Annotated in this window: 55 protein-coding genes and 6 pseudogenes (2 of these 61 running past the window's edge); 26 read left to right on the forward strand and 35 right to left on the reverse strand. The window is 69.6% G+C overall.

Features of this window, described 5'->3' with window-relative positions:
• The 4 genes from ACFYQ5_RS02800 to ACFYQ5_RS02815 all read left to right on the forward strand — a co-directional run.
• Positions 1-248, forward strand: the end of a protein-coding gene (locus ACFYQ5_RS02800) for an SDR family oxidoreductase (RefSeq protein WP_389192131.1). Its footprint begins 508 nt before the window's first position; only the last 248 of its 756 coding nucleotides appear in the window; its start codon lies off the left edge, out of view; it ends in the stop codon at positions 246-248.
• Between the two features lie 119 nt (positions 249-367).
• Positions 368-1,948, forward strand: a complete 1,581-nt coding sequence (locus ACFYQ5_RS02805) for an ABC transporter substrate-binding protein (RefSeq protein ID WP_389192134.1) — start codon at positions 368-370, stop codon at positions 1,946-1,948.
• A 90-nt stretch (positions 1,949-2,038) separates the two neighbouring features.
• Positions 2,039-2,758 (forward strand): uracil-DNA glycosylase, encoded by a 720-nt coding sequence (locus ACFYQ5_RS02810; protein WP_389192137.1) that lies wholly within the window; start codon positions 2,039-2,041, stop codon positions 2,756-2,758.
• 74 nt (positions 2,759-2,832) lie between these two features.
• Positions 2,833-3,387: a hypothetical protein gene (locus ACFYQ5_RS02815; protein WP_389192140.1), complete on the forward strand. Its 555-nt coding sequence runs from the start codon at positions 2,833-2,835 to the stop codon at positions 3,385-3,387.
• Between the two features lie 76 nt (positions 3,388-3,463).
• Here the strand turns inward: ACFYQ5_RS02815 and ACFYQ5_RS02820 are convergent, their stop codons facing one another.
• The gene (locus ACFYQ5_RS02820) at positions 3,464-3,976 is read right to left on the reverse strand and encodes a DinB family protein (RefSeq protein WP_389192143.1); all 513 of its coding nucleotides are present in this window, start codon (positions 3,974-3,976) and stop codon (positions 3,464-3,466) included.
• 40 nt (positions 3,977-4,016) lie between these two features.
• Positions 4,017-4,652 (reverse strand): TetR/AcrR family transcriptional regulator, encoded by a 636-nt coding sequence (locus tag ACFYQ5_RS02825; protein ID WP_389192146.1) that lies wholly within the window; start codon positions 4,650-4,652, stop codon positions 4,017-4,019.
• An 82-nt stretch (positions 4,653-4,734) separates the two neighbouring features.
• Here ACFYQ5_RS02825 and ACFYQ5_RS02830 point away from each other — a divergent pair, with 82 nt between their 5' ends.
• Both ACFYQ5_RS02830 and ACFYQ5_RS02835 read left to right on the forward strand, forming a co-directional pair.
• Positions 4,735-5,946, forward strand: a complete 1,212-nt coding sequence (locus tag ACFYQ5_RS02830) for an FAD-dependent monooxygenase (RefSeq protein WP_389192149.1) — start codon at positions 4,735-4,737, stop codon at positions 5,944-5,946.
• 33 nt (positions 5,947-5,979) lie between these two features.
• Positions 5,980-6,885, forward strand: a complete 906-nt coding sequence (locus ACFYQ5_RS02835; protein ID WP_389192152.1) for a Gfo/Idh/MocA family protein — start codon at positions 5,980-5,982, stop codon at positions 6,883-6,885.
• Here ACFYQ5_RS02835 and lnt read toward each other — a convergent pair.
• The 3 genes from lnt to ACFYQ5_RS02850 all read right to left on the reverse strand — a co-directional run bounded on the left by lnt (position 6,809) and on the right by ACFYQ5_RS02850 (position 9,950).
• On the reverse strand, positions 6,809-8,437 hold the full coding sequence (gene lnt / locus ACFYQ5_RS02840; RefSeq protein WP_389192154.1) for an apolipoprotein N-acyltransferase: 1,629 nt from the start codon (positions 8,435-8,437) through the stop codon (positions 6,809-6,811). The two genes, ACFYQ5_RS02835 and lnt, sit on opposite strands and share 77 nt — an antisense overlap.
• Before the next feature lie 101 nt (positions 8,438-8,538).
• Positions 8,539-9,009, reverse strand: a complete 471-nt coding sequence (locus ACFYQ5_RS02845; RefSeq protein WP_389192157.1) for a nuclear transport factor 2 family protein — start codon at positions 9,007-9,009, stop codon at positions 8,539-8,541.
• 77 nt (positions 9,010-9,086) lie between these two features.
• Positions 9,087-9,950 carry a universal stress protein gene (locus ACFYQ5_RS02850; protein WP_389192160.1) on the reverse strand — a complete coding sequence of 288 codons (864 nt, stop codon included), beginning with the start codon at positions 9,948-9,950 and terminating at the stop codon, positions 9,087-9,089.
• 217 nt (positions 9,951-10,167) lie between these two features.
• Between ACFYQ5_RS02850 and ACFYQ5_RS02855 the strand changes: the two genes are divergently transcribed.
• Positions 10,168-14,274 (forward strand): molybdopterin-dependent oxidoreductase, encoded by a 4,107-nt coding sequence (locus ACFYQ5_RS02855; protein ID WP_389192163.1) that lies wholly within the window; start codon positions 10,168-10,170, stop codon positions 14,272-14,274.
• Positions 14,275-14,276: 2 nt separating this feature from the next.
• Here ACFYQ5_RS02855 and ACFYQ5_RS02860 read toward each other — a convergent pair whose 3' ends face one another.
• From ACFYQ5_RS02860 to ACFYQ5_RS02870, 3 genes are all read right to left on the reverse strand, one after another.
• Complete coding sequence (locus tag ACFYQ5_RS02860) at positions 14,277-15,059, reverse strand: SGNH/GDSL hydrolase family protein (RefSeq protein WP_389192166.1); 783 nt, start codon at positions 15,057-15,059, stop codon at positions 14,277-14,279.
• A gap of 162 nt (positions 15,060-15,221) precedes the next feature.
• On the reverse strand, positions 15,222-15,800 hold the full coding sequence (locus ACFYQ5_RS02865; RefSeq protein ID WP_389192169.1) for a dihydrofolate reductase family protein: 579 nt from the start codon (positions 15,798-15,800) through the stop codon (positions 15,222-15,224).
• 285 nt (positions 15,801-16,085) lie between these two features.
• Complete coding sequence (locus ACFYQ5_RS02870) at positions 16,086-16,628, reverse strand: flavoprotein (RefSeq protein WP_389192172.1); 543 nt, start codon at positions 16,626-16,628, stop codon at positions 16,086-16,088.
• Positions 16,629-16,746: 118 nt separating this feature from the next.
• Here ACFYQ5_RS02870 and ACFYQ5_RS02875 point away from each other — a divergent pair, with 118 nt between their 5' ends.
• Positions 16,747-17,931 carry a helix-turn-helix domain-containing protein gene (locus tag ACFYQ5_RS02875; RefSeq protein WP_389192175.1) on the forward strand — a complete coding sequence of 395 codons (1,185 nt, stop codon included), beginning with the start codon at positions 16,747-16,749 and terminating at the stop codon, positions 17,929-17,931.
• A gap of 512 nt (positions 17,932-18,443) precedes the next feature.
• Here the strand turns inward: ACFYQ5_RS02875 and ACFYQ5_RS02880 are convergent.
• From ACFYQ5_RS02880 to ACFYQ5_RS02890, 3 pseudogenes are all read right to left on the reverse strand, one after another.
• A pseudogene (locus ACFYQ5_RS02880) lies at positions 18,444-18,920 on the reverse strand (transposase); the annotation flags it as partial.
• An 8-nt stretch (positions 18,921-18,928) separates the two neighbouring features.
• A pseudogene (locus ACFYQ5_RS02885) lies at positions 18,929-19,279 on the reverse strand (transposase); the annotation flags it as partial.
• Positions 19,280-19,701: 422 nt separating this feature from the next.
• Positions 19,702-19,950 (reverse strand): annotated as a pseudogene (locus ACFYQ5_RS02890) (IS481 family transposase); the annotation flags it as partial.
• A 97-nt stretch (positions 19,951-20,047) separates the two neighbouring features.
• On the opposite strand from ACFYQ5_RS02890, the gene ACFYQ5_RS02895 reads away from it, so the two are divergent.
• The 7 genes and pseudogenes from ACFYQ5_RS02895 to ACFYQ5_RS02925 all read left to right on the forward strand — a co-directional run.
• Complete coding sequence (locus ACFYQ5_RS02895; protein WP_389192178.1) at positions 20,048-20,512, forward strand: prevent-host-death protein; 465 nt, start codon at positions 20,048-20,050, stop codon at positions 20,510-20,512.
• A 2-nt stretch (positions 20,513-20,514) separates the two neighbouring features.
• Entirely contained in the window at positions 20,515-21,036 is a 522-nt protein-coding gene (locus tag ACFYQ5_RS02900) for a hypothetical protein (protein ID WP_389193135.1), read from the forward strand.
• A 169-nt stretch (positions 21,037-21,205) separates the two neighbouring features.
• The gene (locus tag ACFYQ5_RS02905) at positions 21,206-21,427 is read left to right on the forward strand and encodes a helix-turn-helix domain-containing protein (RefSeq protein ID WP_389192180.1); all 222 of its coding nucleotides are present in this window, start codon (positions 21,206-21,208) and stop codon (positions 21,425-21,427) included.
• 135 nt (positions 21,428-21,562) lie between these two features.
• A pseudogene (locus ACFYQ5_RS02910) lies at positions 21,563-22,248 on the forward strand (transposase family protein).
• Positions 22,249-22,272: 24 nt separating this feature from the next.
• On the forward strand, positions 22,273-22,398 hold the full coding sequence (locus tag ACFYQ5_RS02915) for a hypothetical protein (RefSeq protein WP_389192183.1): 126 nt from the start codon (positions 22,273-22,275) through the stop codon (positions 22,396-22,398).
• A 58-nt stretch (positions 22,399-22,456) separates the two neighbouring features.
• Positions 22,457-22,612, forward strand: a complete 156-nt coding sequence (locus ACFYQ5_RS02920) for a transposase (protein WP_389193073.1) — start codon at positions 22,457-22,459, stop codon at positions 22,610-22,612.
• 162 nt (positions 22,613-22,774) lie between these two features.
• Positions 22,775-23,074, forward strand: a pseudogene (locus tag ACFYQ5_RS02925) (IS3 family transposase); the annotation flags it as partial.
• Positions 23,075-23,091: 17 nt separating this feature from the next.
• Here the strand turns inward: ACFYQ5_RS02925 and ACFYQ5_RS02930 are convergent.
• The 11 genes from ACFYQ5_RS02930 to ribA all read right to left on the reverse strand — a co-directional run bounded on the left by ACFYQ5_RS02930 (position 23,092) and on the right by ribA (position 34,640).
• Complete coding sequence (locus ACFYQ5_RS02930; RefSeq protein ID WP_389192186.1) at positions 23,092-23,559, reverse strand: dCMP deaminase; 468 nt, start codon at positions 23,557-23,559, stop codon at positions 23,092-23,094.
• On the reverse strand, positions 23,559-24,239 hold the full coding sequence (locus tag ACFYQ5_RS02935) for a RibD family protein (RefSeq protein WP_389192189.1): 681 nt from the start codon (positions 24,237-24,239) through the stop codon (positions 23,559-23,561). Before ACFYQ5_RS02935 ends, ACFYQ5_RS02930 begins: the two co-directional genes overlap by 1 nt.
• 145 nt (positions 24,240-24,384) lie before the next feature.
• Positions 24,385-26,703 carry an alpha-xylosidase gene (yicI, locus tag ACFYQ5_RS02940; protein WP_389192192.1) on the reverse strand — a complete coding sequence of 773 codons (2,319 nt, stop codon included), beginning with the start codon at positions 26,701-26,703 and terminating at the stop codon, positions 24,385-24,387.
• Between the two features lie 27 nt (positions 26,704-26,730).
• The gene (locus ACFYQ5_RS02945) at positions 26,731-27,531 is read right to left on the reverse strand and encodes an ABC transporter permease (protein ID WP_389192195.1); all 801 of its coding nucleotides are present in this window, start codon (positions 27,529-27,531) and stop codon (positions 26,731-26,733) included.
• A complete protein-coding gene (locus tag ACFYQ5_RS02950) occupies positions 27,521-28,309 on the reverse strand; it encodes an ABC transporter permease (protein WP_389192199.1) in 789 nt (262 codons plus the stop codon). The genes ACFYQ5_RS02945 and ACFYQ5_RS02950 overlap by 11 nt, the downstream gene beginning before the upstream one ends.
• Positions 28,306-29,343, reverse strand: coding sequence for an ATP-binding cassette domain-containing protein (locus ACFYQ5_RS02955; protein WP_389192202.1), 1,038 nt, complete (start codon positions 29,341-29,343; stop codon positions 28,306-28,308). Before ACFYQ5_RS02955 ends, ACFYQ5_RS02950 begins: the two co-directional genes overlap by 4 nt.
• 98 nt (positions 29,344-29,441) lie before the next feature.
• Positions 29,442-30,140, reverse strand: a complete 699-nt coding sequence (locus tag ACFYQ5_RS02960) for a class I SAM-dependent methyltransferase (protein ID WP_389192204.1) — start codon at positions 30,138-30,140, stop codon at positions 29,442-29,444.
• A gap of 49 nt (positions 30,141-30,189) precedes the next feature.
• Positions 30,190-30,927, reverse strand: coding sequence for a formylglycine-generating enzyme family protein (locus ACFYQ5_RS02965; protein WP_389192207.1), 738 nt, complete (start codon positions 30,925-30,927; stop codon positions 30,190-30,192).
• 41 nt (positions 30,928-30,968) lie between these two features.
• The gene (locus ACFYQ5_RS02970; protein ID WP_389192210.1) at positions 30,969-32,093 is read right to left on the reverse strand and encodes a glycosyltransferase; all 1,125 of its coding nucleotides are present in this window, start codon (positions 32,091-32,093) and stop codon (positions 30,969-30,971) included.
• Between the two features lie 148 nt (positions 32,094-32,241).
• Complete coding sequence (locus tag ACFYQ5_RS02975; protein ID WP_389192213.1) at positions 32,242-33,930, reverse strand: WD40 repeat domain-containing protein; 1,689 nt, start codon at positions 33,928-33,930, stop codon at positions 32,242-32,244.
• Complete coding sequence (gene ribA / locus ACFYQ5_RS02980) at positions 33,927-34,640, reverse strand: GTP cyclohydrolase II (RefSeq protein WP_389192216.1); 714 nt, start codon at positions 34,638-34,640, stop codon at positions 33,927-33,929. Before ribA ends, ACFYQ5_RS02975 begins: the two co-directional genes overlap by 4 nt.
• Before the next feature lie 366 nt (positions 34,641-35,006).
• On the opposite strand from ribA, the gene ACFYQ5_RS02985 reads away from it, so the two are divergent.
• Positions 35,007-35,588: a hypothetical protein gene (locus ACFYQ5_RS02985; RefSeq protein ID WP_389192219.1), complete on the forward strand. Its 582-nt coding sequence runs from the start codon at positions 35,007-35,009 to the stop codon at positions 35,586-35,588.
• Between the two features lie 589 nt (positions 35,589-36,177).
• Here the strand turns inward: ACFYQ5_RS02985 and ACFYQ5_RS02990 are convergent.
• Positions 36,178-36,825: an IS3 family transposase gene (locus ACFYQ5_RS02990; RefSeq protein WP_389192221.1), complete on the reverse strand. Its 648-nt coding sequence runs from the start codon at positions 36,823-36,825 to the stop codon at positions 36,178-36,180.
• Between the two features lie 366 nt (positions 36,826-37,191).
• Entirely contained in the window at positions 37,192-37,398 is a 207-nt protein-coding gene (locus ACFYQ5_RS02995) for a hypothetical protein (protein WP_389192224.1), read from the reverse strand.
• 30 nt (positions 37,399-37,428) lie between these two features.
• Between ACFYQ5_RS02995 and ACFYQ5_RS03000 the strand changes: the two genes are divergently transcribed.
• Complete coding sequence (locus tag ACFYQ5_RS03000) at positions 37,429-37,599, forward strand: hypothetical protein (protein ID WP_389192227.1); 171 nt, start codon at positions 37,429-37,431, stop codon at positions 37,597-37,599.
• Between the two features lie 332 nt (positions 37,600-37,931).
• Here the strand turns inward: ACFYQ5_RS03000 and ACFYQ5_RS03005 are convergent, their stop codons facing one another.
• The 5 genes from ACFYQ5_RS03005 to ACFYQ5_RS03025 all read right to left on the reverse strand — a co-directional run bounded on the left by ACFYQ5_RS03005 (position 37,932) and on the right by ACFYQ5_RS03025 (position 42,394).
• A complete protein-coding gene (locus tag ACFYQ5_RS03005) occupies positions 37,932-38,480 on the reverse strand; it encodes a Uma2 family endonuclease (protein WP_389193076.1) in 549 nt (182 codons plus the stop codon).
• 838 nt (positions 38,481-39,318) lie between these two features.
• Positions 39,319-40,191: an undecaprenyl-diphosphate phosphatase gene (locus ACFYQ5_RS03010; protein WP_389192230.1), complete on the reverse strand. Its 873-nt coding sequence runs from the start codon at positions 40,189-40,191 to the stop codon at positions 39,319-39,321.
• Between the two features lie 171 nt (positions 40,192-40,362).
• Positions 40,363-41,109, reverse strand: a complete 747-nt coding sequence (locus tag ACFYQ5_RS03015; RefSeq protein WP_389192232.1) for a TVP38/TMEM64 family protein — start codon at positions 41,107-41,109, stop codon at positions 40,363-40,365.
• A gap of 81 nt (positions 41,110-41,190) precedes the next feature.
• Positions 41,191-41,676: a hypothetical protein gene (locus ACFYQ5_RS03020; protein ID WP_389192235.1), complete on the reverse strand. Its 486-nt coding sequence runs from the start codon at positions 41,674-41,676 to the stop codon at positions 41,191-41,193.
• Positions 41,677-41,878: 202 nt separating this feature from the next.
• Entirely contained in the window at positions 41,879-42,394 is a 516-nt protein-coding gene (locus ACFYQ5_RS03025) for a hypothetical protein (protein ID WP_389192237.1), read from the reverse strand.
• 348 nt (positions 42,395-42,742) lie between these two features.
• Here ACFYQ5_RS03025 and tuf point away from each other — a divergent pair, with 348 nt between their 5' ends.
• The 3 genes from tuf (at position 42,743) to ACFYQ5_RS03040 (ending at position 45,720) form a co-directional block, all read left to right on the forward strand.
• On the forward strand, positions 42,743-43,912 hold the full coding sequence (tuf, locus tag ACFYQ5_RS03030; RefSeq protein ID WP_389192240.1) for an elongation factor Tu: 1,170 nt from the start codon (positions 42,743-42,745) through the stop codon (positions 43,910-43,912).
• 70 nt (positions 43,913-43,982) lie between these two features.
• Positions 43,983-44,834, forward strand: coding sequence for a patatin-like phospholipase family protein (locus ACFYQ5_RS03035; protein ID WP_389192243.1), 852 nt, complete (start codon positions 43,983-43,985; stop codon positions 44,832-44,834).
• Between the two features lie 40 nt (positions 44,835-44,874).
• Positions 44,875-45,720, forward strand: a complete 846-nt coding sequence (locus ACFYQ5_RS03040; protein WP_389192246.1) for a spermidine synthase — start codon at positions 44,875-44,877, stop codon at positions 45,718-45,720.
• On the opposite strand, the gene ACFYQ5_RS03045 is transcribed toward ACFYQ5_RS03040, so the two are convergent.
• A complete protein-coding gene (locus ACFYQ5_RS03045; protein ID WP_389192248.1) occupies positions 45,682-46,992 on the reverse strand; it encodes an MFS transporter in 1,311 nt (436 codons plus the stop codon). The two genes, ACFYQ5_RS03040 and ACFYQ5_RS03045, sit on opposite strands and share 39 nt — an antisense overlap.
• A gap of 67 nt (positions 46,993-47,059) precedes the next feature.
• On the reverse strand, positions 47,060-48,097 hold the full coding sequence (locus tag ACFYQ5_RS03050) for a hypothetical protein (RefSeq protein WP_389192251.1): 1,038 nt from the start codon (positions 48,095-48,097) through the stop codon (positions 47,060-47,062).
• Positions 48,098-48,206: 109 nt separating this feature from the next.
• Between ACFYQ5_RS03050 and ACFYQ5_RS03055 the strand changes: the two genes are divergently transcribed.
• A complete protein-coding gene (locus ACFYQ5_RS03055) occupies positions 48,207-48,644 on the forward strand; it encodes a DUF4442 domain-containing protein (RefSeq protein ID WP_389193079.1) in 438 nt (145 codons plus the stop codon).
• Between the two features lie 127 nt (positions 48,645-48,771).
• Complete coding sequence (locus ACFYQ5_RS03060; protein WP_389192254.1) at positions 48,772-49,431, forward strand: DedA family protein; 660 nt, start codon at positions 48,772-48,774, stop codon at positions 49,429-49,431.
• A gap of 83 nt (positions 49,432-49,514) precedes the next feature.
• Here the strand turns inward: ACFYQ5_RS03060 and ACFYQ5_RS03065 are convergent, their stop codons facing one another.
• Positions 49,515-50,045, reverse strand: coding sequence for a gamma carbonic anhydrase family protein (locus ACFYQ5_RS03065; RefSeq protein ID WP_389192257.1), 531 nt, complete (start codon positions 50,043-50,045; stop codon positions 49,515-49,517).
• Between the two features lie 147 nt (positions 50,046-50,192).
• Here ACFYQ5_RS03065 and ACFYQ5_RS03070 point away from each other — a divergent pair, with 147 nt between their 5' ends.
• Complete coding sequence (locus ACFYQ5_RS03070; protein ID WP_389192259.1) at positions 50,193-50,945, forward strand: acyltransferase; 753 nt, start codon at positions 50,193-50,195, stop codon at positions 50,943-50,945.
• A 56-nt stretch (positions 50,946-51,001) separates the two neighbouring features.
• Here the strand turns inward: ACFYQ5_RS03070 and ACFYQ5_RS03075 are convergent.
• Positions 51,002-51,199 (reverse strand): annotated as a pseudogene (locus ACFYQ5_RS03075) (hypothetical protein); the annotation flags it as partial.
• Between the two features lie 93 nt (positions 51,200-51,292).
• On the opposite strand from ACFYQ5_RS03075, the gene ACFYQ5_RS03080 reads away from it, so the two are divergent.
• On the forward strand, positions 51,293-51,877 hold the full coding sequence (locus ACFYQ5_RS03080) for a helix-turn-helix domain-containing protein (RefSeq protein ID WP_389192262.1): 585 nt from the start codon (positions 51,293-51,295) through the stop codon (positions 51,875-51,877).
• Between the two features lie 95 nt (positions 51,878-51,972).
• Here ACFYQ5_RS03080 and ACFYQ5_RS03085 read toward each other — a convergent pair whose 3' ends face one another.
• Both ACFYQ5_RS03085 and ACFYQ5_RS03090 read right to left on the reverse strand, forming a co-directional pair.
• Complete coding sequence (locus ACFYQ5_RS03085; RefSeq protein ID WP_389192265.1) at positions 51,973-52,785, reverse strand: aminoglycoside N(3)-acetyltransferase; 813 nt, start codon at positions 52,783-52,785, stop codon at positions 51,973-51,975.
• A 98-nt stretch (positions 52,786-52,883) separates the two neighbouring features.
• Entirely contained in the window at positions 52,884-53,300 is a 417-nt protein-coding gene (locus tag ACFYQ5_RS03090) for a CoA-binding protein (protein ID WP_389192268.1), read from the reverse strand.
• 82 nt (positions 53,301-53,382) lie between these two features.
• On the opposite strand from ACFYQ5_RS03090, the gene ACFYQ5_RS03095 reads away from it, so the two are divergent.
• Both ACFYQ5_RS03095 and ACFYQ5_RS03100 read left to right on the forward strand, forming a co-directional pair.
• A complete protein-coding gene (locus ACFYQ5_RS03095) occupies positions 53,383-54,009 on the forward strand; it encodes a YigZ family protein (RefSeq protein WP_389192271.1) in 627 nt (208 codons plus the stop codon).
• 140 nt (positions 54,010-54,149) lie between these two features.
• Positions 54,150-55,186, forward strand: the 5' portion of a protein-coding gene (locus tag ACFYQ5_RS03100; protein ID WP_389192273.1) for an exonuclease SbcCD subunit D. It continues 130 nt past the right edge of the window; the window shows 1,037 of its 1,167 coding nt (coding positions 1-1,037); the start codon lies at positions 54,150-54,152; its stop codon lies beyond the right edge, outside the window.

The raw sequence follows: 55,186 nt of genomic DNA on the forward strand, positions 1-55,186 counted from the left end.
CGCACGAGTTCGCGCCGGTCGTACGGGTCAACGCGATCGCCCCGGCGGTGGTGAAGACCAAGTTCGCCGAGGCGCTGTACGAGGGCCGGGAGGCCGAGGCCGCAGCCGCCTACCCGCTGGGCCGGCTCGGTGTCCCGCAGGACATCGGTGGTGCGGCCGCGTTCCTCACGTCCGCGCAGTCCGACTGGGTCACCGGGCAGACACTCGTGGTCGACGGCGGTATCTTCCTGAACGCGGGCGTGGCCTGAGAGAGGCCGGCGCCAGTTTGGCCTTGATCGGCTCAAGTGCCCTGCCGGGTCAGCGGATTGATCCGGTGGGGCGCTGCGGTATGGTCTGCCGATCCCACGGCCGATCGAGGAGCGTGCACGTGTTCTACCGAACCAGTCTGCAGGCTGTTGCAGCCCTTGCTTCCCTTTCCGTGCTGGCCGGCTGCGGCCTGCTGTCCGACAGCAGTTCGGGAGAGGGCCGGCCGATATCGGTCGGAACGACGAGCTCGCCCTCGACCCTTGATCCGGCGGCAGCGTGGGACGGTTCCTGGGAGCTGATGAGGAACGTGTTCCAGACCCTGGTGAGCTTCCCCACCGGCAGTACCAGCCCCGAGCCCGACGCGGCGGAGGAATGCCGGTTCACCGACTCCTCGAGCCTGGAGTACCGGTGCACCCTGCGTTCGGGTCTGAAGTTCTCCAACGGGGACAAGATCGACGCCGAGGCCGTGAAGTACTCCATCGACCGGATCAAGAAGATCAAGGTCAAGGGCGGTCCGGCCGGCCTCCTCGGGTCCCTCGACCGGGTGGAGACCAAGGGCGACGACACCGTCTTCTTCCATCTCGGCAAGGCGGACGCGACCTTCCCGTTCATCCTTGCCACCCCCGCGATGTCGATCGTCGCCCCCGACGACTACCCGTCGGACAGCATCCGCGACGACGGCGAGGTCACCGGTTCGGGGCCGTACGTCCTGGATTCGTACGAGCCGGGAAAACAGGCCGAGCTGACCGAGAACAGCGGCTACAAGGGCTTCGCCGACCGGAAGAACGACGCGGTCACGATCCGCTACTTCGACGATTCCACCCCGATGGTGGAGGCGCTGAAGAACAAGGAGATCGACGCCACCTACCGCGGCCTGGCCGCGGAGGAGGTCAGCGGTCTCGAGGACGACAAGAAGGACACCGACGGGCTGCAGATCGTCGAGTCGGTCGGCGCGGACATCCGCTTCCTCGTCTTCAACCCCCAGGACCCGGCTGCCGGGAAGCTCGCCGTCCGGCAGGCCGTCGCACAGGTGGTGAACCGCGACGCCCTCGTCACCAAGGTCTACCAGGGCACCGCCGAACCGCTCTACTCCATGGTCCCGAAGGGCATCGCCGGGCACACGACCAGCTTCTTCGACACGTACGGCGACCCGGATGTGGCCGAGGCCAGGGCGATCCTCTCCGAGGAGGGAATCACCGAGCCGGTCGAGATGACCTTCTGGTACACCACGGACCGCTACGGCTCCTCCACCGCTGCCGAGTTCGCCGAGCTGAAGCGCCAGCTCGAGGCGTCCGGCCTGTTCCGGATCACGCTGAAGAGCGCGCCGTGGAAGTCCTTCCAGGAAGGCTTCACCCAGGGTGAGTACCCGGTCTTCGGGCGTGGCTGGTTCCCCGACTTCCCGGACCCGGACAACTTCGTCGCCCCCTTCGTGGGTCAGGACAGCGTCACCGGCACCCCGTATCTGACCGAAGAGATCACTCAGGACCTGCTGCCGTCCTCCCGCCAGGAGAGCGACCGCGGGGCCGTCTCCAAGCAGTTCAAGCGGGCCCAGGAGATCCTCGTCAAGGACGTGCGTCTGCTGCCCCTGTGGCAGGGCAAGCTGTACGTGGCGGCGGGTGAGGACATCGGTGGCGGCGAGCGCGCGCTCGACCCGCAGACGGTCATGCAGATGTGGGAGCTGTACCGCAAGACCAGCTGGTAGGGGGTCGGCGGCAGGCTCGGCGGGTCTGTTGTCAGTGGCTCCCGGTAGGTTCTGTACGCAAGAACCGATTGCTTACCGGAGGTTGTGGACGTGACCGACACCGACCTGCTGCCCGAGTCCTGGCGCGGCGTCCTCGGCGAAGAGCTGCAGAAGCCCTACTTCAAGGAGCTCACTGATTTCGTCGAGGGGGAGCGGGCAAGGGGGCCGGTGTATCCGCCGCGCGAACAGGTCTTCGCAGCCCTGGAGGCCACGCCGTACGACCGCGTGAAGGTGCTCATCCTCGGCCAGGATCCCTACCACGGCGAGGGGCAGGGGCACGGCCTGTGCTTCTCGGTCCGGCCGGGTGTCAAGACGCCCCCCTCGCTGCGCAACGTCTACAAGGAGATGAACGACGAGCTCGGCCTGCCCGTCCCGGACAACGGATATCTGATGCCGTGGGCCGAGCAGGGCGTCCTGCTGCTCAACGCGGTGCTCACGGTCCGGGCCGGCGAGGCGAATTCACACAAGGCCAAGGGCTGGGAGAAGGTCACCGACGCGGTGATCCGCGCGGTGGCCGAGCGGCCCGACCCGGCCGTCTTCGTCCTCTGGGGAAACTACGCCCAGAAGAAGATCCCGCTGATCGACCAGGACCGCCATGTGGTGGTCAAGGGCGCGCATCCCTCACCGCTCTCCGCCAAGAAGTGGTTCGGCTCCCGGCCCTTCACGCAGATCAACGAGGCCGTCGCCGCGCAGGGCCACGAGCCCATCGACTGGCGGATCCCGGACCTGGGCCTGCAGGCGACCCGGCCGACGGCAGGGGCCCGCGCCTGAGCGGGATTGCCGGTGGCTGCGGCTAGCGTCGGAGCGACCGGAACTGGCCGGCGGTGATCAGGGAGACCTCTGTAGTGGAGCAGCGGGAGATGCCGGGGGACGCCGTCATGACCAGGATCGGCCAGGCGATCATGCTGCTCCACGCCGGGGACAGGGCAGAGGCCCGCAGCCGGTTCGGGACCATCTGGTCGGAGATCGGTGAGCGCGGCGACGCTCTGCACCGCTGCACCCTCGCCCATTACATGGCCGGCACCCAGGACGATCCCGGGGACGAGCTGGCCTGGGACCTGAGGGCGCTGACGGCCGCGGAGGGCCTCACCGGGGTAGCGGCCCTGGCCCCGGACACGGGCACCGCCCCGGACACGGCCCCGGACACGGCCCCGGACACGGACGCGGGCCAGGAGGTCGAGCACCGGGACGCAACCGCCGTGCGGGCCCTCGTCCCCTCGTTGCACCTCAACCTGGCGGCGGACTATCTGAAGCTGCAGCGCTTCGAGGCCGCCCGCACCCACCTGGACCGGGCGTGGGACGCCGTAGGGGTGCTGGAGGACGACGGATACGACGGAGGGGTCCGTGCCGCCATCGGGCGCATGGAACAGCGCCTGCGAGGGAGCGCGGCGGGGGAGTGACGCGGGGGAGTGACGCGGGGAAGTGACGCGGGGAAGTGACGCGGGCCGGCGCACCGCAGGGCGCCGGCCGCGTCCGTCACTCGCCGGTCGCGCCGTCGATCCGTTCCCGTACGAGGTCGGCGTGGCCGTTGTGCCGGGCGTACTCCTCGATCATGTGCGTGTAGATCCAGCGGAGGCTGAACGGCTTGCCCCGCTTGCCCACGCCGACGGACAGGCCGTCGAGTCCGACCTTCGCGGCGTTGGCCCGGGCCACCTCGATCTCCCCCAGCCAGGTGGACCTGGCCTCGTCCCAGGTGTCGGTGTCGGTGAGATGGAACTCCCCGTCCGGATCCTCGTCCGTCCCGTAGATCGGCGGTACGTCCTCACCGGCCAGCACCTCGCGGAACCAGCCGCGTTCGTTCTCGGCCAGGTGCCGGACGAGACCGAGCAGGGTGAATTCCGACGGGGGTACGGACGCCTCCCGCAGTTGGGCGTCGGTGAGCCCCTCGCACTTCATGGCCAGAGTCGCGCGGTGGTAGTCCAGCCAGCCCTCCAGCATCTGTCGTTCGGCTGCGTCGACCGCCGGAGCGGACCGTTCCTGTGTCGTCATCCGGGCATCATCACGCAGCGACGATCGGCGGCACCACCGCTTATCCGGCTTCCGCGCCGAGCATCCCCCAAAGCAACTCGGTGCAGCCTCGGCGAAGGTCCTCCTCGGTCGGCACGGCCCGGTGGTAGGAGCCCACGGCACACGCGAACATCATTCCCTCCGCCCAGGCCACGACCGACAGCGCGTGCCGTTCCGGTTCCGCCGATCCCGCCAGGGTCATCAGCGCCACCAGCGGTTCGCGGAACCGCCCGCCGGCGTCGTCGTAGAACGAGCGGAGGCCGGGGCGCCGGGTGGCCTCCAGGGCCAGTTCGTAGCGGCAGACCAGGAGCTCGGTGCCGCCGGTCAGATACCGGTGCAGCGCGTGCGCCAGCCCCTCGGCGGCCTGAGCGGGATCGCCGGCCGTGAGCAGTTCCCCCGGCACGAGTACCCGCGCCTCCCGCTCGGCGAGCCGGCGTACGGCGGCTTCCAGCAGGGCCTGCCGGGTGCGGGCGTGGTTGGACGTCGAACCCTGGGGGAGCCCGGCCCGCTCGTCCACCGCCCGGTGGGTGAGGCCCCTCATTCCGCGCTCGGCGAGGAGGGAGAGCGCGGCGTCGGCGATCAGGTCGGCGCGGGAGAGGGCGGGAGGCCCGGCGGCGTCGGCCTGGGCGGTACGGGAGGGCGTGGAGCGTGTGGGCATGGGACCAATCTACCGCCGCCACTACACCTGTAGTACGGTGGAGCCTGGTTACTACAGGTGTAGTCCCGAGGAGGAGTCAGTCATGACGACGTCCCGAGCGGTGGTCATCGGCAGCGGAATCGGCGGGCTCACTGCCGCAGCGGCGCTGCACCGGAGCGGATGGCAGGTCACCGTGCTCGAGCGTGCCCCCTCACTGGAGCCCGTCGGCGCGGGCATCAGCCTCGCCCCCAACTCCCAACGCGCCCTCGACGTCATCGGGCTCGGTGACGAGGTCAGGTCCCTCGCGGCCTGGCAGGGCGACGGCGGCATGCGTACACCGTCCGGGCGCTGGCTCGCCCGCACGGACAGCGCCGCCGCCGCCGAACGGTTCGGCGGGGCGCTCGTCCTGTTGCACCGCTCGGCGCTCATCGACCTGCTCCGCGCCCGGCTTCCCGGGGACGCCGTGCGCACCGGCACACCGGCGCAGCTCGTGGATCCGGGCCGCGCGGGCGGGAGTCCGGCCCTCGTCAGGACGGACTCCGGTGACATCGAGGCCGATCTGGTGGTCGGCGCCGACGGCATCGGCTCAGCCGTACGCACCGCGCTCTTCCCTGCCCACCCCGGCCCCTCGTACAGCGGATTCACCACCTGGCGGGTCCTCGCCCCCGGAGCGGGCCACGCCTTCAGCTCCCACGAGACCTGGGGCCGCGGCTCGCTCTGGGGCAGCCACCCGCTGAAGGACGGCGGGATCTATGCCTACGCCGCTGCCGCCGTCCCCGCCGGTGCCCGGGCCGCCGACGACGAGAAGGCGGAGCTGCTACGCCGGTACGGCGACTGGCACGACCCGATCCCCGCGATCATCGACTCCGTGGAGCCGGACCAGGTCCTGCGCCACGACGTGTACCAGCTGGCCGACCCGCTGCCCTCCTTCCACCGGGGCCGCACGGTGCTCGTCGGCGACTCCGCGCACGCCATGGTGCCCTTCCTCGGCCAGGGCGGTAACCAGGCCGTCGAGGACGCCGTCGTACTCGCCCACCACGTCACGCCGCACGGTGACCTGGGAGCGGGCGTGGCCGGCTACAGCGCGGCCAGGCACCCCCGCACGACCGCCATGGTCCGCAAGGCGGCGCGGGTCTCCCGGATGACCGGGCTGACCAGTGCTCCGGCCGTAGCCCTCCGGAACGCGCTGATGTCCACGGTCTCCCGCTTCGGCCCGGGGCTCGTCCTGCGCACGTTCGACGGCATCTGCGACTGGCAGCCGCCACAGCGCACGTATGCTGCCGTGACCAGGGAAGGGCCGACGGCACGACCGTGACAAGGCCCTGGTCGAAGCGACAGGGAGAACCTCGTGAAGGTCGGCTGCATCGGGCTCGGCGACATCGCGCAGAAGGCGTATCTGCCCGTACTGACGGCTCTGCCCGGCGTCGAACCGCATCTGCAGACCCGCACCCCGGCCACGCTGACGGCTGTCGCCGGAGCCCACCGGATCCCCGCGGCGCAGTGCCACGAGGACCTCGGGTCGCTCCTGGACCGCGGGCTGGACGCCGCCTTCGTGCACGCGCCGACCGCCGCACACGCGGAGATCGTCGGACGGCTGCTCGAAGCGGGCGTCCCCACCTATGTCGACAAGCCGATCTCGTACGAACTCGCCGAGTCCGAGCGGCTGGTGGCGCTCGCCGAGGAGCGCGGTGTCTCCCTCGCGGTGGGGTTCAACCGCAGGCTCGCCCCGTCGTACGCGCAGTGCGCCGATCATCCGCGCGAGCTGATCCTCATGCAGAAGAACAGGGTGGGGCTGCCGGAGGACCCCCGCACCATGGTGCTCGACGACTTCATCCATGTCGTCGACACCCTGCGCTTCCTGGTCCCGGGCCCCGTGTCGAACGTGGTCGTGCGGGCACGGATCGCCGACGGGCTCATGCACCACGTGGTGCTCCAGCTGTCCGGGGACGGATTCACCGCCATCGGCATGATGAACCGGCTCAACGGGTCCACGGAGGAGATCCTCGAGGTCTCGGGGCAGGACACCAAGCGACAGGTTCTCAACCTCGCGGAGGTCGTCGACCACAAGGGGCAGCCGACCCTGCGACGGCGCGGCGACTGGGTGCCGGTCGCCCGCCAGCGCGGCATCGAGCAGAGCGTGCTGTCCTTCCTGGACGCGGTGCGGGCCGGAGAGGTGCTCAGCGCCCGGGACGCTCTGGAGACCCACCGGCTGTGCGAGCGGGTGGTGCTGGACGCGTCGGAGCAGGCGTCCTGAGGGACCGCAGTCCCGCCGCTCCGAAGAAGACGGCCAGTACCGCCAGGGCGCCGTACACAGGCCAGGCGCCCAACCGGACGTAGAGGGTGGTGCCCCGGGCGAGGGGCACGTCGTACACGACGGCCTCGCTCGCGTCCGTACCGAGCGGTTCCCCCAGCCGTTCGCCCCGGGGGCCGTACGCCGCGCTCACGCCCGTGAGCGTGGCGTGCACCATCGGGCGGCCCGTCTCGGCCGCCCGCAGCGCCCCGAGTGAGGCGTGCTGTTCAGGGGCCCAGCTGTGCTGGAACGTCGAGGTGGACGACTGGGCGACCAGCAGCTGGGCCCCGTCCTTGGCCAGCTGCCGGCTCATGTCGGGGAACGCGGTCTCGAAGCACACCAGCGGTCCCACCCGCAGCCCGTTCCCCAGGTCCATCACCACGGGCTCACTGCCACGCAGCCGGTCCTCGCCCGCCGCCTTGCCCACCGAGGTCGCCCAGCCGAGCACCGAGCGGGCCGGGACGTACTCCCCGAACGGCACCAGTCGCATCTTGTCGTAGCGGTCCCCGGTCGGACCGTCCGGGCCCACCAGTACCGCGGACTTGAAGATCCCGGGGCTGCCCGGGCCGGCCGTGCGCCGGGCGTCCATGTTCACCAGCACATCGGCCCCGACCAGACGGGACAGCGCGGCGACGCGTTCCGCCGTCTCCGGGCTCCGGGACAGGTCCACGGCCACACTGCTCTCGCCCCACACCACCAGGTCCACGTCCCGGCCGGCCAGACCCCGGGTCAGTTCCTCGCCGCGTGCGAACCGGCGGTCGATACTGCCGGGGCCCTCGACCACGCCCGGCTGCACGACGGCGATCCGGACCGTACTCGTCTCCTCCGGCCGTGGCGCCCAGAGCGCTGCCGCGCCCACGCCCAGGGCCCCCACCACCAGGCACGCCGCCGCAGTCGTGCGGGCCGCCGGCACGGAGATCAGCAGCGCGAACGCGGTGTTGGCGGCCACCACACCCAGACTGACCAGCCATACGCCGCCCACCGACGCGACCCGCAGCGCGGGTGGGACGTCCCACTGACTGGCGCCCAGCAGGCCCCAGGGGCCGCCGAGCCCCTCCCAGGAACGGACCAGTTCGATCATCAGCCACCCGGAGGGCACCACGGCCACTGCGGCCACGGACCGCAGGACGGACGGCGAACCGCCGAGAAGGCGGGCCACGAGCAGGCCCCAGGGAGCCCACAGCAGTCCCAGCAGAGCGGCCAGCACGAGAATGAACACATGGAGACTCGGCACCAGCCAGTGGTGCACGGCGAGTACGAAGCCCATACCGCCGAGCCAGCCGTCGACCGCGGCACGGCGGCCCGTGCCCGCCGACCGGATCAGCAGCAGCCAGGGCACCAGGGAGATGTAGGCGAGCCACCAGAGCGAGGGGGCGGGAAACGCGAGAGCGGGCAGGGCGCCCGCGCACAGAGCCGCGGCGCCGCGCCCGGTACGGGAACCCAGCAGGCGCTCCGACGGCCGTGCACCGCCCTCAGCCGCCCGCCCGGCCGGAAGCCGCCTGCCCCGCATCGGCATGCGTCCTCCTCCTCGCCCGTCCTGCGCTTGATCCCAGTGTGGTGCAGAAGATCAGCAGCGCACAGGGGGCGTGCCGAGGTGTGCACCGCACCGGCCACGGATCAGCCGGCGGCGGCCCCGGGCGCGTACTGCCACTTCCGGTGCGCCGTGACGGTCCGGATCCGCCAGCCCGGTTCCGTACGCCGCAATTCGAAGACGTACCGGCCACCGGTGACCAGGGCCGGGGCTGTCTCCCCGTCCCAGGCTTCCGGGCCCGTCGGGCTGAGGTAGTCGGCCCGTACCTGCGCCCGGTCACCGGGATAGCCGCCCAGGTCCTGGAGGTCCAGGCGCCGGTTGACGATCAGATGCTGGCGGGCGGGGGAGCGCCGCAGGCTCTCCGCCAGCCACCGCGCGGCCTCGGCGGCCGCCCCCTCGGACCCGCCCGCACCGCGGTAGTCGGCGCGCCCGTCGACCGTGAACAGGGCGCCGTAGTCCTCCCATGTGCCGTCCTCCAGCGCCACGGCGTAATCGGTGATCACTGCATCGATGGAGAGTCGGTCCATCACCGTCGCGAGAGCCACGCGCTGTGTCATCGCCCAAGTCTCGGTCGTCGGGCGCCGCACGCCAAGGGGCCGCGCACGACCCATGGCCCCGGACCTGGGGGCAGGTGTCAGACGGGGACGACGGCCACCGGACCGAGGGCGTGCGTCACCGTCGTCTGCGCGACGGGCGAAAGACCCAGCCCGAGGGACTCGCCGCCCTTGCGTCGCCCCACCACGGTCAGCGCGGCGGTGGCCGACGCCGTGACCAGTGTGCGCGACGCCGAGCCACGGACAGGTTCGCGGACGACGTCCACCTGCGGATACTTCTCACGCCGGCCCGCGGTGAGTTCGGCCAGGGTCCGCTCGGCCGTTTCCCCCGCGGCCTCGCTGTCGAACACGGGGCCGCCGGACAGCATCGACGAGAACATCGTCCATCCGTGTACGAGCCGCAGTCGTGAGCCCGGCCTGGAGACGGCGGCTTCGAAGGCGAAATCGAGGACCGTTCCGCTGCTCTCGTCGGCGGCGACCCCCGCGACGACGTCCGGGAAGGTGTCCGTCGGCTCCGCCTCGCTCTCGTCCGTCCGGCCGGTGTGGACGACGACGACCGGGCACTGCGCCATCGACGCGGTGGCCAGACTGTTGGATCCGATCATCAGCGAGCGGAATCCGCCCAGACCGCGCGATCCGACGACCACCATCGAGGCGTCCCGGCTGAGCGAGGTGAGCGCCGCCGAAGGGAAGTCCAGCGGGGCCAGCGTCGAGGTGGGCAGACCCGGGGCGAGCCGTGAGGTCCGCAGCTCGGCCTGCGCGAGCATTTCCTCGGCCTCCCGCAGCCCCGCTCCCTCCTCCGCACGCCGGGGGAGGGGACGGACGTGCACCATCAGCAGCGGCAGACCGCGGCGCGCGGCTTCGTCGGCGGCCCAGTCGAGCGCCTCCCAGCTGTGCGCGGAACCGTCCACGGCGGCGATCACGGGAAGGTCGTCGGCGGTCATGAATCCTCCGAGGCGGGTCGGAAATCTCCGGGGCCGGGGCAGGTCAGCCCCGAACCGCGATTATCGCCCGATCGCAGGGGGAGCGGCCCGGCGGGCCTCACCGGCGTACGAGGACGACTGTGCAGGGGACGTAACCACGCTCGATCGTCCGGCGTGACACCCGGGAAACGGGCCTTTCGTACCGTCGCGATATCAGCGCCCCCAGGAAAGGCCGCCCATGACCGAGCCGAAGCCGCAGCCGGACACTCCCGCCCAGGTGCGGACGGTCTGCTCGTACTGCGGTGTCGGTTGCGGCATGGTCCTCGACATCGGCAGGGGCCCCGACGGGCGGCGTACCGTCCTGAAGGCCACGGGCGACAAGGCGCACCCCGCGAACGGCGGGCGGCTCTGCACCAAGGGCGCGACGAGCGCCGAGATGCTGGCCGCCCCCGGCCGTCTGACGACGGCCCTGGTGCGGGCCGACCGCAGCGAGGAGCCCGCGCCGCTGCCGATGGACACCGCGGTCAAGGAGACCGCGCGGCGGCTGCGCGCGATCGTCGACGAGCACGGGCCGGACGCGCTCGCCCTGTACGTCTCCGGGCAGATGACGCTGGAGGCGCAGTACCTCGCCAACAAGCTGGCCAAGGGTTTCGTCCGCACGAGCTGGATCGAGTCCAACTCCCGGCTCTGCATGGCCAGTGCGGGCAGCGGATACAAACTCTCGCTGGGAGCCGACGGCCCGCCCGGCTCGTACGAGGACTTCGAGCACGCGGACACCTTCTTCGTCATCGGCTCGAACATGGCGGACTGCCACCCCATCCTCTTCCTCCGGCTCATGGAACGGGTGAAGGCCGGTGCGAAACTCATCGTGGTCGACCCCCGGCGCAACGCCACCGCGGACAAGGCCGATCTGTTCCTGCAGATACGCCCGGGCGCGGACCTGGCCCTGCTCAACGGCCTCATGCACCTCCTCGTCGAGAACGGCCACACCGACCCGGAGTTCATCGCCGAGTACACCGAGGGCTGGGACGCGATGCCTGGTTTCCTGCGGGATTACACCCCCGCCGCGGTCGCGGAGACCACCGGCATCCCCGAGGCGGACATCCGCCTGGCCGCCCGCTGGATCGGCGAGGCGGGCGAGTGGATGAGCTGCTGGACCATGGGCCTCAACCAGAGCACCCACGGCACCTGGAACACCAACGCCCTGATCAATCTGCATCTGGCCACCGGAGCGATCTGCCGCCCCGGCAGCGGCCCCTTCTCGCTCACCGGCCAGCCCAACGCCATGGGCGGCCGCGAGATGGGCTACATGGGCCCGGGCCTGCCCGGCCAGCGCGGCCTGCAGTCCGACGACGACCGCACCCACGCCGAGGAGTTGTGGGGCATCGCGCCAGGAACCCTGCGTACGGACGTGGCGGGCACCGGGACCGTCGACATGTTCCGGCACATGGCGGACGGCGGGATCAAGGCCTGCTGGATCATCTGCACCAACCCGGTGGCGTCCGTGGCCAACCGCCGGACCGTCATCGAGGGGCTCGAAGCAGCCGAGTTCGTCGTCACCCAGGACGTGTTCGCCGACACCGAGACCAACGCGTACGCCGATGTCGCCCTGCCCGCCGCGCTGTGGGGTGAGGCCGAGGGCGTCATGGTCAACTCGGAGCGGAATCTCACGCTCGGCAGGCAGGCCGCCGACCCGCCGGGGGAGGCATGGCCCGACTGGCGGATCATCGCGCGGATCGCCTGCGAGATGGGGTACGAAGAGGCCTTCGACTACAGCAGTGCCGAGCAGATCTTCGAGGAGATCAAGCGGGCCCACAACCCGAAGACCGGCTACGACCTGCGCGGAGTCACCTACGAGCGACTGCGCCGCACCCCCGTCCAGTGGCCCAGCGCCACCCCGGACGGCCCCGACCGCAACCCGGTCCGCTACCTCAACGACGGCGTCAGCCGGACCCTGTCCGTACGCCCCGACGGGAGCCTGCCCCGGCTGGCATTCCCCACAGCGAGCGGCCGGGCGGTGTTCTTCGCCCGCCCGCACCTGCCGGCGGCCGAGATGCCCGACGACGACTTCCCCTTCGTGCTCAACACAGGACGCCTGCAGCACCAGTGGCACACCCTGACGAAGACCGGGAAGGTCGCCAAGCTCAACAGGCTGAACCCCGGCCCCTTCGTGGAGATCAACCCGCTGGACGCGGCGGCCCTCTCGATCGGTGAGGGCGACTCGGTCGAGGTCGCCTCACGGCGTGGCCGGGCCGTTCTGCCGGCCGTGGTGACCGACCGGGTGCGCCCCGGGGACTGCTTCGCGCCGTTCCACTGGAACGATCTCTTCGGCGAGTACCTCAGCGTCAACGCCGTCACCAACGACGCCGTCGACCCGCTGTCCTTCCAGCCCGGATTCAAAATCTGCGCCGTGACACTGGTGAAGGTCGCCGCCGTCGTACCGGCTCCCGCCGAAGCACCCGCCGACGCCTCCGTCGCCGCCCTCGCCGGGGTGTTCGGGATCGCGGACACCGCCCCGCCGGTACTGGCCGCCCACGAGCGGCGCTACCTGTCCGGTTTCCTCGCGGGACTCGGTACGCAGTCCGTGGGCACCCCCGTACTGCCGGTGCACGCGCCGTTCGACCCGGACCATGCCCTGTGGGTCAACGGGGTACTGGCCGGGATGTTCTCCCGCGCGCCCGGCGAGGCCTCCCGAAGCCCGGAGCCCGCCGGGACGGCGCAGGCACCCGAGGCCGTATCCGGCCGTCAGGTCGTGGTCCTGTGGGCGTCGCAGACCGGGAACGCCGAGGAGGTCGCGGCGGCCGCAGCGCGGCGGCTGGCCGCCGAAGGGCGGCCGGCGACCCTCCTCGGGATGGATGACCGTCCCCTGGAGAGCCTCCCGCGCACAGCCGATCTGCTGGTCGTCACCAGCACCTTCGGCGACGGCGACGCCCCGGACAACGGTTCCGGGTTCTGGGACTCGCTCAACGCGCCCGACACACCCCGGCTGGACGGTGTGCGCTACGCCGTACTCGCCCTCGGGGACTCCTCGTACGACGACTTCTGCGGGCACGGCAGACGGCTCGACGAACGCTTCGGCGAACTGGGCGCCGTACGACTCGTCCCCCGTACGGACTGCGAACCGGACTACGAGGAGCCGGCCGGGCAGTGGCTGGAGGAGGTGTTCGCCGCACTGGGCGCCACGCCCGCCCCTGTCGCCCCTACGGTCCCTTCCTCACCGGCCCGCTCGACCAGGACGGCCACCGGGCGTCTCGTGGGCAACAAGCTGCTCAGCCTCCCCGGTGCCGCCAAAGAAGTGCGCCAGTTCACCTTCGACACCCGGGACAGCCCCGTACCGCTCACCTACGAGGCGGGCGACGCACTCGGCGTGGAGGCGCTCAACTGCCCCGAACTCGTGGCGGAATGGCTCGCCGTCACCGGACTGGACCCCGCGGAACCCGTCGACGTGTCAGGCGTGGGTTCCGTGCCCCTGGAAGAGGCTCTCCACCGCCACCTGGACATCGCCCGGATCACTCCCGGACTGCTGCGCCTGGTCGCCGACCGCACCCACGACCGCACGCTCAAGAAGCTCCTGCGCCCGGACAACAAGGGCGAACTCGCACAGTGGACCTGGGGCCGGCAGGCCGTCGACGTCATCGCCGGACACAACGCCCGCGCCACCGCGGCCGAGTGGGCGGGAGCCCTCACCCGTCTCCGGCCGAGGCTCTACTCCATATCCTCCAGCCCGCTCAGCGACCCCGGCCTCGTACGTCTCACCGTCTCCGTCGTCCGTTACGAGAACCGTCACGGCACCGTCCGCAAAGGCGTGGCCTCCACCTTCCTCGCCGACGCGGAAGCGGGCAGCCAGGTCCCGGTATTCGTCCAGCGCGCACCGCACTTCCGCCCGCCGGCGGACCCGGCCACCCCGATGGTGATGGTCGGACCCGGCACCGGAGTCGCCCCCTTCGTCGGCTTCCTGGACGAGCGGCGCGCCCTCGGCCACCGTGCCCCCAACTGGCTGTTCTTCGGTGAGCAGCGCGGGGCCACCGACTTCTACTACCGGGACGAACTCGACTCCCTGCGCCGCGACGGCACCCTGACACGGCTGGACACCGCCTTCTCCCGCGACCAGCGGGCCAAGATCTACGTACAGGACCGGATGCGGGAGCACGGCGCCCAGCTGTGGTCCTGGCTCCAGGAGGGCGCCCACTTCTACGTCTGCGGCGACGCCTCCCGGATGGCGAAGGACGTGGACCGGGCGCTTCGGGACATCGCCGTGTCCCACGGCGGACTCCAGGAGGACACCGCCGCCGCGTACGTCAAGCAGCTCGCCGCCGACAAGCGGTACGTGCGCGACGTGTACTGAGCTCAGCTCCCCGACAGGGCCGCGGTGAAGGCCGGGAGGTACGCGGACTCGTGTCCCTCGGCCGTCGGGTGGACGTTCGTGCTGCTGATCCACGCGTCGCCGGTGCAGATCTCGTGCCCGGCGAAGGCCGGCCGGCCGTCCGCGAACGCGAATCCGGCCGCCTCCGCGCGGCCCGCGATCGTGTCGTTGAGCAGGTCCGAACCCTGGTTGACGGCCGTGCGCTTGGCGGAGCTGAGCCCGCCGAGGCAGAGGCCGCCCTCCTTGTAGAGGTGCGGGTACCCGATCACGACGACCTCGGCGTGGGGTGCCCGGGCGCGGACGGTCGTGTAGAGGCTGTCCAGCTCGCCCGGCAGCTCGTTCACCACGTACTCCCCGGCGGTCTCCAGGGCCCGCTCGCACGCCGACTGCGTGGAGTACTGACAGCTGAGCATGGTCGAGGCGAACCCGGAGTCGTTGCCCCCGATGCTCAGGCTCACCAGAGTGGTGTCCTCGTCCAGGTCGCCCACCTGGTCGCCGAGTACGTCGGGGATCTTCGCACCGCCGCAGGCGGCGAAGGTGAACGAGGCCGGGCCGTTGGCGTCGGCCCAGAGCGCGGGATAGGCGTTGCGGCTCCGCGTGCACGCGACGTCGGAGTAGTCGCCGGCGCCGGTACCGGAAGCGTACGAGTCACCGAGGGCCACGTAGTTCACCTCGGCGGCCGCTGTGCCGGCTGCCGCCGTGGACACGGGGACCGAGGCGAGCGCGAGGGCCAGGAGAGCGGCGCAGGCTGAACGGGACAGGGGCATGGGGGTTCTCCGTGGTGTGGGGAGCGAGGACGGCGGTGCACGGCTGCCGCGCGACGACGGCTGCCGTGACCACGCCCAACTTCCCGCCCCTGGGGCCCCACGTCATCGGTGAAATGACCGACGGCCGGGGGCCTGGCCGCCGGGTCCGGCGAGCGGACGGGCTCAGACGTGCAGGGTGGGCCGGTAGACGAGCTCTTGGATGTGGCCGTCGAGCGTCCGGCACTCGATCAGCTCGAGGTCGAAGTCGGCCGCACCCTGGAAGATCGGGTCCAGCCCGGTCCGACCGGTGATCACGGGGAAGAGCGTCACCTGGACACGGTCGACCAGACCGGCGGCCATCAGCGCCCGGTTCATCGACAGGCTGCCGTGGGAGCGCAACGGTACCTCCGACTCCTCCTTGAGCCGAGCGACGACGTCGACGGCATCGCCGCTCAGCACGTTCGCATCCGGCCAGTCGAGGGGTCCTTCCAGCGTGGTCGACACCACCGTTGCCGGCAGGCTCCTCATCCGCGTGACCCATGGGTCACGCACATCGGAGTCCTCGGTGCTCGAGGCCAGCATCCGCGCGAACGCCCGGTACGTGTTGGCCCCCAGGACCATCCGCTGCTCCTCGTCGTAGAGGGCGAGGCGGTGGTCGAGGAGCTCAGGGCCTTGCTTGCCCCAGTAGCCGGTCCAGTTGCCGCCGGCGGCGCCGAATCCGTCGAGGCTGGAAAAGACGTCGAAGGTGTAGGAAGCGGTCATGGTGCTCTCCTCGAGTGCGGCTGATCGCGTATGGGGAATGCAGACCGGCAACCACGCCGGGACTCATCGCCCTTGGATTCCTGAAGCCGGACCGCGCCGGATGCGACGCAGGGGCTCCACCACGGCCAAGAAGGGGGAACGTAACTCAGGCAGTCGGCGACAGAGCAGGAGGCGGGCCCGGACACCCCCCGAACGAGGGATCCGGTCACCCCGAGAAGTGTCCCTGGGGGCGGGCGACCGCAGGCCTACGTCTTCGGTAGCGGCCACCCGGGGCATGCGAGGGTTCTACGGGCGGGGGCTGACCAGGGCGTCGACCGCGTCCAGCGCACGGTGCCACGGGTAGCCCTCCGGCCGCCGCTCTCCCGGCCGGTTCGGCACGAAGCCGCCGTCGCCGTACAGCAACCGCACCCCGGCGGCCCGCAGCGCCTCCACCGATCGATCGAACTGCGCATGCTGCGCGTAAGCGGTATTCACACACGGCATCGCCACGATGGGGATCCCCTTGCCGGTGCCCTCGGCGACCACACCGATGACGAACTTCGATGTCAGCCCGAGCGCCCACTCGTTGACGGAGTTGAACGTGGCCGGCGCGAACAGGATCACGTCCGCCTTCGGCCACACGTCGGGCTCTCCCGGCATTTTGTATTCCGACCGCACCGGGTGCCCGGTCAGGTCTTCCAGGGCGGGCAGCTCCGCCTCCAGCCACCGGGCCGCGGTCGGCGTCAACCCCAGGCACACGTCCCACCCCCTGTCCTGTCCGGACGTGATGACCCCGGCCACCTCGAAGACCGGAGGGGCTGCGGAACCGAACAGATACAGGGTCGTCATGCCACTATCCGACCACACGCAACCGCCGTCCAGCCGCGCGGAATCGGGGCCGAGGGCGACTCAGGAACCCGAGCGCGGCGGTACCTTTCCAGACGACGAGTCAGGGACGGAGGCCGGTATGCCGAGACTGGACGACGACCACACAGGTACCCGCATCAAGGAGCAACGGAAGCTCGCCCGCCTCACCCAGAGACAGTTGGCGGACCGGCTCCCGTACTCCTACAGCCTCCTCAACCAGGTCGAGTGCGGCGCCAAGCCCGCCAACCTGGATTTCGTGGCGGCCGTTTCCAAAGCTCTGCGGGTCGACGTCACCGCACTGACAGGACAGCCGTACGTGATCGAGCTGCGGCAGGATCGCCTGGCCGGACTCGTCCGCCCCATCCGGGAGGCACTCGACCTGTACGACCTGGGGGCCGACGAAGCGATCCCAGAGAAACCGGCCGCCCAGCTGGTGGCCGGTGCCGATTACCTGTGCGCCCAGGTCCGGGCCACGCATCTCCGCAACGCGGCCAGGCTGATCCCGGCGGCGATCGCGGACCTGACGACCGCAGCGTGGCGGACCCGGTCGACCGAGCTGTGGCATGCCCTCGCCTCCACCTACCGGACCGCACACGACATCACGGTCAAGCTCGGCTACTACGACCTCAGCGCGGTCGCCCTCGACCGCATGGACTGGGCCGCCCGTCAGGCATCCGACCCGTGCCTCGCCGCGATCCGCCAGTACATGCGGGCGCTCGTCTACTTCCGGGAGGGCGAGTACACGATCGGCCAGCGGCTCGTCGCCGTCGGCCACGGCATCGTCGGCGCCGCGGAACAGACCCGGGAAGCTGTCGCCGTCACCGGCCAACTCCACCTGGGGGCCTCCGTCATCGGCGCCCGCGCCGAGGACCGGACCGCCGTCGACACCCACCTCGCCGAGGCGGAGCGGTGCGCCGACCGGACCGGTGACGCCTCCAAGATCCACTGGCTGTCCTTCGGCCCCACGAACGTGGCCCTGCACCGCATGTCGGCCGCGGTCGAGATGCGGCAGTACGACAGCGCGCTCGTCCAGGCCCGGCAGATCCACATCCCACCAGCTCTCGCGACCTCGAGGCGCGCGCACTTCCTCATCGACCGGGCACGCTCCGAGATGGAGACGGGCCGCACCGAGGCGGCCCTCGGCAGCATCGTCGAAGCGCGGCAGGCGGCACCGGAGCAGACCCGGTACCACCCGGGCGCCCGCGAGACCGTCAAGGGGCTGGTGCACATCTCCCGCCGCACCCCGGCCTCCCTCGGCCACATGGCCGCGTGGATCGGCCTGTGAGACCCCGCTCACCCTCTGACCTGCTCACGCTCACGAATCTGTGAGCGTGAGGCCCTTCCTCGCGCGTCACGCTGGTCCCGTACCTGATCAACGACGAAGCGGGAACGCCATGGCCATGAGGGACTTACCGCCAGTCACCGAGTTGACCGAGCAGCAGCAGCGCGGGTGGGTATGCGTCTGGTGCGGCACGACACTCCACACCGGTACCGCGCGCGACCTCGGCGAGCAGCGTCACAAGCCCGAGGAAGGGATCTCGTACTCCTGGTTCCCGCGGGCCTGTCCCGACGGCGCGGCCTGCGTCCGGCGAAAGCAGTGACGGTGACCCGCTGATGAAGATCGTCCGGAAGCGCCCGGTCGGGGAGAGCACTGCCGAGCCTTCTCCGCCGACTCCGGACCCGGCCCCCGGGCCGGCCACATGACGCCCGCCCGTGCCCGCCGCCGACAGCGCTGCAGGGTTCACTGGAGCCGTCGAGAAACAAGGTGTCGCTTTCACCTACCGGTGTCGTTGAATCTCAATGACCTGTCAAGCCCCGTAGAACGCGGTGGAGCCAGCCGCTTGCTGCTGGTGCGGACGGAAGGGCAGGTACGTAGAGGCGGTGGTCGCGGAGCATCGCCCAGAGCACGTCGACGCGGCGACGTGCGAGAGCGAGGACAGCTTGGACGTGGCGCAGGCCCTCGGCCCGTTTGCGCAGTTAGAAGTCCCTGGACGGGCCGGGATACCTCATGGCACTCTGAGCGGAGAGGTAGAAGACCCAGCGCAGACGGCGGTCGTAGCGTTTGAGCCTGTGCAGGAGGCCGGTCCGGCGGCCGGAGTCGCGTGGAACTGGGGCCAGTCCGGCGTACGCGGCCAGGCGGTCGGCGTCACGGTAGGACGAGAGGTCCCCGGCGATGGCGACGAACTCGGCGCCGAGGATGGGGCCCATGCCGGGTAGTGACTCGATGATCTCCGCGCGCTCGTCCGTGCGGAACAAGTCCCGGATCTCCTTGTCGTTGGCCCCTGGATCGCCGCGAGGGCCTTGGGACCGGACGCGGCGAGAGCGTCGACGAGGCGGGAGACTGTCGGATCGGAGGCCACCGGGCCGAACATGCCCGGCTCGGCCCGCAGCATGCCCACGTCTGCGAAATAGTCTCCGCCCAGTGCGACGGCCAGGTCCACATCCAGCAGGATCTTGCCAGGATCGTGCACCGCCCGCCGCTTGCGCCACGGCGACAGGGCCGCCGATATCGCGGTGTCCAAACCGGACTTGCGGACCGTCTCGACCAGCAGCACCGACCCGGCTTGCGAGACCACCCCACGGCCGCCGCCCTCGACACGGACACGCGGATAAGACCCGGTACGCTTCTTCACCTGGACTTCCTTGCAGCTGACAGGACCCTCAACAAGTCCCATCGTTGCAGGTCAGCGGCACTCTCCGTTTATTTGATCAAGAACCGGACGACCTCACTCGCGAAGGCGCGAGGTTAGGTGTGGGTGAGCCTTGCCACGCACCGGGAGAGGACGTCCTTGAGTACGCGCTGGTGCTGTCGTAGGTCCGGGAGCAGATTCTAGTGATCTGCAGATCACAGCAGGTCAGGCCGTGTTTATGCTAATCGTGAGGCAGGTTTTTCTCACGGCCATCCGGTATGTTCAGGCAGTCGCGTTGTCCCTCGAAGCCGAGCAGAACCGTGCGGTGATCCGAGGTGGCGCGCAAGTCCTCGGGGCTCGGATGGGCATAGACGCGCTTCGTGAACGACGCGCTCACTTGACCCTGTCCCTGCCGAAAATCTCCTCCGGACCCCGCTGAGTACGGCCTCGATCCCCGCATCCTCAAGGACGGTGTCGAACAGGGCGGGGTACTTTCCGTCGCGGTCGCGGATCATGAACCGGGACCGGCAGCCGGCATCCTCGAGATCCATGACGAAGTCCCTGGCGGCCTGTGCCACCCAGGAGGCGGTCGGGTGCGCCGTCGCGCCCAGGATGCGGATGCGTCGGCCGGCGTGCCCGATCACCGCGAACACGTACAGCCGCGCCTTGGACAGAAGGAAGGCTGAGATCTGACACTCGGACCGTATCCGGAGGCCGAGTCTGGCGCACGAACTCCACGGCCTCCACTGGACTTCCGAATACTATGGATCCATGACCATCGCAGCAGACCTTCCCGTGGCGACTCGGCGCTCCTCGGACCTGAGCAAGCGCTCCGCCGAGGTCTTCGCCGAGGCCGAGGACCACCCCGTGACGGTGACCCGGCGCGACGGCGAGGCTTTGGTCCTGATGTCGCAGCGCGAGGCCGAGGGTCGTGCCCGCTTGCTGAACTTTGCCGCGCAGCTCATCACCGTCACCCTCGACGACCGCGGCTCGCTCGCCGAGCGAATGTCCAAGGCCTTTCCTTGGATACTCGCGCTGTCGCCGGCCGACCGGGAGTCCTGCGCGCAGGACCTCGTCGATGCGGCGCGCGCGTCGTTCTCCACCGACCAGCCGCACCTCGCGATCGCAGAGCTGACCTCCTGGAAGGAGACGGCCACTGCCGTCGCGGCCGGGCTCAGCAGCGGCAGCGCCGGTCTGGAGTGGCTCGACGACGATGAGACCGTGGAGCGTCCCTAACCGTGGCGGCCGCCAGGAAGGGCGAGCTGGTTCCTCGCCCTCCGAAGAAGATCGAGTACGAGATCCGCTTCGCCACAGCCGATGCGCAGAAGGGATGGCGCGACCTCGTCGCGACGATCCGCAACTCCATGACGGAGACCTGGGACTTCCTCACGCGGACGCCACTGTCCACGACGCCGACGAACTATCGGCTCAAAGGTGAGCTCGGCGTCATCGAGCGTGGCGGCGCGACCCATGAGAGGTGGCAGCACAAACCGACTGCGAAGGGCACCGCGCGCAATCTGGTTCTACGTTCACGAGCGCACGGTCTTCCTGGAGCAGGTGCACACGAGCCACCCGAACGAGACGAAGTAGCGTCGCACATCGTCGGTGAGCGCGCATCTGAGTGGGATGGTCGCTGTGTGACTGCCACGGCTGGGGACTTTGACTTCACCCGAGGGTGGCGCGGCCTTGGGAAGGGGCGACTCGACCTCCCGATCACTCCGCGGATGGGAAGTCTGCGTGAAGCGGCTTCGCCAGCTTGAGATACGGAGCGGGCGAGAACAGCGCCAGCCCCAGGACGAAGTACACCACCAACCGGGCAGAGAGCAGGCGCCTGCGTTACTCACCGCGTCCGCACGCGGCCACTACTGACCTTCAAAGCGTGGTGTCTCAGGGGCTGACAGTTGATGGTCGTGGCGGTATGCCGTCTGTATGAGGTATGCGCAGGGTGGCGGGCTGGCTGCTGAGCGGCGGACGTTTCGTGAGCGGTTGCGGCAGGAGGCAGCCGAGCGGTTCGCTGTTGGTGACGAGGTCGCCGTCATCGCCCACGACCTGCGGATAACGGTCCACTCGGTGCAGCACTGGCACAGAGCGTGGGCCGAGGGTGGCGTGTGGGCGCTGGCCTCGAAGGTCCGGCCTCGCTGCCGGTGCTGAGCGACGAGTTGTTCGCGGTGCTGGAGCGGGAGCTGGACGAGGGGCCGCTGGCGCACGGGTGACCGGACCAGACCTGGACGCTGTCGCGGATCAGGACGCTGATCGGGCGCCGGTTCCACAAGAGTTACCCGTGGAATGACCGCGGCGGAGCTCGGTGCCTGGCTGCTGTACGAGCGCCGCCGGGCCCGCAACACCCGCTGGCGCAAGCTCGGTTGCTTCAAGCAAGCACTGCTCACTCTCGTCCATCTGCGTAAGAACGAGACATTCTCGCAGCTCGGAGCGGATTTCGGGATATCCCAGGCCACCGCCTGGCGGTACGTGGACGAGACTCTGGACGTCCTGGCTTCCTGGGCGCCAGGGCTCCACGAAGCCCTCACCGGCCTCGGCGAGGGCGACCACGTCATCGTCGACGGCACCCTGATCCCCACCGACCGGATCCGCGCGGACGAGCCGTACTACTCGCAAAAACGCCGCAAGCACGGCATGCATGTGCAGGTCATTGCCACCTCGGACGGCACCCCGCTGTGGTTCTCCCGCGCGGCGCTCGGCCGCGCCCACGGCATCGTCCAGGCATGCCTCACCCGGCAGATCCTCGTCCTCGCAGACCGCGCCTACCAGGGCGCCGGCGCCACATTCCGCACCCCCTACTACCACCACCGCGAACAGCCCGAGCACCACCAGCAGTTCAACCGGGACCACCCCGACTGAGAGCTCCGGGCGAACGCGCCTTCGCACAGCTGAAGTCCTGGCGACTGCTCCGGCGAGCGAGATGCTTCACCCGCCGTATCGGCACCATCGGGACTGTAAAACGTTCGGTGTAACTCCCGATCATGGAAGATGCATCGATGACCAGCGGCAACGTGGCCGAGGTCGAGACCGTTGAGTCGGCTGAGGCGGTGCCAGCGAAGTCTGTGGACGACCGGCTGATTGACGAGCTGGTGGGCCGGGCTCAGGCCGAGGGCCTGAGGTGACCCCGGCTGTGTGGACGCTCTGACACTGGATCTTGCAGATCCGAGGAAGGGTGTCCTGGTGGGACGGAAGTCTCCGTATCCGGCGGAGTTCAGGAACGATGCTGTCGCGTTGTACCGCGCGGCGGGTGGGAAGCGCGCGTATGCGGCGGTGGCGGCGGATGTCGGGGTGACCGGCGAGACGCTGCGGAGCTGGGTGCGTCAGGCCGATGAGTAGGCGGGTGGCGGCAACCGCGACGAGCCTGTCGCCGAGGGCAGGGATGAGGAACTGGTCCGGCTGCGGGCGGAGAACGGCCGGCTGAGCAGTGCGGAGAAGGAGTGGGAACTCGAGCGGGAGATCCTGTGCCGGGCCCAGTATTTCGCGAAGGAAGATGAGGGCATGACCCTCCGCTGGGGCTTCATCTCCGACCACCGGGCCGACTTCGGCGTGCAGCGGATATGTCGGGTTCTTCAGGTCTCGCGCTCGGGGCTCTACCGGTGGATCGCCGGGGCGAAGGCCCGCGAGGTGCGGCAGGCCGCCGACGAGGCCCTGGTCGCGGAGATCCGCAGGATCCACACCGACCACCAGGGAACGTACGGAGTGCGGCGTGTCCATGCCGAGCTGCGGGGCTTCGGACACACGGTGAACCGCAAGCGCGTCGAGCGGCTCATGCGCAAGCATGGCCTGGAGGGCCTCCATCTGCGGCGCCGTAAACGTCAGGCGTCCCGCAGCAGATGGCGGTTGACCGTCCTTGCCGCAGCGCTGAGTTCGGGAAGTTCCAGGACGATCACCCCGGCCGCTCTCAGTTGTTCGACGCCGACGCACTCCTCGACGAACACGCTCGGCTCGCGCCAGGCGATGACGACGCGGGGAATGCGCGCGGCGAACACCCGCTGTGCGCAGGGTGTACGGTCCGCGCTCCGCCTGGAGCACGGCTCCAGAGTGCTGTAGATCGTCGCACCGGCCAGACGCGGGTCGTTCCGCGGAAGTTTCGCCAGGGCGGCTTCCTCCGCGTGCTCACGAGGGCAGCTCTCACGCGAGTACCCGGCCGACAGTTCGCCGCCGTTCGCGTCGACGATGACCGCACCGACCGAGAAGGCACGGTCGGTCGGCGGACACATCGTGGAGAGATCGATCGCACGCTCCATCCAGCGCACCTCTTCCTCGTGCCGCGAAACGTACATCAGGACCGTCCCTTCGGTGCGTATCGGATGAGCACCATGTCGCCGACCGGGCGGGTCTCGATGACCTCCATCCTGGCGGTGGAGCCGCCCGGATAGTCGGCGGTGCCCAGGAATCGCGGCGCGTCCGGTTGCCCGACAAGGAGTGGGGCGATGGCCAGGCACACCTCGTCCGCGAGGTCCATGGCCATGAACTGCGTATGGATGGTGCCGCCGCCCTCGATCACGAGCCGTTCGACACCGCGCCGGCCGAGTTCGTCGAGGACCAGGCCCCAGTCGACATGCGGGCCGACACTGACCACGTCAGCCAGCCCTGCCAGCGTCGTACGGACCTTCTCCACCGCGCTGTCCACGGTGATGACCACTTTCCGGCCGCCGTGATGCCAGAATCTCGAATCTCTGTTCAGGTCGCCGCCGGCGGTGACCGTGACCTTCAGCGGGTGCTCCGGTCTTCCGCGCGCGATGCGTTGCGCGCGTCTTCGGGCGCTGTCGACCAGCAGGCGTGGGTTGTCCTTTCGCAGGGTGGTCGCGCCGATGAGGATGGCGTCTGACTCCGCGCGTACCTGGTCGACGCGGTCGAAGTCCGCCGAGTCGGAGAGGAGCAGCCGCTCGGGTCCGGCGTCGTCCAGGTACCCGTCGACCGACGTGGCGGCGGAGAGAATGACGTAGGGACGCGTGGGCATCGGTGGTGACCCGGTCCTCTCGAATTTCACAGTCGTGTTTCACAGTCGTGCGCGACAGGCCGTGCTCTGTGCCCGGCGGTTGCCGTGCGGCGGGAAGGCCGGCCCGGCGGGCGGCCGGGCCGGCGCAGCCGGTCGGTTACCGTGGTCACTCGCCGACGGTGATGGTGAGGGCGTCCGGCAGGGCCCGCAGCAGTGTCCCGTCCGTCAGGTGTTCCGGCGTGGCGCCCTCGATCGAGGAGGGCGCGGGCTCACCCACCAGCAGCACGGCCCAGTCCGCGACCGGCCGGTCCGCCATGACGCGCAACCGGCCGCCGCTGCGCTCGACGGTGAAAGCCGCGGACAGTTCGCCGCCGGGCGTCACGATTCTCGTCGTCGCTCGCATCGTCTCGGGCGGGGAGTAGACCCGCAGCACGACGCCTGCGGCGTAGTCGTAGTCGGGCCGGTCGTCCACGGCGCCCACGGGCAGTACCGTCCCGGGCCTGACCAGCAAGGGCAGGCTGTCGAAGCCGTGTCGCTCGTCGACCCAGCGGGGCCCCGTGACCGACTGCCCGGACAGCAGACCGGTCCAGCGGCCTTCGGGCACGTAGTAGCGGACGTTCCCGTCGGCCGAGAAGACCGGAGCGACGAGCAGTGAGTCCCCCAGCATGTACTGCGTGTCCAGGTAGGCACAGGACGGGTCGTCGGGGAATTCCAGGATCATGGGACGCATCATGGGCAGGCCCTCGGCGTGGGCTTCCTCGGCGATGCGGCCCAGATAGGGCATGAGCCGCATCTTCAGCCGGCTGAAGTCGCGCAGTACGTCCACGGACTCCTCGTCGAACGCCCAGGGAACGCGGTAGGACCCACCTCCGTGCAGACGGCTGTGCGAGGAGAGCAGTCCGAAGGCGATCCACCGCTTGAACACCGCGGCGTCGGGAAGACCGATGAATCCGCCGATGTCATGACTCCAGTAGCCGAACCCGGAAAGTCCGAGGGACAGTCCGCCCCGCAGGCTCTGGGCCATGCCTTCGAAGGTGGCCTCGCCGTCGCCGCTCCAGTGCACCGGGAAACTCTGTGTGCCGGCCGAGGCGGCGCGGGCGAACAGAACGGCCTCCCCACGGCCCCGGCGTCGCTCGAGAAGATCGAAGACGACCTGGTTGTAGAGGTGGGCGTAGTGGTTGTGCATGCGTTCCGGGTCGGAGCCGTCGAAGTAGACCACGTCCAGCGGGATGCGTTCCCCGAAGTCGGTCTTGAAGCAGTCCACCCCCATGTCCAGGAGCGCGTCGAGCTTCTCCGCGAACCATGCGCAGGCGGCCGGGTCGGTGAAGTCCACGATCGCGAGACCGGGCTGCCACAGGTCCCACTGCCAGACGTCGCCATCGGGTCTGCGCAGCAGGTAGCCGTTCTCCCTTGCCTCGGCGAACAACGGCGAGTGCTGGGAGATGTATGGATTGATCCACAGACAGATCTTGAGGCCACGGTCCTTCAGACGCTTCAGCATGCCGGGCGGATCGGGGAAGGCCCGCTCGTCCCAGGTGAAGTCGCACCACTGGTACTCCCGCATCCAGAAGCAGTCGAAGTGGAACACGGAGAGGGGGATGTCCCGCTCGGCCATGCCGTCGATGAACGAGCTGACGGTGTCCTCGTCGTAGTCGGTGACGAAGGAGGTCGACAGCCACAGACCGTAGGACCAGGCCGGCAGCCGGGCGGGGCGGCCGGTCAGCGCGGTGTAGCGGCGGAGGATGTCCCTCGGCGTCGGGCCGTGGACGACGAAGTAGCGCAGTGACTGGCCCGCCACGCTGAACTGGACGCGTGACGTCGCCTCCGAGGCCACCTCGTACGAGACCTTGCCGCTGTGGTGCACGAAGACCCCGTAGCCGGCGTCGGTCAGGTAGAACGGCACATTCTTGTAGGCCTGTTCGGAGGAGGTCCCGCCGTCCGCGTTCCAGATGTCGACGGACTGGCCGTTGCGGACCAGGGGTCCGAAGCGCTCGCCGAGCCCGTAGACGTGCTGCCCCACGCCGAGGTCCAGTTGTTCACGCACGTAGGGGCGGCCGTCGGCTTCGAGCACCGCCATGGCATTGGCTCCGCTGCCGGTCAGGACCCGGCCGCCGGCCAGGAAATCCATGCGCCAGGCGTCACCGCGGGTGAAGCGCACCGACAGCGAGCCGCTGGTGAGCACAGCCTCCCGGTCGTCCACCGACACATCGACGGCGGCTGTCCCCGAGGAGCCGATTTCGAGTTCCGGTCCACGCGGTTGTACGCCTTCGAAATGGGTGATCTCGACCGCTATGACGTCCGGCATCGGGCTGCTGCAGCGAACGGTGACGACGGGCCCCGCCATCGCATCGCTCTTCTTTTCGATCCGTCTGACCGGGGCCAGGACCGTCAGCGAATCCGAGTCGGAGGTGATGTGATGTGCCTCGGCCGGATGGAAGGCTTTCACTCCGTCCCGGAGCAGCCAGTAGCCGTCGGTAAACTTCATGGGAGTCACTCTCCTGGTGCGAGAATCTCAGTTTCCGGCGCTCTCGTAGCGCCGTAGCCCGAGGCGGAAGACGAGCCTCGCCAGTATGTGGATGACGAGGGCGGCGGTCGGCGCCGTCAGGAGGACCCAGGCGGAGCCGCCCTCCGTCAGCAGGACCGTCGGAAGGTAGGTGACGAAGGCGAAGGGGAGGGGGAAGAAGAAGATCACGGTCAGTACGCGGGGGTACAGGGTGAGGGGGAACCGGGCCAGGTCGGTGAACTGCTGGACGAGGAAGGGAATATTGTGCAGCTCCCTGAACCAGAAGCCCAGAGACGCCGAGGCCAGGTTGACGGAGGCGTAGATGACGCTGCCGGACACGACGCACACGGCCAGGAGCAGGGGTGTCCACAGGCCGAAGGGGAGCGGCAGGTGCTGCGCGGCCAGGCTCATGGCGAGGACGCCGATGGCGAGGTCACCGATACCGTGCAGACTCACGCTCCTGGTGTACAGGTGCAGGACCGGATCGACGGGGCGGAGCAGCAGGGCGTCGAGTTCGCCCCTGCGGATGAGTTCGGCCAGTTTCCAGACGCCGTCGAAGAGCAGGACGTTGAGGCCGAGCGGGGCCGTCGCCAGGCCGTACAGGAAGATCATCTTCCAGGTGTCCCAGCCTTCGACCGCCGGCGTGCGACGCAGGAGCACCAGCATGAAGGCGAGCCAGGTGCCCTGGCGCAACAGCGCCGAGACGAGTTCGAGCGCGAGGTCGGCGCGGTAGGCCGACTTGGCCCGGTACTGGAGCCGTAGCAGGAGCGCGAAGTGGGTGAGGGCGTGTGCTCGCTGTTCAGCCGCCATAGTTGTCCAGCCGCCGGAATCCGCGGTTCAGCAGCAGAGCCGCCGTACCCGCCAGCGCGACGAGCCACACTCCTTGGAGCGCGACGAGACCGGCGGCGTCCGCAATACCGACCCGGCCGAAGTAGATCATGGTGGGTGTGTTGAAGAAGCTCTGGAAGGGCAGCGCGTACGCCACGGTGTGCAGCCAGTCGGGCAGCATCTGCAGCGGGAACATGGCTCCGGACAGCAGCAGCGCCAGAGCCTGCCGGCACGCGATGAGACCGAGCACGTTGGTCGTCCAGAAGCAGAGGACGCCCGTGGTGATCGCGATGACCGCCTTCAGGGCCACCGCGAGGAGGAAGGACAGGACCAGCAGAAATCGCGACCCCGTCTCGGGCGGTACGGCCGGCAGCACGGTCGAGACGATCACCACCAGACAGAGGCCGACGGACAGCAGTTCGACGAATAGCGCGGCGATGAGTTCGGTGACACGAAGCGTCATGTAGCGCACCGGCTTCAGTAACTCCAGCGAGATGCTGCCGTCACGGATGCTGGCGGATACCCGTTCCTCCGTGCCGAACGAGAGAATGAGCGTCAGCAGGAAGGACAGCAGCAGGTAGGTCTGCATCTGCGGCCAGTCGTAACCCGCGTGTCTCTGCCCGCCGCTCATGATGGCACGCCAGATGTAGTAGAGCACCGTAATCTGGACCAGGCTGATGAGGACGCCCACCACGTACCGGCCGCGGTACATGAAGGCCTCCTGCGCGGCGACGCCGACCAGACTGCGGAAGACCCTCAACGGGACCTCACCTCCGTCGACGGGGGGAGGACGGCGGGGGGCTGCTGGAAGAGACGCCGCACCATCTGCTCGAGGGTCGGTTCGCGCAGTTCGAAGTCGACGATTTCGTGGTCACGCATGATGACGCCGACCAGGTGTGCGGCGGTGGCTTCGGTCCGGTCGAACTCGCAGGACAGTCGCTGCCGGTCGAGCATCGTGCAGGTGAGACCGGAGGCGTTGGTCACCGTTCGGACGACCTCGGTGACGTCCTCCGAGTCGGACACGGTCACGACGAGACGGCGGTCGGCCGCGAGGCGGTGCTTCACCTTGTCGATGTCCTCGTCGAGGACCGCGCTGCCGCGGTCCAGGATGACCAGCCGGCTGCATATCCCTTCGATGTCGGCCATGTCATGGCTGGTCAGGAAAACCGTCGTGCCCTGTTGTCGGTTGAGGTGGCGGATGAACTGCCGCACGGCCGCCTTGGAGTTGACATCCAGGCCACCTGTCGGCTCGTCGAGGAAGATGAGCTTCGGGTCGTGCAGCAGGGCGGCGGCCAGGTCGGCGCGCATGCGCTGTCCCAGGGACAGCTGCCGCACCGGGACCGACAGGAAGTCCCCGAGTTCGAGCAGTTCGGTGAAGAGCTCCAGATTGGCCCGGTAGATCGCGTCCGGAATCTCGTACATGCTGCTCAGGGTCTTGAACGAGTCGATGACCGGCAGATCCCACCACAGTCCGGTGCGGTGTCCGAAAACGGCTCCGATCTCCCGCACATGCCGCTTGCGGTCCCGGTGCGGATCGAAGCCGTTCACCCTGACGTACCCGCCCGTCGGGGACAGCAGCCCGGTGAGGATTTTGATCGTGGTGGACTTCCCGGCGCCGTTGGAGCCGAGATAGCCCACCGATTCTCCCGGCTCGATGTCGAGATCGATCCCGGCGAGCGCCACCTTCGGCCGGTACCGGGGCCGTACGAAGTGCTTGACCGTGCCCCTCAACCCTGGTTCCTTCTCCGGGATCCGGTACTCCTTGCGCAGACCGCGCACCTCGATGGTCCTCATGTTCCTCCCCGGCCCGGTCCCTGTGCGAAGCCGGCCCACCGTCCGCGCGGCCGACACCTCAACGACGTTTCCTCAGTCCACCCGGACGGCTTTGACGATCAGATACATGGGCACGTGCTGCCGCTCCCGCAGGACCTCCCCGGACGTGTGGCCCGTCTGCGGGCGACCCTCCCTGAGCGCGGCGAAACGCAGTCCCGCGGCCTCCGGGGCAGCGAGGTGCTCCTCGGATGCTCCGGTGGTGCTTGATCACGCTGCCGCCCATCCAGTCGACCTTCCGTGAACCGGGCCGGAAGTAGTCCCGCACCAGCCATGCGCGCGGGAAGTCGGAGCTGTCGGCGTAGTCGTAGCAGCTGGTGACGGTGGGGTGCTCGAGGGAGAAGACGAACGTGCCGCCGGGCCGGAGAGCGCTGCGTACGCGGCGCAGTGTGCTCTCCAGATCGGGCACGCACCATCCTGGCTGTGACGACATCGGCGGTATCGGTGTCCGGGCGCCATCGCGCGATGTCGGTGTGTTGTACCCGCATCCTGTCGGAAGTGAGGCGGGCCTGCTCCAGCAGTTTCCGGGATCCGTCGATGCCCAGGTAGCTGTCGGCGCCCTCGTCGAGCAGGGTGTTGCCGTACCTGGCGTCTCCGCAGCCGAGGTCGACGAAGGAACGCCCCGTCACCTTCCCCACCAGTTCGCGGACGTAGGGCTGCTCCATGAGGTCGTTGGGGTGTTCTGACCGCTCCCTGCGCAGCAGGTACTCCTCGGAGACACCCGGCAGGTCGTAGAAGGTGTTCCCGCTCACCGCGTTCATCGAATATCTCTCCTCGGGACCGAGCTGATCGGGTTCGGGATCGAGCTCGTCAGGCGCCGGCCGCGAGCCGGAAGCCGATGTCGTGCGGTTCGGAGTCGTAGGCACCGTGGCGGCGGGCGCACCGTGCCAGATCACGGTTGTGGCGCCAGGAGCCACCGCGGGTCACGTGCCGGTCGCAGGCCCAGGTCTCCTCGGCCGGGACATCGGCGGGAGCGCCCGGGTAGGGCTGGTACACCGTCGAGGTCCACTCGTCGACGTTGCCCACCAGGTCGAGGACGCCGAAGGGGCCGACGCCGGAAGGAAAGGAGCCGACGGGCGTGGTGCCCTTGTACGCCGCGGGCTTGAGATTGGCGTGCGCGACGTCGAAGCGGTCTCCCCACGGGTAGGCGCGGGTGTCACCACCGCGGGCCGCCCGCTCCCACTCGGTCTCGGAAGGAAGCCGCACCGGCAGGCCGGTCAGCTCGGCCAGCCAGGCGCAGTACTCCGTGGCCGACTCCCAGCCGACGCCTGTGACAGGGTGGTCGAAGTCACCGTCCAGCCCCCGGTCCAGTTTCCTCTCCCGTGCGAAGGGCGCCCATTGGGCACGGGTGACGGGCGTCCGGCTGACGGCGAATTCCGGGACGGTCACCTCCGCCTGCGGGCATTCCTTGAGAAACCACTCCGCCGGGAGGCCGAGATCGGCGTGCTCCCGCACCAGTGCGGGAACTTGCCGTTCGTCCGTCCCGCGCACCAGGACGCCGTGGGGGACGGTGACCCAGTCGATGTCGGGAAGCGCCGTTCGTGTCATGGAGTACCCCACCTGTTCTGCCGTGTCCGTCAGGTTCTGCGTCATATGTGCCCGCTGTCGCGGACGCTGTGCCACACCTTGTGCTGAGTGACGAGTTCCAGCACCGCCCGCCATCCGCTGATGCCTTGTACCAGTTCGAAAGCCAGCAGTGTGCACCAGCCGTCTCCGATGCCCAGACGGCGCCATTCGGGGGTGGCGGCGGTATGAGCGATGCGGACGGCCTCCAGGAGAACGGCCGCGAGGGCGATGTGACGCGTACGGCTGCCGCGCCGGGACAGAACGAGCGCGGGCAACACGGTCAACTGGGCGGCGATACTCGCGGCGGTGACCCCCAGCGCCAGCCGTCCGGCCGGCGTGAGTTCGGGTGCGGCGAGGTGCCGGAGGGCCGCGAGTTGCCCTCGTAGCCACCGGACCCGCTGCCGTAGCGCGGTCGGCAGTTCGTCGACCGGTGTTCCGTACGAGACGTTTGCCAGGAACCGGATCCGCGGTCTCAGCCGACTGGCGAACATCGACCACACGAAGCACTCCTCGGCCTCGTCTTCGATGAAACCGCCGGCTTTCTCGAGGAAAGCGGTACTGACGTAGAGGGAACTTCCCTGCAGGAAAGCGGTCTTCAGGTGCTTCTGCAGGAACATCATGGACGCCAGGTGGGTGGCGTTCTCTGCGGCTATGGCGCGGCCCACCCAGTTGCGCGACTCGTGGAACTCGAACGCCTCCACGATGTCCACGCCCTCGCCGACCGCCTGGAGCGCCTCCGTGACCTGGGTGGGCCCCGGCACCACGTCCGCGTCGAGGAAGAGAACCACGTCGTAGGCGTCGAGGTCGGTCAGGACATGGTTGAGCGCCCGGCCCTTCGGACTCATGTCCGGCACGGGCCGCACCCGGGACCTCGGGTCGAAACCGGCCGTGGCCAGCCGCGCGAACGCGGTGCGCGCGGGCAGTTGGCTGGGCTCGTCACCCTCGGGAACGAGCCACAGAACGGTGATCCGTTCCCGGGGGTGGTCCAGGCGGAGCATGCCGGCCGCGGAACGCTCGCACGTCTCGAGTGATTCCCTGTACATGGGCACCAGAACCACGACGTCGGCAGCCGTGTCGGTCTCGCTGGCGGTACGGGGGGCGACGTGCTCCGCCCGCCGCACTGCGGTGGGGATCAGGAAGCCGGTCACGGCGGATCCTCTCCGTCGGGCCCGGGTAAGCGGGCCGACGCGTCGAGGTGGTCATGGAATCGCGGTCGGCACGACGGCACCGCGAGGGTACGGGGAGACGACAGGAGCGGTCGACGGCCGTGCCGGGGGCCGCCCCGGACGACAACGTTCAGCGCGGGACGCGATACACCTGTCCGTCGTACGCTCCGGCGAGGAAGACATCCTGTCGTGCGTCGTGGGCGAGCGAGGAGATACCCGAGGTCGTGGGCCGTGTCGCGGGCCCCCAGGTGCCGGTGCCCCGGTCGTACACCGCGACGCTGCCGTCGTAGGAGCCCGTGGCCACCGAAAGCCCGTCGGCGGAGGCCGACACACACTTCACGGAGTGGGTGTGCGGGGTGGTGAGGACGTCGGCCTCTCGTCGCGGGTTCCAGATACGCAGCCTGAGATCGCGGCTGACGCTGGCGAACCAGCCGTCGCCCAGACCGGTACAGCCGTTGGCGATCTTGTCATGTGCCGCTTCGGTCGTGGCGACACGTTTCAGCGTCGGAATGTCGTACCAGGTGGCGGAGGCATCGGCGGCGACGGAGAAGAGCAGGTCCCCGGAGACCGCCACGCCCTTCACCGCGTTGGTGTGCAGCGGCAGGTCGGCGACATGGGTGACACCGTTGTCACCGGTGAGTTTCAGCAGGATGCCCTCACCCGTGTAGGTTCCCACGACCGCGTACTGCTCGCCGTCACGCTCGAAGGTGGCGCCGCAGTTCAGGGGCGACCGGTGCTGGTGCAGTTCGCGTCCGGTGAGAGCGTCGAAGATCGTGCCGAGCTGACCGCCCGAGAGGACCAGGGAGCCCAGCGGAGTCAGGAAGTTGCAGAGGCTTCCGGTGTCCGCGACCCGACGGTCACCGGCGCGCACCGTGCCCGCGTCCCCGACGGTCAGCGTCGTGCCGTCCGGCCGGGGCAGAACCGCGTTGACACCGCCGGTCTGCGGTATCTCGGACGTGTCCCAGACCCGTGCTTCGTAGTCGTAACCGCGGTAGGTGGCGCCGAAGGTCGCGAAGACTAGCCAATTGTCGGCGGCGAACGCGCAGGAGCGGGGCCAGACGTCGGCCGGCAGATTCGCGCTGCCGCGGGAGCGGGGTTGCCCGGAGCTCACGTCCCACAGCCGCATGGTGCGGTCGTAGGAGAGACTGACCAGCAGGTGCCGTGCGTCGTTCAGCACCAGCCGCTTGATGCCCGCGTCATGCGCCGGAACGGAGGTGCGACCGGCGGGACCGATCACGATGATCGCCCCCTCGTCGTTGCCCGCGAACACCGTTCCGTCGGAGGAGATCGCCACCGTGTCGGTCTCCACGCCGTCGGTACTCAGCTCCGAGACCAGTTGTCCGGTGGCGAGGGACCAGCGTTTGACGGTGCCGTCGTCGCTGGAGGAGATGAGCTCGTCGCCGTCTCCGGCCCACTCGACAGAGATGACGTCCGCGGTGTGCCCGGCGAAGGTGGTGAGGAGGCGGCCGGTGAAGTCGTAGACCCGCACCCGGTGGTCACGGGAGGCGGTGGCGATCAGCTCCCTGGACGGGTGGAAGGCCGACATCTCGACATCGTCCTCGTGCGCCGAGAGGACCGCGACCAGGCGCAGATGGGGAACCGTCCACAGCCGGGCCGTGTAGTCGCTGGACGAGGTCAGCAGGTAACGGCCGTCCGGCGAGAAGGCACACTGGTTGGCCAGGTGGTCGTGGAAGGCGCGGGCGAGCGCCAGACCGGTGCGCTGATCCCAGCAGATCACCTGGTTGTCATAGCCGGCGGTGGCGACGTATCTGTCCTGCAGGGCGGCCACGCCACTGATGGGACTGCGGTGCAGAATCATGCGGTCTCTCCGATGAGTTCGATGGTGTGGCCCCCCAGTTCGGCCTTCACGCGCAAGTACTGCGCGTTGCGCTCCGTCCTGAAGACCCGGGTGGCGACGACCTCCTCGATTTCGATCCCCCGCATTTCGAGCTGCCGGACTTTGTCAGGATTGTTGGTCAGCAGCCGAATCCGGTGAATACCGAGAGCGCGCAGCATCTGAGCGGCAGAATGATAATTCCGCAGATCGTCCGAGAAGCTCAGCGCGCGATTGGCGGCGAAGGTGTCGAGGCCCGCTTCGTCCTGAACCTGGTAGGCGTCGAGCTTGTTGTAGAGACCGATTCCCCGGCCCTCCTGCCGTAGGTAAAGGAGAACGCCGCCGGAAGTGGAGAACCGCTCTACCGCTTCCCCGAGCTGAGGTCCGCAGTCGCACCGGGCGGAACCGAAGACATCACCGGTCAGGCACTCCGAATGGATGCGCACCAACGGAGCGGACGAGGTGCTGGGAAGACTCGCCGAGGCGCCCGAGAAAAGCACCGCTATGTGCTCGTGGTTATCGACGAGTCCGCTGAAGCTGGCCATTTCCGCAGTTTGCCACGATCCGTCACCGGTGCGTACAGGAACTTCTACGCGGGTGCGGATGGCAATCTTGTCATCCGGGCCGGGAATCAAGGGATGGTCGCAGCCTGTATCGCCGGCCTGTGCAACGGGATCGCCGCCCGATAACCGCATACGAAAACTTCCTTTCTCTCCGTAGTTCGTGGTTCCGGATCTTTCTCCAACGATGCATCGAGGTTGATCGAAGTGTCAACTACCGGACTGAGAGGTGTCGTCGATAACTGGCCACGATGCACCCTGTTCGGGAAATCGAACGGTGCAAGAGCTGGCACTTCTCCCGAGTTGATCTTCAACCGTAGAAGTGCCGGCATTTTTGGTTGGCTTGTTCGATAGAATTCGACGATTCGGGTGCTGTGAAGCGGTCGAAGTGGGGCAACATGAGGCAGAGGCATCAAATATGCAACAGAACTGACGTTATCCTCGATATTTCGTGATGGTCCGCCGGCGGTTCCGGTGGGCCGTTTCCGGTTGCTGGGGCCGGTGGCGGCCAGGCAGGCGTCCCGGCACGAGGACCTGGGCGACGTCCGCGGCCGCGCAGAGCTCGCGGAGTGGGAGCGCCTGGACCAGCTGCTCGCCGCCGCGCCCACGGGCACCGTCTACGACCCCGACGCCGACGACGTCGTCCAGGCCGAGCTCGCCGCCGACACCGCGGCCGCCGCCCGGGAAGCCGAGCTGCACGAAGCGATGTGGATCGCGGCCCGCGCCGACGAGCTCCAGGCGCTGCGCGAGCTGGGCACGCTGGAGCAGACCGAGCCCCGTACCGGCGACGAAGCCGTCCGGGACGAACTCACCCGGCGGGCCGGCGGGTACGTTCATGCCGACGTCGACGCCTGGCTCTCCCACGCCCTGGCCGTGCACCTCGGGCACTACCGCGATCCCGCCGCCCGCGAATCCGCGGCCGGCCTCCTGGCGCCGCCGGTCCTCGCGCACGCCGCGCTGCTCGCCGAACTCGTGGCCCCGGCGTCGATGTCCGCGAGCTGGCGTTTGCGGCCCGGCTCGCCATCACAGAGCCCGAGGCCGCCGGCGCGCTCGCCGCGTTCCTCACCCGCGCCGAAGGCGTGAGCGCCGGCCACGAGGCGGGAGTCGTGGGCCGGGAAAAGCAGGGCGACCGCCCGTCCCCCTCGTCCGGCGGTGGCGTTGTGCCGGGCATGGAATGGACGCAGCTGCTCAAGGACCTCGCCGTCACGGTGGAGGTGCGCAACCGCAGGATGGCGCGCCTGCGTACCGCCGGTTCCACCGTGGCCGAGCTGGCGGCGCAGGCGCTCGCGGCCGGCGCCCGGCCCGCAGCTGCGCCGGACCCTGGCAGGGATGGAACCGCTGCTCGAACAGGAGCGCCCGCACGTGTGCGGGCAGAGCCCCGTCGTCCCCGTTATGTTTTTCGCGGTCCTGCAAGAGGGCCGCTGGCCTCCGGGCCCGGCATGACTGCGTCCCCCTGTCGAAGGCATGACCTGGGGGGTGGTGTCACCGGGCCCGGGAGGTGCCGTCGGAGACGCGGATGAGAGGTCCGGCCACCGCCCGGTCCGGCGCAACGCCGGCCAGTTCGCGGGCGGCAGGTCTGTATAACGTGGATGCGCGCGTACGACACCACTGTCGAGGCCAGCCCGGTCAACTCCCCTGGAAGTGTCAAGCCCCGGGTTTTGTGGACAGTGGGTTAGCTGGTTTTCAGGGCTTCGGGTGAGGTGCTGGTCGTTGCGTGGTGGGCTTCGTATTCGGCGGGCGGAACGTGTCCGAGCTCGCCGTGGAGTCTTCGCTGGTTGAACCAGTCGATGTACTCGGCGACGGCTATCTCGACGTCGTTGATGCTGGTCCAGGGCCCTTTGTTGCGGATCAGCTCGGCTTTGAACAAACTGTTGAACGCCTCCGCGAGGGCGTTATCGTATGAATCTCCCTTGGAGCCGACCGAGGCCACCGCGTCGGCGAGTCCGAGGCGTTCGGTGTAGCGCAGGTCTCGATACTGCACGCCGCGGTCGGAGTGATGGACCAGGCCGGCCAGGTCGCCGCCGGTACGGCGGCGTTTCCATATGCCCATCTCCAGGGCGTCCAGCGCCAGATCGGTGTAGAGGCTGGTGGCGACCTGCCAGCCGACGACCATGCGCGAGAACACGTCGATGACGAAGGCCGCGTACACCCAGCCGGAGTGGGTCTTGATGTAGGTGATGTCGGCTACCCACAGCACGTTGGGCGCTTCTGCGGTGAACTGGCGTTTCACCAGGTCGGCGGGGCGCATGGTTTCGGGGGCGGGGCGGGTGGTGCGAGGGCTCTTTGCTCTGGATACGCCGCGCAGGCAGGCGGCGCGCATCAGGCGGCACCGGCCACAGCTGGAGGAGCAGGTCCTGGTTGAGGTAGCGGGGCAGGTCGTCGTGCAGGCCCTCATGCAAGACAGTGCGGTACAGGCCCATGCGCTGGCGCGGCTTGCCCAGGTCGTACGAGGTCATCCCGGACCAGGCCATGTGCAGCGGCAGCTCGACGACCCCCTGGGTCGGGCCGTGCAACTCGTCCAGCGACTCCGGCAGACGGCACCGGAACTTCTCCCGGTACAGCGCGAGGTCCTCGGCGTCCGTGCCCGAGAGGTTCTTCGACCCGGGTGCGGGGTGGTGCGGCCTGGAGGGCATGCCTCCCATTATGGCGGCAGCTTCCCGCTCGCCGAGCAGCTGGACGCGGCCGATCACCGGCCGACATCCACCGGCAGGAAGTCGGAACGGTCCGCCGCCGCGGCAAACTCGTTGGCGCGGGCGTCTGTGGACATGCGGACGAGGGCAATGCGGTAGAGGGCTGAGTTGGCTCCGCGATTACCGCTGCGCGGGACGGCAACCAAGGCCCAGGTCCGCGCCTGGGTTGCCGGGAAGGAGGCCGGCTGCACCGACGTACTCACCGTGGCCGGGCTCCCTGTCCCGGCCGCGGCATGGGACTCGCCGAGGTGATGGTCGCGCTCGGCATCGCCTCCCAGACCAGCGGGGTGTGGTCCATGCCCGTCACGCTCCCGGCCCCCGAAGACGAACTGCCACTTGCTCGCACGCGGATCTCCGGTCTGGCCCGCCTGCGGGCAGCACAGGGCCGCCCGCTCGAAGGCTGACGAGCGACCCAGTCGCTGGGTTGTATGCAGCAGGCGCATGTGCGCCCTCGTGTAGCGCGGGCCTCCTCTTCCGCAGTGGAGAACCCAGGGCTTGAGGAGGCTGCTGTGGCAAGGATCGTGGAGGGGGAACACCGGTCTCCGATCGGTGACGGCGGGCACCCAGCCGAATCGGCCCGTACCGCCGCCCCCTCCTCCCCCTTTGCTTCCACCCCTCCGCCTGCCTGGTCATCGACGGGAAGATGGTCGCCTTCGCCGAGGAGGAGCGCCTCTCCCGCCGCAAGCACTTACGCTTCCAGCTCGCGAAGCCGTGGCCTGGCGTCCGGGAGGGGCGGTCAGGGCACGAGGCTGTCGAGGTCGATGTCGAGGGGAATGGGGACGGAGACCTTCAACCGGTTGCGGTGGATGCTGGTGGCCACGTAGGTGCTGGTCATGGTGTCGAGTTCGTAGGTGTGGACGGTGGGGGCGCCGGTCTCGTCCTCGACGCGCCAGAAGTGGGGGATCCTGGCCTGTGCGTACTTGAAGGGCTTCAGGGAACGGTCGCGGTCCGCCGACTCCTCCGAGACGACCTCGATGACCAGGGTGACGTCTTCGGGCGCGTACCACGTTCGGTCGGGGTCGTAGGAGGCGGTGGTGAGCAGGATGTCGGGCTCGGGGCGGCTCTTCTTGTCGAGCCTGACTGTCATCTCACGCTCGGCGTCGAACCCGACGGGGGCGGCCTGGCGCAGGGCAAAGGTCAGGTTCTCCACCAGCCGGGCGTGCCAGGACCGCTGCGGCGACATCATGAAGATCAGGGCTCCGTCGATGAGTTCGGTGTGCCGCGGTGCCTGGGCGAGGCGGTCGAGGTCATCGGCTTCCCAGCCGCTGATTCTGGGCGGGATCATCCAGTCGGGGAGTTCGGCGGTCACGGCTTCCTCCAGGCGCCTCGAAGAGGTCAGGGGCCTTCATCCCGGATCGCGGACGCGGGCCCAACGCTGGTGTCAGCGTAGTCGAGCGACCGGACCTCTCACTCGGCCCGTGTGGGTCCGACGCGCCGGACGCCGGTGATCATCTCGGTGTGGATCCGGACGACGTGGTCCATGGACGAGCCGCTTCGGCGGAGTGGTGCACGTCAGCTTGAGCGTCGGGTCGAGGTTGGCCGACACCAGGCTCGCGATGTCGTCGAGGTCGCAGTGGAAGCCCCTCGTCCTTGTCCTCACAGGGCAGGGGGCCCCGCAAGTGGTGCCCTGGCATACGGCGGTGCCGCGGCTGGTTCCCGGGTTCCGCCAAGCCGTGCGGAGCGTCAACTGGTGCTGGACGCGGCCTGCCACGTGCGGGCCGCCCGCGCCCTCGACCGGCTCGCTCGGGACCTGGTCGACAGCTCGGAGTTCACCCGGATCGCCCTGGACGCGGACGCCTGGCCCTACAGCCGGCCGACCTCACCGGCGATGCCTGGGACACGGTGGATGAGCGGCTGCGTTTCCTCGTGGCGAAGGTCCGGCATAGGCCGGACATGAACTGCAGCTGACCCGCTCACCCGCTCCACCCTCTGTACGGAAGGGCCCGCACGGCAGTGCGGGCCCTTCCGCGTCATCCCCAACTTTGCGGACGCACACGCCCTAAGAGGGCGTATCCCGCCTCCCCGGTGGGAGATGAGTGGGAGGCAAGTGGGAGATGATCATGGCGTGGTGCTGCAATCAGGCGCTAGGAAATGCTAGATAGCGCTACCTGTGCGGCCCGGTTTCAGCCGCCGGATTCGCCCGCGTGCGGGCTGAGCACACCGGCTCCCACCAGCACGAACAGCAGGATGCCGAGGATGATCCGATAGATCACGAACGGCATGAAGGACTTCGTGGTGATGAAGCGCATGAACCACGCGATGACCGCGTAGCCGACCGCGAACGCGATGATCGTCGCGAAGATCGTCGGTCCCCAGGAGACGTGCCCTTCGCCCGCGTCCTTCAGCTCGTACGCCCCCGAGGCCAGCACCGCCGGAATCGCCAGCAGGAAGGAGTAGCGGGCCGCCGCCTCACGGGTGTAGCCCATGAGTAGACCACCACTGATCGTCGCACCCGAGCGGGACACCCCCGGGATCAGGGCCATTGCCTGGCAGAAACCGAAGATCAGACCGTCCCTGACGCCCAGCTCCTTCAGCGACTTGCGCTCCTTGATCGCCCGGTGCTTGCCGCCGGTCTCGTCGCGGGCCGCGAGACGGTCCGCGATGCCGAGGACGATGCCCATGACGATCAGGGTCGTCGCGATCAGACGCAGATCGCGGAACGGGCCCTCGATCTGGTCCTTGAGCGTGATGCCGAGTACACCGATGGGAATCGAGCCGATGATGACCAGCCAGCCCATCTGGGCGTCGTGATCGCCGCGCATCGATGAATTGGTCAGCGACCGGGACCAGGCCGAGATGATCCGCGCGATGTCCTTGCGGAAGTAGATGAGGACCGCGGCCTCCGTGCCGATCTGTGTGATCGCGGTGAACGCCGCTCCCGGGTCGTGCCAGCCCGCGAACGCCGCGGTCAGCCGCAGATGCGCGCTGGAGGAGATCGGCAGGAACTCGGTCAGTCCCTGAACGAGGCCCAGGACGAATGATTCGAACCAGCTCATGGGGCTTAGGCCATCCCGGAGGTACTCATGCAACGGCCGACGGACGCGAAGGCCGTCGGCGGCGTGCGGATGCGGTCAGAAAAGGGGACGGGACGCCACGGCCCCGGACATCCTCTGTCGGTTGCGGGCAGCGTATCGCCTACAGGTGAACAGACTCCCGCCTGCCCCTGCCTACGCCACGCCGTCGGCGTCCTGGGGCGCCGCGTCGTCCGTCCCGCCCAGCCGGTGCCGCCGGCGCCAGGCCACCAGCGCCGCCCCCACACCGGACAGCACGATGAAGCCCATCGCCGCCAGGAACACCGGCGAGGTCGGCGAGGAGGCCGTACTGCCCGCGATGACGTACGCCGCCGTGTTCGGGATCGAGCCGAGCCCTGTGGCCAGCAGGAACGGGGGATAGCCCATGCGAGAGGTCGCCGCACAGTAGTTGGCCGCGGCGAACGGCACCCCGGGGAAGAGCCGCAGCGCCAGCATGGACCGGAACCCGTGCCGGCTCAGCAGCCCGTCCGCAGCCTTCAGATACTTGCCTCGCAACAGCGTCCGGAGCGCGTCCTGACCCAGCACCCTGCCGAGCAGGAAGGAGACACCCGCACCGAGGACGGTGCCGGCCAGTGCCGCCGCGAGACCGGTCTGGGCGCCGAACAGGGCACCGGCGGCCAGGTTGAGCAGCGGGCGCGGCACGAAAGCCACGGTGCACACGCCGTACGCGAGCCCGAACAGCATCGCCGCGGCGGAGCCCGTGAGTTGCGGTGGCCAGCCGGAGGCCAGCAGCCGCTGTGGTTCGAACAGCAGCATCATGGTGGCGGCAGCCAGCAGCACTGCCACGAGCAGGGAGAACCTGGACCAGGGGGAGAGCAGCGCCCTCGTGCAGCGCACTGCGAGGCCGGTGGACGGCCGTGTTGCGGGGACGGGGTCGAACATTTGGGGAGCGTAACCGAAACAGGTGTGTGATCGCCGTAATGTGCGGGCGACGGGTCGCCCGTCCGTCAACCGTGGCCGCCGTCAGTCCCCGCGCGGAGCTCGGAAGTCCACCGAGGTGACGAGGACGTAGTCGAAGTAGATCGGGTCCCCCGCCTCGTCCATCGGGTACTCGAAGCTGCTCTCGTTCGACAGGATCACTCCGAGGCCGGGAAGAGTGTCCACGCCGTCGTCGTTCTGCTCGACCGTATGGCCCCGTTCCTCGAGGTGCTCCAGCAGCTCTTCGCCGGGAGTGCGGAAGACGTCGAGACCGTCGAGGACGACCGTCACCTCCACGCCCTCGACCTGGAACCGGTAGACATGAATGTCGGTCAGCGTGCCGTGGGTGAAGCCGAGATTGAGCCCGGTCCGGGAGGCCGCGTGCTCGCAGAGCACCTGTCCAGGAGCGCCGCCGTAGTCCGGGTCGCACGGGGCGAAGCCCAGCTCGCGCGCGGCTCCGACGGCCTCGTCGGCCGACATGGCGAGCCTGAGCGTGGCGACTCCCACCTCGGGCAGCAGCTCCAGAATCATTAGTATTCCTTCCCAGCGCTCCTCGACGTACGTGAGAGCCCCACCGTGCGGCGGCAGGTCTCCCACCTGCAACGGCGTACTCGATATCAGGCAGACCTGGCCAGTTGACCTGCGGCAGCAGCGGTTTCTGCGGGCGGTGCGCTGCCGTAGCGACGCTGGGCTCCGGCGTACCGGCGCGAGGCTGCACACCTCTCATGGGCAGTCAGAACGCCTGCATGTACACCCGGGTCTTCTCGGCGTCCAGTTCGAGGACGTGGATTTCGATCCACTGGACTTCGCTCCGACGATTGTCACCCACGCAGGACGGACAGACCCCGGCCCAGCGGACGCCCTTCTCGCTCTGGGGCTCGGTGAGGCCGAGGTGCCCGAAGAGCTCGGTGGAGGACGGAAGGCCCTGGGAATTGGTGCGCAGGGGCTTCTCGGGTCGCAGGTCCTCTGCGACCCGTACAGCGGTCTTCTCGTCGGTGACGAAGGAGAGCAGGTAGACGTCTTCCTGCGGGTTGATCTGCACGGCACCCCTCACCTCCGCCGCGCTCCCAGGCACCGTCACCTTCATGAACGCGGACGACTCGGGGGCGCCCATGTCCTTCCCCCAGTGCGAGGTGCGTACGTCCGCCGTCCCGGGGCCGTCCGCGCCGGCAGTCGTGCAGGAAGCGAGCAGCAGCACAGCCCCGAAGGCCGCCAAGGGGCTTGGCCGCAGGGCAGGTCGACAGTTCACCGGTTCTCCTCGTTGCCGCGTGAGACATCCCCACGGGCGATCAAAAACCTGGGCGAAAATCATTCGACGCCGTAGCGCCACTCCGCCATGATCAGGGGCATGTTCCGGTACGCCTTCCTCGCAGCGCAGTCCGCAGTCGCGGACGCGCCGAAGGCTGCCGTGAGCCCTGCGGCCGCATGCGCAGCAGCAGTCGCAGCAGCAACTGACGCAGCGTTCGCCGCTGCCGCAGCGCCCTTCGGCGGCGCCCGAAGCTGACCCTCCCCCGACAGTCCGGCGGACCCCGTAAGGGGAGGGTCGGCGGGACCCGGGGGTCTTCTTCTCTCAGCTTCGACATCCAAGGAACGAGCCATGCCCAAGACGGCATACGTGCGCACCAAGCCCCACCTCAACATCGGCACCATGGGCCACGTCGACCACGGCAAGACCACCCTGACCGCCGCCATCACCAAGGTGCTCAGCGACCGCGGCACCGGCACCTTCGTGCCGTTCGACCGGATCGACCGGGCCCCCGAGGAGGCGCAGCGCGGGATCACCATCAACATCGCGCACGTCGAGTACGAGACCGACACCCGGCACTACGCGCACGTCGACATGCCCGGACACGCCGACTACATCAAGAACATGGTCACCGGTGCGGCGCAGCTCGACGGGGCGATCCTCGTCGTCTCCGCGCTCGACGGCATCATGCCGCAGACCGCGGAGCACGTCCTGCTGGCCCGTCAGGTCGGCGTCGACCACATCGTCGTCGCCCTCAACAAGGCCGACGCGGGTGACCCCGAGCTCACCGACCTGGTCGAGCTGGAGGTCCGCGAGCTGCTCTCCGCGCACGGTTACGGCGGGGACACCGTGCCCGTCGTACGGGTGTCGGGGCTCGGCGCGCTGCAAGGCGACCCACGCTGGACCGCGTCCGTCGAAGGGCTGCTGGACGCCGTCGACACGTACGTACCGATGCCGGTGCGTTACACCGACGCGCCGTTCCTCCTGTCGGTCGAGAACGTGCTCACCATCACGGGCCGCGGCACCGTCGTCACCGGAGCCGTGGAGCGCGGCACGGTGCGTGTCGGGGACCGTGTGTCGGTGCTCGGGGCGGACGTGGAGACGGTCGTCACCGGCCTGGAGACCTTCGGGAAGCCGATGGAGTCCGCGGAGGCCGGCGACAACGTCGCGCTGCTGCTGCGTGGGGTCGAGCGCGACCGGGTCCGCCGCGGCCATGTGGTGGCGGCGCCCGGGAGCGTCACTCCGAGCCGGCGTTTCACCGCGCAGGTGTACGTCCTGTCGGCCCGTGAGGGAGGCCGGACCACGCCGGTTACCACGGGCTACCGGCCGCAGTTCTACATCCGTACGGCGGATGTCGTCGGGGACGTCGACCTCGGCGAGGCGGCCGTGGCGCGGCCCGGTGACACGGTCACCATGACCGTCGAGCTCGGCCGCGACGTCCCGCTGGAGTCCGGCCTCGGCTTCGCGATCCGCGAGGGCGGGCGCACGGTCGGCGCCGGCACGGTCACCGGCCTGCTCTGACGGCACAGGCGCGGCCCGCCTTCCCCGCCCCGGGGAGGGCGGGCCGCACCTTCTGCGGCAGACTGGGCCCATGGCAGACACAGCTCTCGTACTGGGTGCCGGAGGGGTCACCGGCACCGCCTGGGAAACCGGCATCCTGCACGGACTGGCCAAGGCGGGTGTCGACCTCTCCACCGCCGATCTGATCGTCGGGAGCTCGGCGGGTGCCATCGTCGGGGCGCAGCTCGCCTCCGGACTCGTCGGCGTCGGCGACCTCTACGAGCGGCAGCTCGCCGATCCGGAGAACGAGAAGGGGACGGCGGGCCGGCTCGGCCCTGTCACCGTCCTGCGTTACGCGAGAGCGGTGCTCTCCTCCCGTACGCCCGACGAGTACGGCCGCAAGCTGGGCGCCCTGGCCCGCGACAGCCGGCCCGGAGCGACCGCGGCCGAACGCCACGAGGTGATCGCGAGCCGGCTCCCGTCGCCCGAATGGCCCGAAAGGCACCTGCTGGTCACCGCCGTGGACGCGTCCACGGGTGCGCTGCACACCTTCGACAGGACGGGCCCGGTCGCGCTCGTCGATGCCGTCACCGCCAGCTGCGCGGTCCCCGTGGTCCGGCCCGTGGTCAGCGTCGGCGGAAGGAGCTGGATCGACGGGGGTGTGCACTCGCCGGCCAACGCCCATCTGGCTTCCGGCTACGAACGCGTCGTCGTGATCGCACCCACCGCCAGCGGAAACAAGGTGATCGTCTCGCCTCGCGCCCAGGCCGCCGAACTGGAGGCCGCGGGCGCCCGGGTCGAGGTCATCACCCCGGACGCCGGTACCCGGAAGGCCATCGGCCGCAACTCCCTGGACCCCATGCGACGGGCCGCCGCGGCCAGGGCCGGGCTCGCCCAGTCCGCCGCCCACACCGAAGCGGTCGCCGCTGTGTGGAACGGCTGACCTGGCGGGAAGAGGCTCCGGCGCCCGGCACAATGGGGGAGTGAACGAGCCGATACCCGTCATCCGCGACACCGACTGCGGCACCGCCAGGCTGCTGCCCGACGTCGACCGGGACCGGGCCTGGCTGCTCACGGTCGACGGTGCCCCGCAGTCGTACGTGGATCTCGACGAGCCGGAGCACCTCGAATTCGAGTACGTACGCCGGCTCGGCCACGTCGTGGACCGGGCCGGCGCCCCGGGTGCGCCGCTGGACGTGGTGCACCTCGGCGGCGGCGCGCTCACGCTGCCGCGCTACGTCGCGGCGACCCGGCCGGGATCGCGGCAGCACGTGGCCGAGGCGGACCGTGGACTCGTCGGCCTGGTCGGCGAGCATCTGCCGCTGCCCGAGGGGGTTGGTGTCACCGTGCACGGCAGCGATGCCCGGGGGTGGCTCGAAGAGGCACCGGCAGGTTCCGCGGACCTCCTGATCGCCGATGTCTTCGGCGGCTCACGCGTGCCGGCGCACCTGACCTCCGTCGAGTACGCGCGTGTCGCCGGACGGGTGCTGCGGGCGGACGGGGTCTACGCGGCGAACCTGGCCGACGGCGCTCCGTTCACCTTCCTGCGCTCGCAACTGGCCAACTTCGCCGAGGTGTTCGACGAGCTCGCGCTCATCGCCGAACCGGCCGTGTTGCGCGGCCGGCGCTTCGGCAACGCCGTGCTGCTCGCCTCCCGCAGCCCCCTCGACGTCGCGTCGCTCACCCGGCTGTGCGCGGCCGACGCGTTCCCCGCGCGGGTCGAGCACGGCGCGTCGCTCACCCGGCTCATCGGCGGTGCGAAGCCGGTACGGGACAGTGAGGCCGTGGCCTCACCCGAGCCCCCCGACGGCGCCTTCAGCATCGGCTGACTCCCGGGACCGCGCGGGGGCGTCGATCTCCTTCACGGTGCTGCGGCGGGTCAGATTCCGTACGTCAGGAACGAGCAGCACGCCCGCCGTCACCAGCACGATCAGCGCGGCACACCCCCAGAGGGCCTCGCTGCGGCCGACCAGCGTCTCCACCGGGCCTGCCGCCGCCGTGGCGAGCGGAACCATCGCGACCGAGCCGAACCAGTCGTACGCCGCGACCCGGGAAAGCTTCTCCTCCGGAATCTCCTGGTGAAGGGCCGTCATCCAGGACACCCCGAACACCTCTATGGCGACGCCGGTCACGAACATCACCGCGCAGAGACCGGCCACCGGCAGCGGGATCGCGAGCCCCGCGGACGGCAGGGCGAGCGGGAACACACAGAGCGTCCCGGCCAGCAGCAGCCGCCGGGGCTTCCACCGCATCATCAGCAGCGCCCCGCCCAGCGTGCCGACCCCGAACGCCGCGAGCGCGAATCCCCAGGGGCGAGCGCCTCCGAGCTCGTCCCGCGCCACCAAAGGTCCGTACACCGCCTCGGCGGCACCGACGACGGCCACGACCACGGAGAACTGCAGCACGACGGCCCAGAGCCAGGGACGCCCGGCGACCTCCTGCCAGCCCTCCCGGAGGTCGGCGAGCAGCCCGCCGCCCGGTGCGCGCGCGGGGATGTGGCTCACGTTGAGAAAGGCCCGGAGCGCACCGGCGACGGCGAAGGCCGCCGCGTCGACCGCCAGTACCCAGCCCGGGTCCATGGCCGCGATCATGGCGCCACCGAGTGCGGCGCCGCCGATGGCCGCGCCGTGCATCGACATCCGGAAGAAGGCGAAGGCGCGGGCCGCCTGTTCGCCGGTGACGCTGGACATCAGCATGCCCTCGGCCGCCGGACCGAAGAAGGCCTGGCCGGTGCCGCAGAGCGCCGTCAGCAGCATCATCTGCCACAGCTCGGCGCCCCCGGTCAGCACCAGCCAGGCGAACACCGCCTGCGAGACACAGTTGAGCGTGTTCGCTGCCACCATCACCCGGTGACGCGGCAGCCGGTCCGCGACAGCGCCGCCGATCAGCAGGAAGAGCACCAGCGGCGCCGTACGCGCGGCGGCGACCAGACCGACGTCACCGCCGTCGCCACCCGACTCCAGAACCGCGAAGGCCGCCGCGATCAGCGCGCCGTTGGTGCCCAGGCTCGTGATGATCGCGGCGGCGGTCAGCAGACCGAAGTTACGGCCTGCCGGCACCGAGCGCGGGGCGGAAGAGGGGGAGGAGTCGGCGGAAGTCACCAAGGGACTATCCCCGCCCCGGCCCCCTCCCGCCAAATGAGCGGTCCGGTCCGTGTGTGCGGGAGGCTCAGGAGGTGGCCTCCACGCCCTCCGCCAGGCGCACCGTGCTGAGGATCTTCTGGATGGTGGTGTCCGGGAGTTCGTCGTCGACTCCCACGTTCGCGTGGAGGATCCAGGTCGAGTATTCGTCCTTGCCGTTCTTGAAGGAGAACGCGATCGACTTGCCGTCGGTGTCGCACTTGTTCTTGTTCGCGAGTCCGGTCGCGGTCGCTGTCACGACGCTGCCGGAGACACCCGACTTGGTGGTGTACGGGCTGGCTTTGCCGACCTTGACCTTGTCCTTGGGGTCCTCCTGGCCGTATGCGGCCCACACCCAGGTGCCCGCCTCGTTCGTGGCGGCCTCATCGGTGTTCTTGGCGCCCTGGGCACCCTTGGTGCCGACACTGGCCAGTCCGGTGTCCTCCTTGACGCCATCCTTGTCGGAGTCGTCGACGCACCACTTGCTCTTGAAGTGGGCGGGTGCGGAGAAGGCGACGAGCGGCGCTCCCGCGGGGTCCTTGGCATCCTCGAAACCGGAGGTCACTCCGGAGCCCGAGACCTCCCAGTCGCCGGGCACGTCGAACTGCGTGCCCCACTTGGGATTGGTCACGACCTTCCAGCCCGGAATCGTGGGCGCGGCGTCCTCACCGCCCCGCGGGTTCGCCGCGGGTGAGGACGCCGCGTCGGACGTCTTCGCCGACGGGGACGCCTTGCCTTCGGCGACCTTCGCACTTCCCTCGTCGTCGTCCTTGTTCATGACGACGACGCCGGTGACGACCGCCGCGATGACGACCGCGGTGGCCGCGAGGACGGCGACGACCGTCGTCTTCTTCTTGTCGTCCGGCTGCGGGCCGCCCGGCCCGCCCGGTACGGCGTACTGCGGCACGGTGGGCTGCTGGTACGGGTTCGGCTGCGGGTACCCGGGCTGCTGACCCGGCTGGCCCTGCTGCTGATATCCCGGCTGCTGGTAAGGATTCGGCTGTTGGTACCCCGGCTGCTGGTACGGGTTCTGATTCTGGTCCTGCGGGTTCTGCTCGCCCCCGGGCGGCTGCTGTCCTGGCCACATGGCCAGTAACCATAGAGGGGCGGGGCGGCCCCTGCTACGGGCGCCCCTGTGAGGGGATGGTCAAAGAGTGCTACTCGCTAGTAACATCGCGGCCATGAGCACTGAAGAGATGACAGTCGGCGACATCCTGTCCGCGAGCGTCCCGATGGTCAGGACCCTCGGCATCACGTACCTGGAGACGACTGCGGAGCGTGCCGTCCTCTCGCTCCCCGACCGGGCCGAATACCAGAACCACCTCGGCGGTCCCCACGCCGGCGCGATGTTCACGCTCGCCGAGTCGGCGAGCGGCGCGATCGTCGTCGCCGCGTTCGGCGACCAGATGTCCAGGGCCGTGCCGCTGCCCGTCACGACGGAGATGGCTTTCAAGAAGGTGGCCATGGGTGACCTCACCGCGACCGCGGTGCTGGGCCGGCCGGCAGCCGAGGTCGTCGCCGAACTGGATGAGGGAAAGCGCCCGGAGTTCCCCGTGAGCGTCGAGATCCGGCGCGCGGACGGTGCCGTCACCAGCGAGATGAGCGTGGTCTGGACGCTGCGTCCGAACCGCTGACCGCGCCCGGCCCCGCCACCCCCGGCCGGGGCGCTGGCGCCGCGGCCCCGGCCGTCCGGCCCGGTAGGCTGCCAGCGGTGCACCACCCGTGGTGCACCGCTGCAGATCTTTAAGGGAAGGACCCGCGTTGCACGTCCAGGAGTGGCTCGAGACCGTTCCCGCGGTCAGCATTTACCTCCTGGTGGGGGTCGTCATCGGACTTGAGAGTCTGGGTATTCCGCTGCCCGGCGAGATCATCCTCGTGAGTTCGGCGCTCCTCGCCTCCCAGCACGGCGACATCGACCCCGTGGTGCTCGGCGCCTGCGCGTCGGCCGGGGCGATCATCGGTGACTCGATCGGCTACGCCATCGGCCGCAAGGGAGGGCGCCCGCTGCTCGCCTGGTGCGGCGGGAAGTTCCCCAAGCACTTCGGGGAACCACAGATCGCCATGGCGGAGCGGTCGTTCGAGAAGTGGGGCGTGTGGGCGGTCTTCTTCGGCCGTTTCGTCGCCCTGCTGCGGATCTTCGCGGGACCGCTGGCCGGTGTCCTGCGCATGCCGTACTGGAAGTTCCTGATCGCCAATGTGCTCGGCGGGATCGTCTGGGCCGGAGGCACCACCGCCGTCGTCTACTCGGTGGGTGTCGTCGCCGAGGCGTGGCTCAAGCGCTTTTCGTGGCTGGGGCTGCTGGCCGCCGTGCTGATCGGTGTCATCTCGATGCTGGTGCTGAAGAACCGCGCCAAGAAGGCCGCGGAGCAGGCCGACAGCCCCGTGGCGGCGCCCGAACCGGAGACGGTCCCGGCCGACTGACCCGGCGCGGGCCCCGGGGCGTGCTTCGGCTTCAGCTCTCGCCCGGGGCCCGCCACGGTCGGTCGGAGCGGGCCGTGCGGGGATCAGTCCTGGTGCGCCTCGCGGTGGGCCTTCGCCAGTTCCACGTAACCGGCCGCGTTGAAGGCGATGCCCTCACGCTCCTCGGCGGTCAGCTCCCGCTTGACCTTGGCGGGCACGCCGGCGACGAGTGAGCCCGGCGGCACCCGCATCCCCTGCGGTACGAGGGCCTGCGCCGCGATCAGTGAACCCGCGCCGATGTGCGCGCCGTTGAGCACGGTGGCGCCCATGCCGACCAGGACGTCGTCCTCGATGACGCAGCCGTGCAGGACGGCGTTGTGACCGACCGACACCCTGGCGCCCACCGTCATCGGGAAGCCGGGGTCGGTGTGCACGCTGCAGTTGTCCTGGATGTTGCTCTCAGGGCCGAGGGAGATCGGACCGCCGTCGCCGCGCAGTACCGCGTGGTACCAGACGCTGGAGCCCGCAGCCATCGACACCTCGCCGACGACGACGGAGGTCGGCGCAAGGAAGGCGTCCGGGTCGATGTCCGGCTCCTTGCCGCCGATACCGGTGACCAATGCCCGCTCTGCCATCGCCTGCTCCTCCGGTGCGGTGTGGTGCGCTCGGCGCCCCTGTTCCGCACGAACCGTAATGGACGATCCCGGCGCCCCGGACAGGTGGGGTGAACATCACAGCTCGTCGCGCGGATCCGTTCCGGCCGGGCCGACTACCGTGAGCGGGTGCCGAAGAACCGGAACTTGTTCTCCTCCCTGGCCCTCCGGCGGCGTGGTGTCACGTCCCGCGCCGTCCATCGCGTCTGGGCCTGGGTGCAGGAGACCGGAGCGGTCACCGCGCAGCACCCCGGACGGCTCCGGTTCGGCCGTATCGGTACGGGAACGCGGCTCGCCTTCCCGCAGGGCACGGTCTTCGGGGAGGCGTGGATCGAGCTCGGCGACCACTGCATCATCGGTGAACAGGTGACGCTCACGGCGGGCCTGATGCCCGATCTGGACCTGGGATCCGAGACGGTCCTGACCCTGGGCGACGGTGTGGTGCTGGGCCGGGGCAGTCATGTCATCGCCGACACCACGGTGTCGATCGGCTCGGACACGTACTGCGGTCCGTACGTCTACATCACCTCCACCAACCACAGTTACGACGATCCCGGTGAGCCGGTCGGCAAGCAGTGGCCACGCATGGAGCCGGTCGTGATCGGCCCCGGGTGCTGGATCGGCACCGGAGCGGTGATCCTTCCGGGGGCCAGGCTCGGCCGCAACGTGGTGGTCGCGGCGGGAGCCGTCGTACGCGGAGAGGTTGCCGACCACGCGGTGGTCGCGGGGGCGCCGGCCCGGGTGGTGCGGAGCTGGGATCCGGACAAGGGATGGCAGCCGCCGCTGCGTACGCCCGCTCCCGTGCCGATCCCCGACGGGGTCACGCCCGAGCAACTGGCCGCGGTGGCGCTGCTGCTGGAGGACCCGGCGGGCGGTACCTGAGTTCTTCGGCCCGGCCCTCGCAGTCACCCCGTACGCCCCGCTCGGCGAGCGCCGTCACCACCGGATACAGCGAGGAGACTCCCGGCCTCGCTCCCGCCACCGGTCGCGATCACGAGGATCCCGAGGACGGTGGCGGCGATGCACTGCGACTCGACCACCACGGTGAGGGCGGGCGTACGCCGGGTCAGGAGCCCGCCGCCGAAATCGGCCAGGCCCCACAGCAGGCTCGTGGCCAGGGCGAACGCTGCTGTCATCGGGCGCCTCGCAGTACAGTGCGTCGGTCGGGTGGGCGCACCACACCGTAGGGCAGTATTTTCGACTCTGGCATCCAGAATATTGGACGGAATGTGTCTGACCTCGATCAGCTCACCCAATCGCTCGCGCGTAACCTCAAGCGCTGGCGAGGCGAGCGCGGCTTCACCCTGGACGCTCTCGCGGCCCGAGCGGGGGTCAGCCGCGGCATGATCATCCAGATCGAGCAGGCGCGTACGAACCCGAGCGTCGGCACCACCGTCAAGCTCGCCGACGCGCTGGGCGTCAGCATCACCACGCTGCTCGACTACGAGCAGGGATCCCATGTGAGGCTGGTGCCCGAGAGTCAGGCTGTCCGCATGTGGTCGACGGAAGCCGGCAGCGCGAGCACTCTGCTGGTGGGCACGGAGGCCGGGGGCCCGGTCGAACTCTGGTCCTGGCACCTGGTGCCCGGCGACAGCAGCGCCTCCGACCCGCATCCCGAAGGGACGGTGGAACTCCTCCACGTCACAGCGGGTGAGCTGACCCTCGTCGTGGACGGCGAGGCCCACGCGGTGCCCGCCGGCACCTCGGCGACATTCGAGGCCCATGTGCCGCACAGTTACCGCAACGACGGCACCGAGACCGCCGATCTGACGATGGCGGTATCGATCCCGCCGGTCCGCCGGGAAGGCAAGTGAGCAGCTCGCGGGGGCTGTTGGTGTGAGCGATATGCGCGCACCCCTGGGCGCCTTCAGCGGTGCCTCTCCCGCCACCGGCCGGCTGAGCGGTGCACTCAGCAGCCGTCGGCCCGATGGTCCTTCAGCCATCCCGTGGCGAAATCGACGGCTGTGCGGAGGGGGAACAGGAAGCTTCCGGCAGCGCCCACCCTGCCGGTGACGACCGCGTCGGACCGCGCACGGACGAAGTCGCTCCCGAGGGTGGCGAAGTCGCTGTCGTCCAGGGTGATGTCCTCGTACTCCCACCAGCGTCCGCTTCCGCCCTCCGCGGCCACCACACAGCGGTAGAGGCGGCGGGGCGGGGCGGGGCGGCGGTACTCCGCGAGGTGGAAGGCGGTGCAGCTGTCGAAGCCCGTGCCCAGCAGCAGGACCTGTGCGTCGCTCTCGTACAGCCTGGCCAGCGGGGAGTCCTCACCCAGGTGGCAGTCCTGACGATGGCCCGTGAGCAGGTGCCCGGCCGCCGGGCCGAGCGCGGCGAACGAGGTCTGCGGGTGGGCGCTGCGCAGCGCACCCGGAGCACGCCGCACCGCCTCGGCGAGCGCGCCCATCGTGGGTGCGGGAGAGACCGCCGGGTCGAACGCGGGCATCGACGCACGCACCGTCGCGCGGGCCTTGGCGCTCAGTCCGCGGACACGCTCCAGGTAGGAGCGCGAAGTGTCGGAGTTCTCCGGGGTGAAGGCAGGGACGACCAGCGTCCCCTCCGGCCCCAGAGCCCGGCGTAACGCGGCGGCCATGTTTTCCGCGTCCCCTCCCACGGAGCGCATCGAGGCGTGCACCAGCACGACACCGTCCCGCCGCACACCGAGCTCGTACAACTGGGTGGTGGCGCGTTCACCGCCGAGGAGGAGAGGCTGGGTCACAGCGGACATTCTTCCCGCCGGGAGGCTTCCGCGACACCACGCCTGTCAGAAGCCGTATGGATACCCGTCTTCGAGCTGGGGTCGAAGGCCGGTATGCATACGGTTTCTCAGCCGCGCGGCCCCAGGCGAGGTATCTCGATCGCCGGGCAGCGGTCCATCACCATGGCGAGGCCCGCCGCGCGCGTGCGCTCGTACGCCTGCTCGTCGATCACGCCGAGCTGGAACCAGACCGCTTCGGCACCGGCCGCCACCGCCTCGTCGGCGACACCGCCGGCCAGGTCGCTGTTGACGAAGACGTCCACCACGTCGACGGGGAAGGGGATGTCCGCCAGCGAGGCATATCCCTGTTCGCCGTGGACCGGCTCCGCCTTGGGATGGACGGGCACCACCCTCTTGCCGAAGCGCTGGAGGACCTCCGCCACCCCGTAGGCCGCGCGGGACCGGTTGTCGGACAGGCCCACCACTGCCCAGGTGTCGCCCGTGTCCTGGAGGATCCTGCGAACCGTCTCATCGTCTGCGTACATGCCCGGACAACGGACGGCCCCGCCTGACCATTCCCCACGGGAGGGTGAGGGTCCCGGCCGGAACGGCGCATAGGGTGGACCGATGCAGGAGCAGTACCGGACAGTCGCCCGCGCGGGGGTGCACGAGACCGAGGTCAGCCGATCGCGCTTCCTCTGCGCGCTCGCCCCCGCCGCCACCGAGCAGGAGGCGCAGGAGTTCATCGCGCGCATCCGCAAGGAGCACCCCACCGCCAACCACAACTGCTTCGCCTACGTCATCGGCGCCGACGCCTCCGTGCAGAAGGCGAGCGACGACGGGGAGCCGGGCGGGACGGCGGGCGTCCCCATGCTGCAGATGCTCATGCGCCGGGACGTGCGTTACGCCGTCGCCGTCGTCACCCGCTACTTCGGCGGCGTCAAGCTCGGCGCGGGCGGGCTGATCAGGGCGTACGGAGGCGCGGTCGGTGAAGCGCTCGACGCGCTGGGCACCACCACCCGCCGCCGGTTCCGGCTCGCCACGGTCACGGTCGGCCATCAGCGGGCGGGCAGGCTGGAGAACGATCTTCGCGCCACCGGACTGGCCGTCCGCGAGGTGAGCTACGCGGAGGCCGTGACGTTCGCGATCGGGCTGCCGGACGCCGACGTCGACGGTTTCAGGGCCTGGCTGGCCGATGCCACGGCAGGCTCCGCGACGCTCGAACTGGGTGGCGAGGCGTACGGGGATGTCTGAGCCGATGAGGGATCCGGGGCCACGCGGCATGAGCGTGGTCCGGCCTGCCGCGGATTCCCGGGGCGGGCGGGGTGCCGGACCGGTGCGGTCCTGGGGCGGAGGAAGCGGAAGATGAGGGTCGTAGCCGTCGGAGTGATGTCGTGAGGATTCTGCACACCTCGGACTGGCACCTGGGGCGGTCGTTCCACCGCGTCCCGATGCTGGACGCCCAGGCCGCCTTTCTCGACCACCTCGTCGGGACGGTGCGGGAACACGCCGTCGACGTGGTCGTCGTGGCGGGTGATGTCTACGACCGGGCCGTACCACCGCTGTCGGCCGTCCAGCTGTTCGACGACGCGCTGCACCAGCTCGCCGCCGCCGGGGTGCCGACCGTCATGATCTCCGGGAACCACGACTCCGCCCGGCGGCTCGGTGTCGGCGCCGGACTGATGGCACGGGCCGGGATCCATCTGCGCACCGACCCCGGCCACTGCGCCACCCCTGTCGTACTGCACCACGCGGAGGGTGATGTGGCGTTCTACGGCCTGCCCTATCTGGAACCCGCCCTCGTCAAGGACAGCCTGGGCGCGTCGAAGGCGGGGCACGAGGCCGTTCTCACCGCGGCCATGGACCGGGTACGGGCCGATCTGGCCGCCCGGCCGGACGGCACCCGGTCCGTGGTGCTCGCCCATGCGTTCGTGGCGGGCGGTGAACCCAGCGACAGTGAACGCGACATCACGGTCGGCGGTGTCGCAGCCGTCCCCGCAGCGGTCTTCGACGGCGTCGGCTATGTGGCACTCGGCCACCTGCACGGCTGCCAGACGATCACGGAACGCGTGCGCTACTCGGGCTCACCGCTCGCGTACTCCTTCTCCGAGCACGCGCATCGCAAGACGATGTGGCTGATCGACCTCGGCGCCGGCGGAGATCTCGTCGCCGAACGGGTCGACTGCCCGGCCCCGCGCCCGCTCGCACGGCTCCGAGGACCTCTCGGCACGCTGCTCGAGGACCCGGACCTCGAGCGGCACCGGGAATCCTGGGTGGAAGCCACCCTCACCGACCCGGCGCGGCCCGACGATCCGATGGCCCGCCTGCTCGAACGTTTCCCGCACACCCTCAGCCTGGTCTTCGACCCCGAACGTGCCCCTCAGGACCCCCTCGCGTCGTACGCGCAGCGGCTCAAGGGGCGTGACGACCA

This window comes from Streptomyces sp. NPDC005794, from assembly GCF_042871445.1.
Classification (GTDB): Bacteria; Actinomycetota; Actinomycetes; order Streptomycetales; family Streptomycetaceae; genus Streptomyces.

What these genes read in the sequence shown, in the direction of transcription:
- ACFYQ5_RS02820 (WP_389192143.1), bottom strand. Translation starts at nt 3,976, where the DNA reads ATGACGACACAGGAACGGTCCGCTCCGGCGGTCGACGCAGCCGAACGA.
- ACFYQ5_RS02825 (WP_389192146.1), bottom strand. Translation starts at nt 4,652, where the DNA reads ATGCCCACACGCTCCACGCCCTCCCGTACCGCCCAGGCCGACGCCGCC.
- ACFYQ5_RS02830 (WP_389192149.1), top strand. Translation starts at nt 4,735, where the DNA reads ATGACGACGTCCCGAGCGGTGGTCATCGGCAGCGGAATCGGCGGGCTC.
- lnt (WP_389192154.1), bottom strand. Translation starts at nt 8,437, where the DNA reads ATGCCGATGCGGGGCAGGCGGCTTCCGGCCGGGCGGGCGGCTGAGGGC.
- ACFYQ5_RS02845 (WP_389192157.1), bottom strand. Translation starts at nt 9,009, where the DNA reads ATGACACAGCGCGTGGCTCTCGCGACGGTGATGGACCGACTCTCCATC.
- ACFYQ5_RS02850 (WP_389192160.1), bottom strand. Translation starts at nt 9,950, where the DNA reads ATGACCGCCGACGACCTTCCCGTGATCGCCGCCGTGGACGGTTCCGCG.
- ACFYQ5_RS02855 (WP_389192163.1), top strand. Translation starts at nt 10,168, where the DNA reads ATGACCGAGCCGAAGCCGCAGCCGGACACTCCCGCCCAGGTGCGGACG.
- ACFYQ5_RS02860 (WP_389192166.1), bottom strand. Translation starts at nt 15,059, where the DNA reads ATGCCCCTGTCCCGTTCAGCCTGCGCCGCTCTCCTGGCCCTCGCGCTC.
- ACFYQ5_RS02865 (WP_389192169.1), bottom strand. Translation starts at nt 15,800, where the DNA reads ATGACCGCTTCCTACACCTTCGACGTCTTTTCCAGCCTCGACGGATTC.
- ACFYQ5_RS02870 (WP_389192172.1), bottom strand. Translation starts at nt 16,628, where the DNA reads ATGACGACCCTGTATCTGTTCGGTTCCGCAGCCCCTCCGGTCTTCGAG.
- ACFYQ5_RS02875 (WP_389192175.1), top strand. Translation starts at nt 16,747, where the DNA reads ATGCCGAGACTGGACGACGACCACACAGGTACCCGCATCAAGGAGCAA.
- ACFYQ5_RS02895 (WP_389192178.1), top strand. Translation starts at nt 20,048, where the DNA reads ATGACCATCGCAGCAGACCTTCCCGTGGCGACTCGGCGCTCCTCGGAC.
- ACFYQ5_RS02905 (WP_389192180.1), top strand. Translation starts at nt 21,206, where the DNA reads ATGAGGTATGCGCAGGGTGGCGGGCTGGCTGCTGAGCGGCGGACGTTT.
- ACFYQ5_RS02915 (WP_389192183.1), top strand. Translation starts at nt 22,273, where the DNA reads ATGACCAGCGGCAACGTGGCCGAGGTCGAGACCGTTGAGTCGGCTGAG.
- ACFYQ5_RS02930 (WP_389192186.1), bottom strand. Translation starts at nt 23,559, where the DNA reads ATGTACGTTTCGCGGCACGAGGAAGAGGTGCGCTGGATGGAGCGTGCG.
- ACFYQ5_RS02935 (WP_389192189.1), bottom strand. Translation starts at nt 24,239, where the DNA reads ATGCCCACGCGTCCCTACGTCATTCTCTCCGCCGCCACGTCGGTCGAC.
- yicI (WP_389192192.1), bottom strand. Translation starts at nt 26,703, where the DNA reads ATGAAGTTTACCGACGGCTACTGGCTGCTCCGGGACGGAGTGAAAGCC.
- ACFYQ5_RS02945 (WP_389192195.1), bottom strand. Translation starts at nt 27,531, where the DNA reads ATGGCGGCTGAACAGCGAGCACACGCCCTCACCCACTTCGCGCTCCTG.
- ACFYQ5_RS02955 (WP_389192202.1), bottom strand. Translation starts at nt 29,343, where the DNA reads ATGAGGACCATCGAGGTGCGCGGTCTGCGCAAGGAGTACCGGATCCCG.
- ACFYQ5_RS02960 (WP_389192204.1), bottom strand. Translation starts at nt 30,140, where the DNA reads ATGAACGCGGTGAGCGGGAACACCTTCTACGACCTGCCGGGTGTCTCC.
- ACFYQ5_RS02965 (WP_389192207.1), bottom strand. Translation starts at nt 30,927, where the DNA reads ATGACACGAACGGCGCTTCCCGACATCGACTGGGTCACCGTCCCCCAC.
- ACFYQ5_RS02975 (WP_389192213.1), bottom strand. Translation starts at nt 33,930, where the DNA reads ATGATTCTGCACCGCAGTCCCATCAGTGGCGTGGCCGCCCTGCAGGAC.
- ribA (WP_389192216.1), bottom strand. Translation starts at nt 34,640, where the DNA reads ATGCGGTTATCGGGCGGCGATCCCGTTGCACAGGCCGGCGATACAGGC.
- ACFYQ5_RS02990 (WP_389192221.1), bottom strand. Translation starts at nt 36,825, where the DNA reads ATGCGCGCCGCCTGCCTGCGCGGCGTATCCAGAGCAAAGAGCCCTCGC.
- ACFYQ5_RS03000 (WP_389192227.1), top strand. Translation starts at nt 37,429, where the DNA reads ATGGGACTCGCCGAGGTGATGGTCGCGCTCGGCATCGCCTCCCAGACC.
- ACFYQ5_RS03005 (WP_389193076.1), bottom strand. Translation starts at nt 38,480, where the DNA reads ATGATCCCGCCCAGAATCAGCGGCTGGGAAGCCGATGACCTCGACCGC.
- ACFYQ5_RS03010 (WP_389192230.1), bottom strand. Translation starts at nt 40,191, where the DNA reads ATGAGCTGGTTCGAATCATTCGTCCTGGGCCTCGTTCAGGGACTGACC.
- ACFYQ5_RS03015 (WP_389192232.1), bottom strand. Translation starts at nt 41,109, where the DNA reads ATGTTCGACCCCGTCCCCGCAACACGGCCGTCCACCGGCCTCGCAGTG.
- ACFYQ5_RS03020 (WP_389192235.1), bottom strand. Translation starts at nt 41,676, where the DNA reads ATGATTCTGGAGCTGCTGCCCGAGGTGGGAGTCGCCACGCTCAGGCTC.
- tuf (WP_389192240.1), top strand. Translation starts at nt 42,743, where the DNA reads ATGCCCAAGACGGCATACGTGCGCACCAAGCCCCACCTCAACATCGGC.
- ACFYQ5_RS03035 (WP_389192243.1), top strand. Translation starts at nt 43,983, where the DNA reads ATGGCAGACACAGCTCTCGTACTGGGTGCCGGAGGGGTCACCGGCACC.
- ACFYQ5_RS03050 (WP_389192251.1), bottom strand. Translation starts at nt 48,097, where the DNA reads ATGTGGCCAGGACAGCAGCCGCCCGGGGGCGAGCAGAACCCGCAGGAC.
- ACFYQ5_RS03055 (WP_389193079.1), top strand. Translation starts at nt 48,207, where the DNA reads ATGACAGTCGGCGACATCCTGTCCGCGAGCGTCCCGATGGTCAGGACC.
- ACFYQ5_RS03065 (WP_389192257.1), bottom strand. Translation starts at nt 50,045, where the DNA reads ATGGCAGAGCGGGCATTGGTCACCGGTATCGGCGGCAAGGAGCCGGAC.
- ACFYQ5_RS03085 (WP_389192265.1), bottom strand. Translation starts at nt 52,785, where the DNA reads ATGTCCGCTGTGACCCAGCCTCTCCTCCTCGGCGGTGAACGCGCCACC.
- ACFYQ5_RS03090 (WP_389192268.1), bottom strand. Translation starts at nt 53,300, where the DNA reads ATGTACGCAGACGATGAGACGGTTCGCAGGATCCTCCAGGACACGGGC.
- ACFYQ5_RS03095 (WP_389192271.1), top strand. Translation starts at nt 53,383, where the DNA reads ATGCAGGAGCAGTACCGGACAGTCGCCCGCGCGGGGGTGCACGAGACC.